At 41.9% G+C, this 43,208-nt stretch carries 42 protein-coding genes; 31 read left to right on the forward strand and 11 right to left on the reverse strand.

What is annotated here, in order from left to right; genetic code table 11:
- Positions 1-281 precede the first annotated feature (281 nt).
- The 7 genes from RL70_RS14050 to dnaA form a co-directional block, all read right to left on the reverse strand.
- Positions 282-1,394: an HD-GYP domain-containing protein gene (locus tag RL70_RS14050; protein WP_039044038.1), complete on the reverse strand. Its 1,113-nt coding sequence runs from the start codon at positions 1,392-1,394 to the stop codon at positions 282-284.
- 111 nt (positions 1,395-1,505) lie between these two features.
- Positions 1,506-4,067, reverse strand: a complete 2,562-nt coding sequence (gene gyrA, locus RL70_RS14055) for a DNA gyrase subunit A (protein ID WP_039044039.1) — start codon at positions 4,065-4,067, stop codon at positions 1,506-1,508.
- 80 nt (positions 4,068-4,147) lie between these two features.
- Positions 4,148-6,070 (reverse strand): DNA topoisomerase (ATP-hydrolyzing) subunit B, encoded by a 1,923-nt coding sequence (gene gyrB / locus RL70_RS14060; RefSeq protein ID WP_039044040.1) that lies wholly within the window; start codon positions 6,068-6,070, stop codon positions 4,148-4,150.
- A gap of 79 nt (positions 6,071-6,149) precedes the next feature.
- Entirely contained in the window at positions 6,150-7,274 is a 1,125-nt protein-coding gene (gene recF, locus RL70_RS14065) for a DNA replication/repair protein RecF (RefSeq protein WP_039044041.1), read from the reverse strand.
- Positions 7,264-7,503 (reverse strand): S4 domain-containing protein YaaA, encoded by a 240-nt coding sequence (gene yaaA / locus RL70_RS14070; RefSeq protein WP_039044072.1) that lies wholly within the window; start codon positions 7,501-7,503, stop codon positions 7,264-7,266. Before yaaA ends, recF begins: the two co-directional genes overlap by 11 nt.
- A gap of 98 nt (positions 7,504-7,601) precedes the next feature.
- Positions 7,602-8,738 (reverse strand): DNA polymerase III subunit beta, encoded by a 1,137-nt coding sequence (gene dnaN, locus RL70_RS14075; protein WP_039044042.1) that lies wholly within the window; start codon positions 8,736-8,738, stop codon positions 7,602-7,604.
- 173 nt (positions 8,739-8,911) lie between these two features.
- Positions 8,912-10,261 carry a chromosomal replication initiator protein DnaA gene (gene dnaA, locus RL70_RS14080; protein WP_039044043.1) on the reverse strand — a complete coding sequence of 450 codons (1,350 nt, stop codon included), beginning with the start codon at positions 10,259-10,261 and terminating at the stop codon, positions 8,912-8,914.
- Between the two features lie 520 nt (positions 10,262-10,781).
- Between dnaA and rpmH the strand changes: the two genes are divergently transcribed.
- The 11 genes from rpmH to RL70_RS14135 all read left to right on the forward strand — a co-directional run bounded on the left by rpmH (position 10,782) and on the right by RL70_RS14135 (position 21,094).
- A complete protein-coding gene (rpmH, locus tag RL70_RS14085) occupies positions 10,782-10,916 on the forward strand; it encodes a 50S ribosomal protein L34 (RefSeq protein ID WP_025784280.1) in 135 nt (44 codons plus the stop codon).
- Positions 10,917-10,993: 77 nt separating this feature from the next.
- Positions 10,994-11,338 (forward strand): ribonuclease P protein component, encoded by a 345-nt coding sequence (rnpA, locus tag RL70_RS14090; protein WP_039044044.1) that lies wholly within the window; start codon positions 10,994-10,996, stop codon positions 11,336-11,338.
- Between the two features lie 73 nt (positions 11,339-11,411).
- Complete coding sequence (gene yidC / locus RL70_RS14095) at positions 11,412-12,194, forward strand: membrane protein insertase YidC (protein WP_039044045.1); 783 nt, start codon at positions 11,412-11,414, stop codon at positions 12,192-12,194.
- Positions 12,191-13,000 (forward strand): RNA-binding cell elongation regulator Jag/EloR, encoded by an 810-nt coding sequence (gene jag, locus RL70_RS14100; RefSeq protein WP_039044046.1) that lies wholly within the window; start codon positions 12,191-12,193, stop codon positions 12,998-13,000. The genes yidC and jag overlap by 4 nt, the downstream gene beginning before the upstream one ends.
- Before the next feature lie 399 nt (positions 13,001-13,399).
- Positions 13,400-14,785 (forward strand): tRNA uridine-5-carboxymethylaminomethyl(34) synthesis GTPase MnmE, encoded by a 1,386-nt coding sequence (gene mnmE, locus RL70_RS14105; protein WP_039044047.1) that lies wholly within the window; start codon positions 13,400-13,402, stop codon positions 14,783-14,785.
- A gap of 56 nt (positions 14,786-14,841) precedes the next feature.
- Positions 14,842-16,731: a tRNA uridine-5-carboxymethylaminomethyl(34) synthesis enzyme MnmG gene (mnmG, locus tag RL70_RS14110; RefSeq protein WP_039044048.1), complete on the forward strand. Its 1,890-nt coding sequence runs from the start codon at positions 14,842-14,844 to the stop codon at positions 16,729-16,731.
- 55 nt (positions 16,732-16,786) lie between these two features.
- Positions 16,787-17,503, forward strand: coding sequence for a 16S rRNA (guanine(527)-N(7))-methyltransferase RsmG (gene rsmG / locus RL70_RS14115; protein ID WP_039044049.1), 717 nt, complete (start codon positions 16,787-16,789; stop codon positions 17,501-17,503).
- Positions 17,504-17,719: 216 nt separating this feature from the next.
- Positions 17,720-18,583, forward strand: a complete 864-nt coding sequence (noc, locus tag RL70_RS14120) for a nucleoid occlusion protein (RefSeq protein ID WP_039044050.1) — start codon at positions 17,720-17,722, stop codon at positions 18,581-18,583.
- A gap of 146 nt (positions 18,584-18,729) precedes the next feature.
- Complete coding sequence (locus tag RL70_RS14125; protein WP_039044051.1) at positions 18,730-19,491, forward strand: ParA family protein; 762 nt, start codon at positions 18,730-18,732, stop codon at positions 19,489-19,491.
- Positions 19,484-20,326: a ParB/RepB/Spo0J family partition protein gene (locus RL70_RS14130; protein WP_039044052.1), complete on the forward strand. Its 843-nt coding sequence runs from the start codon at positions 19,484-19,486 to the stop codon at positions 20,324-20,326. Before RL70_RS14125 ends, RL70_RS14130 begins: the two co-directional genes overlap by 8 nt.
- 63 nt (positions 20,327-20,389) lie before the next feature.
- Positions 20,390-21,094, forward strand: a complete 705-nt coding sequence (locus tag RL70_RS14135) for a DUF554 domain-containing protein (RefSeq protein ID WP_039044053.1) — start codon at positions 20,390-20,392, stop codon at positions 21,092-21,094.
- Here the strand turns inward: RL70_RS14135 and yyaC are convergent.
- Positions 21,005-21,646, reverse strand: a complete 642-nt coding sequence (gene yyaC, locus RL70_RS17615) for a spore protease YyaC (RefSeq protein WP_082003431.1) — start codon at positions 21,644-21,646, stop codon at positions 21,005-21,007. The two genes, RL70_RS14135 and yyaC, sit on opposite strands and share 90 nt — an antisense overlap.
- 131 nt (positions 21,647-21,777) lie before the next feature.
- On the opposite strand from yyaC, the gene RL70_RS14140 reads away from it, so the two are divergent.
- Together RL70_RS14140 and ychF are read left to right on the forward strand one after the other, a co-directional pair.
- Positions 21,778-21,981, forward strand: coding sequence for a DUF951 domain-containing protein (locus RL70_RS14140; RefSeq protein ID WP_025784268.1), 204 nt, complete (start codon positions 21,778-21,780; stop codon positions 21,979-21,981).
- A 92-nt stretch (positions 21,982-22,073) separates the two neighbouring features.
- On the forward strand, positions 22,074-23,174 hold the full coding sequence (ychF, locus tag RL70_RS14145; protein WP_039044054.1) for a redox-regulated ATPase YchF: 1,101 nt from the start codon (positions 22,074-22,076) through the stop codon (positions 23,172-23,174).
- A 112-nt stretch (positions 23,175-23,286) separates the two neighbouring features.
- On the opposite strand, the gene RL70_RS14150 is transcribed toward ychF, so the two are convergent.
- A complete protein-coding gene (locus RL70_RS14150) occupies positions 23,287-23,859 on the reverse strand; it encodes a DUF3267 domain-containing protein (RefSeq protein WP_039044055.1) in 573 nt (190 codons plus the stop codon).
- 180 nt (positions 23,860-24,039) lie between these two features.
- Here RL70_RS14150 and rpsF point away from each other — a divergent pair, with 180 nt between their 5' ends.
- From rpsF to rlmH, 17 genes are all read left to right on the forward strand, one after another.
- Positions 24,040-24,327: a 30S ribosomal protein S6 gene (gene rpsF / locus RL70_RS14155; RefSeq protein ID WP_025784265.1), complete on the forward strand. Its 288-nt coding sequence runs from the start codon at positions 24,040-24,042 to the stop codon at positions 24,325-24,327.
- A 45-nt stretch (positions 24,328-24,372) separates the two neighbouring features.
- Positions 24,373-24,894, forward strand: coding sequence for a single-stranded DNA-binding protein (gene ssb / locus RL70_RS14160; protein ID WP_039044056.1), 522 nt, complete (start codon positions 24,373-24,375; stop codon positions 24,892-24,894).
- Positions 24,895-24,936: 42 nt separating this feature from the next.
- On the forward strand, positions 24,937-25,173 hold the full coding sequence (rpsR, locus tag RL70_RS14165) for a 30S ribosomal protein S18 (RefSeq protein WP_025784263.1): 237 nt from the start codon (positions 24,937-24,939) through the stop codon (positions 25,171-25,173).
- Between the two features lie 161 nt (positions 25,174-25,334).
- The gene (locus RL70_RS14170) at positions 25,335-26,309 is read left to right on the forward strand and encodes a YybS family protein (RefSeq protein WP_039044057.1); all 975 of its coding nucleotides are present in this window, start codon (positions 25,335-25,337) and stop codon (positions 26,307-26,309) included.
- A 12-nt stretch (positions 26,310-26,321) separates the two neighbouring features.
- The gene (locus tag RL70_RS14175; protein WP_039044058.1) at positions 26,322-28,292 is read left to right on the forward strand and encodes a DHH family phosphoesterase; all 1,971 of its coding nucleotides are present in this window, start codon (positions 26,322-26,324) and stop codon (positions 28,290-28,292) included.
- 2 nt (positions 28,293-28,294) lie between these two features.
- On the forward strand, positions 28,295-28,741 hold the full coding sequence (gene rplI, locus RL70_RS14180; protein ID WP_039044059.1) for a 50S ribosomal protein L9: 447 nt from the start codon (positions 28,295-28,297) through the stop codon (positions 28,739-28,741).
- A 15-nt stretch (positions 28,742-28,756) separates the two neighbouring features.
- Positions 28,757-30,109, forward strand: coding sequence for a replicative DNA helicase (gene dnaB, locus RL70_RS14185; protein ID WP_037592940.1), 1,353 nt, complete (start codon positions 28,757-28,759; stop codon positions 30,107-30,109).
- A 124-nt stretch (positions 30,110-30,233) separates the two neighbouring features.
- Positions 30,234-31,523 carry an adenylosuccinate synthase gene (locus tag RL70_RS14190; RefSeq protein ID WP_039044060.1) on the forward strand — a complete coding sequence of 430 codons (1,290 nt, stop codon included), beginning with the start codon at positions 30,234-30,236 and terminating at the stop codon, positions 31,521-31,523.
- Positions 31,524-31,767: 244 nt separating this feature from the next.
- Positions 31,768-32,478, forward strand: coding sequence for a response regulator YycF (gene yycF / locus RL70_RS14195; RefSeq protein WP_039044061.1), 711 nt, complete (start codon positions 31,768-31,770; stop codon positions 32,476-32,478).
- 4 nt (positions 32,479-32,482) lie between these two features.
- The gene (gene walK / locus RL70_RS14200) at positions 32,483-34,312 is read left to right on the forward strand and encodes a cell wall metabolism sensor histidine kinase WalK (RefSeq protein ID WP_039044062.1); all 1,830 of its coding nucleotides are present in this window, start codon (positions 32,483-32,485) and stop codon (positions 34,310-34,312) included.
- Positions 34,309-35,643, forward strand: a complete 1,335-nt coding sequence (locus RL70_RS14205; RefSeq protein ID WP_039044063.1) for a YycH family regulatory protein — start codon at positions 34,309-34,311, stop codon at positions 35,641-35,643. The genes walK and RL70_RS14205 overlap by 4 nt, the downstream gene beginning before the upstream one ends.
- Positions 35,630-36,448: a two-component system regulatory protein YycI gene (locus tag RL70_RS14210; protein ID WP_039044064.1), complete on the forward strand. Its 819-nt coding sequence runs from the start codon at positions 35,630-35,632 to the stop codon at positions 36,446-36,448. Before RL70_RS14205 ends, RL70_RS14210 begins: the two co-directional genes overlap by 14 nt.
- Before the next feature lie 12 nt (positions 36,449-36,460).
- Positions 36,461-37,249: an MBL fold metallo-hydrolase gene (locus tag RL70_RS14215; RefSeq protein ID WP_039044065.1), complete on the forward strand. Its 789-nt coding sequence runs from the start codon at positions 36,461-36,463 to the stop codon at positions 37,247-37,249.
- A 39-nt stretch (positions 37,250-37,288) separates the two neighbouring features.
- On the forward strand, positions 37,289-37,600 hold the full coding sequence (locus tag RL70_RS17935; RefSeq protein ID WP_156137983.1) for a hypothetical protein: 312 nt from the start codon (positions 37,289-37,291) through the stop codon (positions 37,598-37,600).
- 124 nt (positions 37,601-37,724) lie between these two features.
- A complete protein-coding gene (locus RL70_RS14225) occupies positions 37,725-39,026 on the forward strand; it encodes a S1C family serine protease (protein WP_231567283.1) in 1,302 nt (433 codons plus the stop codon).
- A 165-nt stretch (positions 39,027-39,191) separates the two neighbouring features.
- Positions 39,192-39,356 (forward strand): CxxH/CxxC protein, encoded by a 165-nt coding sequence (locus RL70_RS17620; protein WP_039044067.1) that lies wholly within the window; start codon positions 39,192-39,194, stop codon positions 39,354-39,356.
- A gap of 79 nt (positions 39,357-39,435) precedes the next feature.
- A complete protein-coding gene (rlmH, locus tag RL70_RS14235; protein ID WP_039044068.1) occupies positions 39,436-39,915 on the forward strand; it encodes a 23S rRNA (pseudouridine(1915)-N(3))-methyltransferase RlmH in 480 nt (159 codons plus the stop codon).
- 337 nt (positions 39,916-40,252) lie between these two features.
- Here the strand turns inward: rlmH and RL70_RS14240 are convergent, their stop codons facing one another.
- Both RL70_RS14240 and RL70_RS14245 read right to left on the reverse strand, forming a co-directional pair.
- Entirely contained in the window at positions 40,253-40,675 is a 423-nt protein-coding gene (locus RL70_RS14240; RefSeq protein ID WP_369795240.1) for a cytidine deaminase, read from the reverse strand.
- A 237-nt stretch (positions 40,676-40,912) separates the two neighbouring features.
- A complete protein-coding gene (locus RL70_RS14245) occupies positions 40,913-42,103 on the reverse strand; it encodes a coenzyme F420-0:L-glutamate ligase (protein WP_039044070.1) in 1,191 nt (396 codons plus the stop codon).
- Between the two features lie 134 nt (positions 42,104-42,237).
- Here RL70_RS14245 and RL70_RS14250 point away from each other — a divergent pair, with 134 nt between their 5' ends.
- A complete protein-coding gene (locus tag RL70_RS14250) occupies positions 42,238-43,116 on the forward strand; it encodes a LysR family transcriptional regulator (protein WP_039044071.1) in 879 nt (292 codons plus the stop codon).
- Positions 43,117-43,208 lie beyond the last annotated feature (92 nt).

A 43,208-nucleotide genomic window follows, 5' to 3' on the forward strand; every position in this document is an offset into this window, starting at 1 on the left:
TCATAGTGTTTCTGTTTTGTTTTTAACAACTCTTACATCATAACATCTTGTAATCATCGTGTCAACAACTTTATTTAGCTTCTTTTTTTCATTGCTGCAACTCACTGAAATGCTTTCTGTAAGAGCAACGTGTTCTAATATACCATGCCTAGTTTAATAGTGCAACCCTTTTTATATATCCGTAGAGATATATCTCTAAAAAACAAATAAAAGCCCGCCATTTCAACGTTTGACGTGAAACGGCAAGCTTGGATAAAGATTCATCATCTTCTACTATTCATTTAGTTTATTACCTTTTCAATCGCAATCGAACGATTCATACTTAAATCTACCATCTCTGCTCTTCCCTGTAATTTCACGTTTGGACGCAAGGGACGATCATGATTTATTGAGAGTACTTCTCCCACATCACCATTTGTTAAAAGAACTTTATCGCCAATACTAGGCATACCTATAATTTCATACAATGCACCTAGTATAGTTGGATCGAACTTTCCGAAGTCCTCTTCTTTCATCATTTCTGCAACTCTATATGGAGATTCTTTTGCGCGATACACTCGTTCGCATGTCATTGCATGGAAAACGTCTGCAACGGCGAGTATTTGAGAAAGCTGTGAAATCTTTTCATCCTTATCTCCACGAGGGTATCCACTTCCATCCAATCTCTCATGATGTTGCAAAACAGCTAATTTCATTTCTTGGCGTAACAAAGGTGAATCCTGCATCATTTGATAACTAAACACAGGGTGTTTTTTTACTTCAGCAAATTCATCCTTTGTTAAGAATGCTGCTTTTTCTAGCAAAGCCGGATTGGTTTTTGCCATTCCGCAATCTGTAAGCGTTCCTGCTAGCCCTAATTGAAGTGTTGTTCCTTTCGGATAGTCAAGCTCACTAGCGAGTGCCGCAGTCAAGATACCTACTGAGACCGCATGGTGGTAGATATATTCTTTCCTATTCGAATACTCATTCAATAATACGAGCATCTTTTTATGTTCCATATACGAATCTAACAACGGCATAATGAGTAAACGTACTTTTGCAATGTCTAGCTTCACGCCAGATCTCCATGATGTAAATTCCCTTTTATAATCATTCACCGCTTTTTTATACATCGTATGCAAATCAGAAGTTCTACTGATTTTGTTTTCAAGCAACTGTTCAATATCACTTGAAATGACATCAGTCTTTCCTATTTCACGCTGATCAGTCTGAACACGATTAATGATACGTTCTTCTACTTTCACTCTTTTAATGGAAAATAAATCTAGCACTTCTAGATGCTCAATTTCAAGTGTTGTTCCTTTTCGAATGATGGGAAATGCTGTATTTGCGTAAATGTCTTCGGCAATAGTTGTTCCTGGGCGAAGGTCACTTAAGTTTTTGTAGTTTTCCATTTTTATTCACCGCATTCCTTTTCCAGATGATTGTTCTCTCCTCATCATACTCTATTCTAAACATCAAAAAAATACCGGTTTGGAATTTTCTCCAAACCGGTATTAAATGTATTACTCTTCTGTTTCAGTTTCTGATGAATTTTCTGGAAGGTTTTCAATCTCATCTGCATGAGGTTCAGTGTCAGATGTGCTAGATTGACCCTCTTCAATAGATTCGTCTTCAGTCTCATCTAGTTCTTCTAATGATTCTTTTTCGACCTTGGCAACTGTCGCGACGAATTCTTCATCTCCTAAGCGAATCAACCGAACACCTTGTGTGCTTCGACCAATTATAGAAATGTCGTGAATATCCATGCGTATCAAAATCCCATGGAGGGTGATCAGCATGAGGTCTTCAGTGCCATCTACAGATTTCATCGCAACCATCTTACCGTTACGTTCCGTAATATTTAGCGTCTTCAACCCGAATCCGCCACGAGACTGCAAGCGATACTCGGCGACAGGAGTCCGTTTACCGAATCCATTTTCCGTCACCACAAGAATTTCATCATCTTCTTTGACGATATCCATGCCGATGACATGATCGCCATCACGTAAACGAATGCCAATCACACCGCTTGCTGTACGACTCAATGGACGTATCGACTCTTCAGTGAACTGAATGAGCATGCCATCTTTTGTACCGATAGCAATCGTCTCGCTACCGTCTGTCAACTTCACGTTAATGAGTTCATCCTCTTCACGAAGACGTAGGGCAATTAATCCGTTAGAACGGATGTTAGCAAATGCCATGACAGACGTTCGTTTGACGAGGCCATCACGTGTTGTGAAGAATAAGTACTGGTCTTCTTCAAACTTTTCGATTGGAATCATCGTTGTTACTTTTTCATCTTTCTCTACATCTAACAAATTCACTAACGGTAATCCTTTAGCTGTTCTGCTAAACTCCGGAACTTCGTAACCTTTTTTCCGGAATACGCGACCTTTGCTCGTAAAGAACAAAATCGTGTCATGAGTAGATGTATTCAACAAGTGCTCCACGAAGTCATCATTGTTTGTACCCATTCCTTGAATTCCACGTCCACCGCGGCGCTGACTCCGGTATGTGTTTGCCGGCAGGCGTTTCACATATCCATGGTGTGTAAGCGTTAAGACAGAGTTCTCTTCAGGAATCAGGTCTTCATCTTCAAGCATATCCGTACCACCAAGCGTAATTTCTGTACGGCGTTTGTCTGCAAAGCGATGCTTGACTTCAAGAAGTTCTTCTTTAATAATCTCAATTACTTTAAGTTCATCTGCCAAAATGGCACGCAATTCATTGATTAGCAGTACCAATTGCTGATACTCTTCTTCAATTTTGTCGCGTTCCAATCCTGTTAAACGTTGCAAGCGCATATCCAAAATAGCTTGCGCTTGACGGTCTGATAGACTATAACGTTCTATTAGCCCACTTTTAGCTTCATCAGCGGTTTTAGAACCACGAATGAGTGCAATAATTTCGTCGATGTGATCGAGTGCAATTCGTAATCCTTCAAGGATGTGCGCGCGATCTTCTGCTTTTTTCAGTTCGTATTGTGTTCTGCGTCGAATCACAACTTTTTGGTGCTCCAAATAATGATACAAAATTTCTTTCAATGCGAGAACTTTAGGTTGCCCATCGACAAGTGCAAGCATGTTAATACCAAAACTGGATTGAAGCGCCGTTTGCTTGTATAAGTTATTCAACAACACGTGGGCATTCGCATCTCTACGAACTTCGATGACAATACGCATACCAGTGCGGTCAGATTCGTCCGCAAGGTGTGTGATTCCTTCAATTTTCTTTTCCCGTACGAGCTCAGCAATTTTTTCGATCAATCGAGCTTTGTTTACTTGATAAGGCAGCTCATAAACGATAATTGTTTCTTTACCGTTAGCCGCTTGCTCAATCTCAACTTTACCGCGTACTAACAAAGAGCCTCGACCCGTTTCATAAGCTCTACGGATCCCGCTACGACCTAAAATAATACCGCCCGTTGGGAAGTCCGGACCTGGAATGATTTCCATCAATTCCTCCGTCGTAACTGCTGGGTTTTCTGCAAGTGCAAGAACACCGTCAATCGTTTCACCTAAATGATGAGGAGGTATGTTCGTTGCCATTCCTACTGCGATTCCGGATGTACCGTTGACAAGAAGGTTCGGAAAACGGCTTGGTAATACAATCGGTTCTCTTTCTTGACCATCATAGTTATCTTTGTAGTCGATTGTATCTTTGTTAATATCACGTAATAGTTCCATAGCGATTCTGGACATACGAGACTCTGTATAACGCATTGCTGCTGCTGAGTCTCCATCTACAGAACCGAAGTTTCCATGACCATCAACAAGCATATAGCGATAGTTGAAATCTTGTGCCATTCGTACCATCGTATCGTAAACAGCAGTATCACCGTGCGGGTGGTACTTACCGATAACGTCTCCAACAATACGAGCAGACTTTTTATGAGCCTTGTCTGCTGTATTTCCGAGATCCTGCATTGCATACAAAATACGACGGTGAACTGGTTTCAGTCCATCGCGCACATCAGGAAGTGCCCGTGAGACGATAACACTCATTGCATAGTCAAGGAAAGACGTCTCCATCTCTTTGCTAATATTGATTTCCTGCACACCGCGTTTTGGCAGATCTGCCATGTTGTCATACTCCTTTCAGCCTGACCCTTATTTGTGAGTAAACAAGGGCGGCTCTCCATAACAGTCACACTGCTTGGCAATCAAGCATCTAGATTCTTCACGTAAATTGCATTATCTTCAATGAATTTTCGTCTTGGAGCTACTTCATCACCCATAAGTCGGTTGAAAATCGCATCTGCTTCGATTGCATTTTCAAGATGTACTTGGAGCAAAGTTCGCTGATCCGGATTCATCGTAGTTTCCCACAATTGTGTAGCATCCATCTCACCAAGACCTTTATATCGAGTAATGATTGGTTTAGGTGTTGATGATAAACGACCCAAAATTTCTTTTAGAGTTTCTTCGTCATAGCAATACTCTTCGTTCTTACCCTGTTTAACCCGGTAAAGAGGTGGCTGTGCAATATATACATACCCTGCCTCGATTAACGGACGCATGAAGCGGAAGAAGAATGTCAAAAGCAAAGTACGAATGTGTGCACCATCAACGTCGGCATCGGTCATGATCACAATTTTGTGGTACCGAGCCTTTTCTAAGTTGAACTCTTCTCCAATGCCAGTACCGAGTGCTGTAATCATCATGCGGATTTCTTCGTTACTTAAAATTCTATCTAAACGGGCTTTTTCAACGTTGAGGATTTTACCACGTAACGGTAAAATTGCTTGGAAGTGACGATCCCGTCCTCCTTTTGCAGATCCTCCCGCCGAGTCACCCTCTACGATGTACAATTCACTAATCGCTGGATCACGTGATGAGCAGTCTGAAAGTTTACCTGGCAAACTCGAAACTTCCAGTGCAGACTTCCTGCGAGTAAACTCACGAGCGTTTTTCGCAGCCAGACGCGCACGAGCCGCCATCAAGCTTTTGTCGATTACTTTACGAGCAACTTGTGGATTTTCGAGCATGAAGCGTTGGAATCCTTCTGAGAACAATGAGTTCACAATTGTGCTCACTTCAGAGTTTCCAAGTTTTGTCTTCGTCTGTCCTTCAAACTGTGGATCTGGGTGTTTAACGGAGACGATTGCTGTCAATCCTTCACGTACATCATCCCCTGTAAGGTTCTGATCGGCATCACGTAACAAACCATTTTTACGAGCATAGTCGTTAATCACACGAGTTAATGCTGTTTTATAACCGGACTCATGTGTCCCGCCTTCGTACGTATTAATATTATTTGCAAATGAGAGCAGGTTATCAGCATAACCGCTATTATGTTGCATCGCGATTTCCACTGAAATTCCGTCCTTTTCTCCTTCAATGAAAATTGGCTCAGGATAAATCGGCTCTTTGTTTTCGTTCAAGTGCTCGACATAGGACTTGATGCCGCCTTCATAATAATACGTATCTTTACGTGCTTCTTCCCCGCGTTCATCTGTTATCGTAATTCTGAGTCCGCGATTCAAGTAAGCAAGCTCTTGCAGACGATGTGCTAGAATACCGTATTCGTAAGTAGTTGTTTCTGTAAAGATTTCAGGGTCAGCTTTAAATCGGATTGTTGTACCTGTTTCATCAGAAACGCCAATTTCTTTCAATTCCTGAACCACTTTGCCTTTGCTAAACTTAATCGAGTACAGTTTGCTATTCAGTTTAACGAATGCTTCTGTCTCTATGGACAAGGCATTGACGACTGAAGCCCCTACACCGTGTAATCCACCTGAAACTTTATATCCGCCACCGCCGAATTTACCTCCGGCGTGCAGCACAGTCATAATGACTTCTACTGCAGGACGTCCAGTGGAAGCTTGTATACCTACAGGGATACCTCGACCATTGTCGTCGACACGAATCCAATCCCCTTTTTCAATCGTAACTTCAATGTGGTCACAATAACCCGCCAACGCTTCATCGATACTATTATCGACAATTTCCCAAACCAAGTGATGGAGACCTTTTCCGCTCGTTGTCCCGATATACATACCAGGTCGTTTACGAACCGCTTCCAACCCTTCCAGCACTTGGATCTGATTGGCATCGTATACGTTTTGTAACTCTTTTTCTTCCATGGCCAAACTGTTCACCTTTCCTTTCAGAACACGCCGGCATCCCGGTCTTATTTTTCCGGTATCTATCCATAAACAGGTCTTACACGTTGTCTCGTCTAGACACTGTTCCATCTTCAACTTCATAGATGGCAGCTTGACGAATGGTTTCGTGTTCGATTCCTGCAACGGTTGTTGTTGTAACGAAAGTTTGCACTTGCCCTTGAATCGTATTCAGTAAATGGGATTGACGGTAATCGTCCAATTCACTCAACACATCATCGAGTAGCAAAATAGGTGCTTCTCCTACTTCTTGACGTACTAACTCAATTTCAGCAAGCTTTAACGACAAGGCTGTCGTGCGCTGTTGTCCTTGAGATCCGTAGGTTTGTATATCATAACCATTCACCATAAACGTTAAATCGTCGCGATGTGGTCCAATGAGAGTGATACCCCGATCAAGTTCACGCGTTTTGACCTCCGCTAGCTTCTTCATCAAGATATCCTTCATCTCGTCATCGGATTGCGCAGGTGACAATTCTTTTAATGTGCTATAAGAGACTTCCAAGTTCTCTAGTCCACGAGAAATACCGTGGTGAATCGGTCCAGCCCACTTTTGCAACAACTCCAAAAAGTAGTACCTTTTTTTTATAATTTGCACCGCTTTATCGACAAACTGTTCGGTATAGACGTCAAACATGACCTCTTCGAATTGACGTTTTCCACGGTTATCTTTTAGAATCGCATTCCTCTGTTTCAAGAGTTTTTGGTAATGCAGTAAGTCATGCAGATAAACCGGCGAAATTTGTCCAATCTCCATATCAAGGAAGCGCCGTCTTACTTGAGGGCTACCTTTTACGAGATTGAGATCTTCAGGCGCAAACATGACAACGTTCACTTGCCCGATATACAAACTCAGCCGGTTTTGCTCAATATGATTCACACGAGCCTTTTTTCCCTTTTTGGAAATTACTAGCTCAATGGGAAGATGTCCATACTTGCGTTCTACATCACCTTCTATTTTACCATACTCCTGGCCCCAACGGATAAGTTCACGATCATTTGACGTTCGATGTGATTTTGCCATAGCTAACACATAAATTGCTTCCATGACATTGGTCTTCCCTTGTGCGTTTTCGCCAATGAATACGTTAATGTGCGGAGAAAATGATAAATCGAGGGAGGCGTAATTTCTGTAGTCAGTTAACGCGAGGCGATCAATGTACATCCCGAGTTCCATATGGATCAGCGATCAGCTTATACTTACCAGCACTTGGCACCATAACAAGATCTCCATCATATAGTTTTCGACCTCTTCGCTGTTCTTCCTCACCGTTCACGTAAATTACGTTCTCACTGAGATACCATTTTGCCATTCCTCCTGAGCTAATCACATTAGCCATTTTCAAGAGTTGTCCTAGCGTTACATATTCCGTATTGAAGTGTATTTCTTCCATTTGCATTCAATCCCTCACAAAGTTAGTTGTATTTCTATTTTACCGGACTTTTGACTATAAGTAAAAAGGATAGCCGCTTTACGGCCATCCTTTTTTGTTCAATATGTGCGAACTGGCAAAATGAGTTGGAGAATAGAATCATTGTCTGTTGCTTTTAGGATGAACGGACGCATCGTTCCAGTGAAATGGACTTCAATATTTTGTCCATCAATCGCTTTCAAAGCATCCATCATATATTTAGCACTAAACGAAATTTTCAACTCTTCGCCTGTCACTTCTTGTGCCTCAATCAATTCCTCAACCTTTCCGACTTCCGGTGAATTCGAAGAGACTTCGAGAGTATTGCCACCTTCAGCTGAAAAACGAACGATATTGTTACGGTCTTCACGAGCTAATAATGATGCACGGTCAATTGCTTGCAAAAGCTGTTTTCCGTTTACAGTTACAGATGTTTTGTATTCAGAAGGAATTAGACGTGATGTATCTGGATAATTACCCTCTAACAATCTTGAATAGAATAAAACATTACGTGTTTTAAACAATACTTGTTGATCGGCAAAAATGATTTCCACTGGCTCCTGTGTATCCGGAAGAATCTTGTTCAGCTCTTGTAAACTCTTTCCTGGAATTACAATGCTGAATGGTTGCTCTGGAACTTGTTCAGGTCTTGTCTTTCGACTAGCTAAACGATGACTATCTGTAGCGACGCAAACTAGCTCTCCATCTTTTAACTCCCAATGTACGCCTGTAAGTATAGGGCGCGTCTCATGTTGAGAGACTGCAAACACAGTCTCACGAATGACAGACTTGATGAGATCAGATGGCAAAGACATCCGGTGTTCATCAGAGACCTCAGGTAGTATCGGGTATTCGTACGGATCGGATCCAATGAGATGGAATTCCGATTTTCCAGAACGGATATGTGTGTGCATGCCTTCCGTTACTTCAATCACAACTTCATTAGTTGGAAGTTTACGTATGATTTCACTGAAGAACTTCGCCTGAAGAACAATCATGCCACTTTCCATGACTTGAATGATCTGTTCACCATCTTGTTCTACAGGAATGGATGTACAGATTGTAATATCCGAATCACTACCGGTCATCGTTAATCCTTTTTCAGTCACTTCGATTTTGATACCCGTAAGAATCGGGATCGTCACTTTTTGACTAATCGCTTTCATGACATCGCTCAAACCTTCGAGCAATTTATCTCTCATGATTTCAAATTTCATGTGAACCCCTCGCTTATATAATGAATTAAAGTACTTAAAAGAATAGTAGTAATAGTAGTAGGGGCTGTGGATATGTGGAAAAGCCCTTTGAACGAATAACAAGTAAGGTTTTCCACATGTGCATAACTTGTGTGTGAACGTGCACTAGTTATTCTAGGATATCCACAGTCTCGTTAACTTCTTCCTAGCGCTGCCCGAATATCTTGTATGTCTTGTTGGAGTGATTTATCCTCTTTGACCATTTTAGAAATCTTCTCATGCGCATGGATGACTGTTGAATGGTCACGCCCCCCAAACTCCGAACCAATCTTAGGTAGAGAAGCATCTGTCAGTTCACGAGAAAGGTACATGGCAACTTGACGCGGAAATGCAATTGCGCGAGTTCGCTTTTTAGCTGAGAAATCTTCCAAGCGCACGCTAAAGTGCTCCCCTACAGTCTTTTGAATATCAATAATAGTAACCATTCGTGGTCGTGCATTCGGAATAATATCCTTCAATGCTTCTGCAGCAAGATCCGGTGTGATATCCATATTGACGAGTGATGAATAGGCAACAACACGAATCAGTGCCCCCTCAAGCTCGCGGATATTCGTGTAAATTTGATTGGCAATGTATAGCATCACTTCATTTGGGATATCAATAAGACCGTCTGCTCTAGCCTTCTTACGTAAAATTGCGATCCGTGTCTCTAAGTCAGGCGGTGCAATATCGGTGATTAATCCCCATTCAAATCGAGATCTGAGTCGATCTTCCAATGTAGGGATCTCTTTCGGAGGTCGATCACTGGAGATGACAATTTGCTTGGATTCTTCATGCAACGTATTAAAAGTATGGAAGAATTCTTCTTGCGTTTGTTCTTTTCCAGCAAGAAATTGAATATCATCAATTAGCAGCACATCTACGCTTCGGTATTGGTCACGAAACTCCCCTGCTTTGTTATCACGAATCGAGTTGATGAACTCATTTGTAAACTTTTCACTCGATAAGTAGACCACTTTAAGGGCAGGATTTTGTTCCAATACATAATGTCCGATTGCATGCATAAGGTGAGTTTTTCCAAGTCCTACGCCACCATAGATGAACAACGGATTGTATGACTTGGCAGGCGCTTCTGCTACTGCTAGTGATGCCGCATGCGCAAAGCGATTTCCTGATCCGATGACAAACGTGTCAAACGTATACTTGGGATTCAGCATAGCAGCCGTCGTAGCAACAGCTGATTTCTCTACCTTTTTAACGACTGGTTTAGGCACAGCAAAGTCTTTCTCGGCCATGTCTTCAGGAACTACAAATTGAATTAACCGGTCTTCGCCAGTCAACTCAGAAAGAATTCCTGTTATTAAATGTACGTAATGGGTCTCCAACCACTCTTTTGAAAATGAATTTGGAACAGCAATTGTTACATTTTCAGATCCGTACGATAAAAGTTTTGTCGATTTCAGCCACGTTTCAAAACTGGGCCGGGAGATTTTTTCTTCTACTTTCGACAGAACTTCCTGCCAAAGGTTTTCTAAATGCTCCACACGTGAACCTCCTTTTCGCCGAACTAAACCCGGAAGTATGTATTATACACAGTTTCCACGCTTGTGGGTAACTATTATTCAAAGTTGTTGAAAAAATTATCCACAACTTATTAACAATTGTGGATAAGGGTAGATGTATGAAATTATATACACAACAAAATCTTTCTCATTGTATCAGCAATGATCTTACATCGCAAGGGATTGGATGAGTTATGCACATCGTGGGCAAATGTGGACAGAATTGTTATCCACAAGCAGGGATATGTGAAAAAGCTGTCGACAATTGTTGGTTTTTGAAAAAATCAAAAAGGCAATCATGCACAGAACAAAATTTCGTCTAGGGAAAAACTTGTGGATAACTATATGTGCTGAAATTTGGTGAAGATAAACCAGATCTCGAGAAAGAACTCAAGTGATACTGGAAAAACCGTTTGACAATGACTCTTCAGACAGCTATACTTGTCAAGACTGTTATATGTAACATGTAATTGAGTCAGTAAAGCAGGAGGTGTCTTCTAACATGAAACGTACATTCCAACCAAATACACGTAAACGCGCAAAAGTCCACGGCTTCCGTGCACGCATGAGCTCGAAAAACGGACGCAGAGTCCTTGCAGCCCGTCGCAGAAAAGGAAGAAAAGTTCTTTCAGCGTAAGCCACTGACACATTCAGTGGTTTTTTTTTATGCCAAAGTCACAAAACTACTACTACACGCGATGGAGCAGGTGCCTAATGAAAAAGAGTCAACGTATTAAAAAGAACGAAGAATTTCAACGAGTTTTTAAAACCGGCAAATCATTTGCAAACCGACAATTCGTTGTGTACGTATGTAAAGCAGAAAACCAGGATGAATTCCGAATTGGACTTTCTGTAGGCAAAAAGATTGGGAACGCCGTCATGCGTAATCGTATAAAACGATGCATTCGCCAATCCTTCTTAGAGATGAAGGAAGATCTTCGGCAAGATCAAGATTATGTCATTATCGCCAGACATCCGGCGGCCAAATTAGATTTTCATGAAACAAAAAAGAGTTTGCAGCATGTGTTACGAATCGCACGCGTACTAAAGAAGAAGTAGAACTGAAATCAGCGTTCGTGATACACTGACACTAAGACTGTCTAGAAAAAGAATGAGATTTGGGGGAACTATATTGAAGAAAAAAGCAGGGTTGCTGTTCATGCTAACAGCAATGTCCGTTTTTTTGGCGGGCTGTTCAGATTTCAATGAGCCTATATCGGCTTCCAGTGAAGGGTTTTGGAGTAAATATATTGTGTGGCCACTCGTTTCTTTAATCGAAACGTTTAAAGAGTTACTTGGCACATATGGGCTCGGAATTATCGCAGTAACGATTATTATACGTCTCATCTTACTGCCACTAACATTGAAGCAAACTCAAAGTTCAAAACAAATGCAAGCAATTCAACCGAAACTGAAGGCATTAAAAGAGAAGTACAAGTCAAAAGATGCAGTCACTCAACAGAAGTACCGTGAAGAAATGCAAGCTGTCATGTCGGAAAACAAAGTCAATCCAGTAGCAGGATGTCTCCCTGTACTTGTTCAAATGCCGATATTGATTGGTTTCTATCATGCAATTAGTCGTATGAATGCATCACCAGATATTCCACTAGGCAAATTCCTTGTGTTTGATCTAGCAGCACCAAGTATTGCGTTAGCTGTTTTTGCAGGAATTATGCAATTCTTAGTATTGCGCACGGGTCCAGCAATGGATAACCCTCAGATGAAGATCATGATGTACATCATGCCGTTTTTCATTATGATTTTCGGTTCGTTTTTACCAGCAGCCCTCGCGTTATATTGGGTTGTCGGAAATACATTTTCGATTGTTCAAAACTTCTTCATCTACAAACCATTTAAGAAAAAAGAAGTTGTGGTTGAGCAACCCAAGGGGAAAGGGGGAACTAAGCGGAAATGAGTGAGATCAGACAGACCGGCAAAACCGTTGAAGACGCAATCGCCTCTGCGTTAGAGAAATTGAATACTTTGCGGGACCAAGTCGATGTCCAAGTGATCACCAAAGGGAAGAAAGGTTTTCTCGGCTTTGGTGCAGTAGCTGCCGAAGTAGTAGTTAAACGTCTCCCTGAAGAACCGGTTCAAAATAATTCACCCATTTCAGATGTTAAGGAAGAAAAGGGTGTTGAAGAACTTGTACAAGAACCGCCTTCCGTTCAAGTTTCTACTATAGAAATAGCCGAAGAACGAACTGGAAAGTTAGATTCCGAAGCAGAAACTGTCTCAATAGCACTGTCGGAACCCACCTTGACGGACGATGAAATTATCGCAGAAACGAGTGCGTATCTCTCTCAGATTGCAAACGACATGGGTGTGGAAGATCTACAACTTACCCATAAAACAGATGGGAAAGTCATTTACTTTCAATTAGAAAGTGAAAAAGCAGCATTTTTAATAGGTAAAAGAGGAAGTACACTAAATGCGTTACAGCAATTAGCGCAACTAGTAGCGAACAAAGGAACCGGGACTTACAAAGTAGTTCGTGTTGATGTCGGAGATTATCGAGTTCGTCGTGAACAGGCACTTGTGCAACTTGCAGAACGAATGGCCGATAAAGCCATTCGGAGCGGGCGAAAGGTTCAGCTGGAACCGATGCCCTCGAACGAGCGAAAAGTCTTGCATCATGCATTAGCAGACCGACTTGACATTGAAACGTACTCTGAAGGCAAAGATCCACGTCGTTACTTAGTGATAGAACCGATTGTTTAAAAAGGGCTAAAAAAGCCCTTTTTTTTATGCCTTTTTTAGCTGGAGAAGTATAAAAAGACTGCAAAACCTCTAAATCCTTACATTCATTTCATTGAATCGTCCCCGTATCAAATCACCACAACTCGAATAAAAGTAACTTGATTTGACACGTGAAATTTCCAGTTTTCATGCACCATTTCATGTAGAGAAAACGACATTCTTATACAAATTCCATTTACTGAAAAGCTGTTGTATCGACATTAAAGAGGAAACAGCCACAAAATTTTCAAGTTATCCACATTTTTTCGTACCACATGCTAGGACAACAGACCGATTTATGATAAAATTTACTGTTAGATAGTTACGCCTGAAAAATGGTTGTACACATGTGGATAACGAGAAATAGGAAGGTGAGTCAGCGTGCAATTTGATACAATAGCGGCAATTTCGACGCCGATGGGAGAAGGAGCAATTGCGATAGTCCGAATCAGCGGAGATGAAGCTGTTGAAATTGCGGATAGATTGTTTCGTTCTCCGTCTGGGAAGCGTTTAGTAGATTCATCGTCCCACACGATTCATTATGGTCATTTGGTGGATCCCTCGACTGACGAAACCGTGGAAGAGATAATGGTCTCTCTCATGAAAGCGCCGAAAACGTTCACGCGTGAAGACGTAATCGAATTGAATTGTCACGGTGGATTGGTGTCCGTGAATCGAGTACTTCGACTGGTACTCCAATATGGTGCACGTTTAGCTGAACCAGGTGAGTTTACGAAGCGTGCCTTTTTAAATGGGCGGATTGACTTGTCTCAGTCAGAAGCTGTAATGGATTTAATACGAGCAAAAACTGATCGGGCTATGAATGTTGCGTTGAATCAGATGGACGGAAAATTATCTCGTCTGATTGGCGAGTTACGTCAGGCACTTCTTGAGACACTTGCACAAGTCGAAGTGAATATCGATTATCCAGAGTATGATGACGTAGAAGAAATGACGATTCCGCTCATGATTGAGAAAGGGGAGTGGGTGCGAAGTGAAATTATTAGGCTTCTCTCAACTTCTTCTCAAGGTAGAATTCTTCGCGAAGGGCTTTCGACAGTTATTATTGGACGTCCGAACGTAGGGAAATCTTCCTTACTTAACAGCCTTGTCCAGGAAAATAAAGCAATTGTAACTGACATAGCGGGGACAACTCGTGATATTATTGAAGAGTACGTGAACGTTAAAGGCGTACCATTAAAATTGGTCGATACAGCGGGTATTCGTGAAACGGAAGATTTAGTGGAACGGATTGGTGTAGAACGCTCTCGACAAGTACTAAAAGAAGCAGATCTCGTAATCTTGCTGTTGAATGGTTCTGAAGCATTGTCTCCTGAAGACGAACGGTTACTTGAAACGATTCGTCCTATGGATGCAATTATTGTTGTTAACAAGACGGACCTACCTCAGCAAATCGATATAGAGACCGTCAACCAATTGGCAGGTCAAAAGCACGTCATTACTACATCTATCCTTCAAGACGAAGGCGTAGATGAGCTGGAAGAAACGATTGCAGGTCTATTTTTTGGTGGTGGAATCGAAGCAGAGGATCCGACGTATGTTTCAAACGAGCGCCATATTGCATTGTTGCATCAAGCGAAAACGTCTATTGAAGACGCTATTCAAGCAGCAGAAGCGCGCGTTCCTATCGATATGATCCAAATTGATATTACACGGACGTGGGAACTGCTCGGTGAAATTGTTGGAGATACCGTTCAAGACAGCCTCATCAACCAGCTATTCTCTCAGTTTTGCCTCGGGAAATAAACAATTGAACGCGTGGCTACAGCCATGTGATTCATATACAGGAAGGATGAACGAGCATGCCACAATTTGAAGCAGGCACGTTCGATGTTATCGTAATCGGCGCCGGTCATGCAGGCGTAGAAGCAGCATATGCATCAGCAAAAATGGGAGCGAGCACACTCGTACTTACCATGAACCTGGATATGATTGCCTTCATGCCATGTAATCCATCACTTGGAGGTCCTGCAAAAGGGATTGTTGTCCGAGAGATCGATGCATTAGGCGGAGCGATGGGTAAAGTAATCGACAAAACACACATCCAAATGAGGATGTTGAATACAGGAAAAGGACCTGCAGTTCGTGCACTTCGAGCGCAAGCAGACAAAGTCCTTTATCAACAAGAAATGAAGCGCATGCTTGAAGACGAAGAACATTTATCTCTTCATCAAGGTGTCGTTGAAGAACTGATTGTGGAAGACGGTGAAGTAAAAGGTGTGCTCACGCAAATCGGAGCCATCTATCGAGCGAAAACAGTCATTATTACAACAGGGACGTTTTTACGCGGAGAAGTCATCATCGGGGACTTGAAATATTCAAGTGGTCCAAACAACCAGATGCCTTCTATCAAATTAGCAGATAGCCTCCGTGACCTAGGTTTCGATACAGTCAGATTTAAGACCGGAACACCTCCACGTGTGAATAGTAATACGGTCGATTATAGCAAAACTGAAATTCAACCGGGCGATGATACACCACGTGCATTCAGTTTCGAAACGACTGAATTCATAACAGATCAGCTGCCTTGCTGGTTAACATATACATCACCGTTAACGCATCAGCTTATTAACGATAATCTTCACTTATCACCAATGTATTCAGGTGTCATCAAAGGCAAAGGCCCAAGTTATTGTCCATCAATTGAGGACAAGATTGTTCGCTTTGCTGACAAATCAAGGCATCAAATTTTCCTTGAGCCTGAAGGCCGGAATACACGTGAAATGTACGTTCAAGGATTGTCTACAAGTTTACCTGAGCACGTACAACGTAAAATGATTGAAAGTGTCCCAGGGTTAGAGAAGGCTCAAATGCTACGTGCAGGCTATGCAATCGAATATGATGCTATCGTACCGACACAGCTATGGCCAACACTGGAGACGAAAAAAATCAAGAATTTGTATACTGCGGGCCAACTAAACGGAACATCCGGTTATGAAGAAGCCGCTGCACAGGGCATCATGGCAGGTATCAATGCTGCAAGTCGTGTTCTCGGAAAAGAAGAAGTGGTTCTTGGACGAGCTGATGCTTACATTGGAGTCCTAATCGATGACCTTGTAACAAAAGGAACGAGCGAGCCTTATCGTCTACTCACTTCCCGCGCAGAATACCGCCTATTGTTGCGTCATGACAATGCGGATTTACGTCTCACTGAAATTGGCCATACACTAGGTATGATTTCTGATGAGCGGTATGCGAAATTTGTAGTAAAAAAACAACAAATTGAAGAAGAAATTGAGCGGTTACGCAAAGTATCTGTGAAGCCTGAAGAAGCTGTTCAGGCAATCATTGAAGCGGCAGGTGGAACAGCACTTCGTGAGCCAATGAAAGCCGCAGATCTGTTGAAGCGTCCGGAGATGAAATACGATGAAATTAGTAAGGTTGTTCCCCCGGAAACGGCGTGTACACCAGACGTAGCGGAGCAAGTTGAGATTTCTATTAAGTACGAAGGATACATTGAAAAAGCGATGCAACAAGTAAATCGTATGAAGAAGATGGAGAACAAAAAGATTCCAGATGGCATTGATTATCATGCAATTTCAGGTCTTGCAAAAGAAGCAAGAGCGAATTTAAGTGATGTACGTCCGTTATCAATTGCACAAGCTTCCCGAACTTCAGGAGTGAATCCAGCAGACATTTCCATCCTTCTTGTCTACATTGAACAAGGTAAAATCGCTAAAATATCCGGCTAACCCCAGCTAATACGGATATGAAGTCCGTATTAGCTTTTTTGAAAGGTGGATTTCAGTGAACGAAGAACAATTTATTGAAGCGCTGCAGGAAAAGGGAATAACCCTTAATGATCAGCAAATCTCTCAGTTTAATCTGTATTTTAAACTGCTTGTAGAATGGAACGAAAAGATGAACTTGACGGCAATTACTGATGCGCCTTCCGTTTATCTTAAACATTTTTATGATTCAATTTCAGCAGCATTTTTCACGGATTTGACGCAAGAGCTTACACTTTGTGACGTAGGAGCAGGTGCAGGTTTTCCGAGTATTCCGTTAAAGATTTGCTTCCCGAATTTGCACGTAACAATCGTGGATTCATTAAATAAACGTATCAATTTCCTTAATGAACTTGCAGATAAGTTGGAATTGGAAAATGTTCGATTCGTCCATGCACGTGCTGAGGATTTCGGACAAAATCCAGTGTACCGAGAACAGTTTGACATCGTAACTGCACGAGCTGTTGCACGGCTAAGTGTCCTCGCTGAATTATGCGTGCCCGCACTTAAAGTTGATGGACGTTTCATTGCGATGAAAGGTGCTGCTGCAGCTGACGAAATGGTTGATGCAAAAAAAGCACTTGAAACTCTCGGCGTTGTGTTAGAAGATAAACATACATTCTCTCTTCCACTTGAAGAGAGTGAGCGGACTGTGTTTGTTTTCTCAAAAGTTAAAAAAACGCCTAAAAAGTATCCACGAAAACCGGGCATGCCAAATAAGACTCCAATCTGTTGAACTGTTTCACGTGGAACATTGTAGGCCATATAGAAGGAGAGTGATTGTATTGCTCTCTTTCTTACATAGGTTTTCAGTCCATCTCCAATGAAGTGGACTGCCGTCAAAACGTTTCAATAAGCATTACATTGAACGAATGATGGATGGAAATCATCCTCTCTGCAGCGACTGTTCGTGTTCACAACAGAGGATAGTCTTATAAAGGTGGTGTCTGGAATGAAAAATACGTTCTCACGTTTTTTTGGGAATGGAGAAAAAGAACTCCCCCCGCTAGAAGAGGCGGAACCTATGGTGAATGAATCCGTAGAACAAATTCAAATAGATCGTATTAAGCCAAATCGTTTTCAACCGCGCACCATCTTCTCTGAAGAGAAAATCGAGGAACTGGCTCGTACGATTCATACGCACGGGATCATCCAGCCAATCGTCATACGACAGACTGATGAAGACGCATATGAAATCATCGCAGGGGAGCGACGTTACCGGGCAATGAAAAAGCTCGGGTGGGAAGAAGTTCCTGCAATTGTTCGTAACTTGGACGATAAAGAAACAGCTTCTATTGCTTTAATTGAAAACTTACAACGTGAAGAACTTACAGCAATTGAAGAAGCATATGCTTATGAAAAGTTATTAGAGCTTCATGCTCTGACTCAAGAAGCTTTGGCACAACGTTTAGGTAAAGGTCAGTCAACTATTGCAAATAAAATGAGATTGCTAAAATTGCCAGAAGAAATTAAACAAGCAATTTTGACAAAAGAGTTATCAGAACGTCATGCTCGAGCACTCATTGCGTTGAAAGATCCTGAACTTCAGAAACAAGTGTTTCAGGAAGCAATAGAAAATGGTCTCAACGTAAAACAACTAGAAGCCAGAATCAAAGAAGTATTAACGCCTCCTGAGCCAAAAGAAAAAAAGAAAGCTCCACGGAGGAAGTCAGTGAGTAAAGACGTCCGCATTGCAGTCAATACGATTCGCCAGTCGCTAACGATGGTAACTAAGAGTGGAATTGACCTAACTACGGAAGAGGAAGACTCGGAGGACTATTACACATTTACGGTTAAAATCCCAAAATCAAAATGATAATAGTGTGAAATGACTCTTGCTTTCAGATGGCAAGAGTTTTTGCTCTGTTATTCATACCATTTACAACACTTTTTTGGTAAACTGATAGATAGAACAAATATGCAAGGATCGAACAGCATGTAAGGAAGAAAGCAGGTGCTCGTTTGGGAAGAATTATCGCAATAGCCAATCAAAAAGGCGGCGTTGGCAAGACAACTACCTCGGTAAACCTCAGCGCCTGTCTTGCACATATTGGAAAAAAAGTATTGTTAATTGATACAGATCCACAGGGGAATGCAACAAGTGGGGTAGGTATTAACAAAGGCGACGTCCAAAATTGTATTTATGACATCTTAATAGATGATGTTCCTATGAAAGACGTGATTTTGCCGACGAAAGTACCTCAATTGGATTGTATTCCCGCAACGATTTCTTTGGCAGGGGCCGAAATTGAATTAGTATCTACGATTTCAAGGGAAGTTCGCATGAAACATGCCATTCAAGAAATCAAAGCAGATTACGATTACATCATTATTGACTGTCCACCATCACTAGGGTTATTAACGATTAACGCTCTGACTGCATCAGATTCTATTATCATCCCAGTGCAATGTGAGTATTACGCACTGGAAGGATTAAGTCAGTTGCTCAGTACGATTCGTCTTGTACAAAAGCATTTGAACGAAAATCTTGTCATTGATGGTGTGTTACTCACGATGTTTGATGCGCGTACAAATTTAGGAATTCAAGTGATTGACGAAGTAAAGAAATACTTCCAAGACAAAGTATATAAAACAATTATTCCACGGAATGTAAGGTTGAGTGAGGCACCGAGTCATGGTGAACCGATCATTTTATATGATGCGCGGTCACGTGGAGCGGAAGTTTACTTAGAGCTGGCAAAGGAAGTGGTTCACAATGGCTAAAGGTCTTGGTAAGGGTATTAATGCATTGTTTCCAGGAGAGTCGCTTGTAAAAGCAGAATCAGTGGAGCAAATCAATCTTAAAAGTATTACTGTAAATCCGTATCAACCGAGAAAACGTTTTGATGAGGCTGCAATTCAAGAACTCAGTGCTTCCATTAAAGAACACGGTGTCTTGCAACCCATTATTTTACGTAAAGTCGGATCCGCACATGAAATCGTTGTAGGTGAGCGCCGGTTCCGTGCTGCGAAATTAGCGGGACTTAGAGAAATTCCAGCAGTCGTTCGTCAATTGACAGATGCAGAGTCAATGGAACTTGCGATTTTGGAAAATCTTCAACGTGAAGATTTGTCACCGATTGAAGAAGCTGAAGCGTACCAAAACTTAATGGATAGTTTAGGGCTTACCCAAGAACAACTTGCATTTCGTTTAGGAAAAAGCCGTCCGCATATCGCAAATCATATTCGATTACTCGCACTTCCTGAAAAAGTCCGTAAAGATATTACGGAAGGGAAGTTATCGATGGGACATGGTCGTACACTACTCGGTTTGCGTAAAAAAGAACAGATTAATATTATCGCTGAAAAGACGATGAAAGAGGGCTTAAATGTTCGTCAATTGGAAGCGTTAGTTCAAAAACTGAATGAACATGTTTCACGTGAAACAAATAAGAAGAAAGAAAAGAAAGATTTGTTTCTCGTTGAGCAGGAAACGACGTTACGTGAACACTTTGGAACAAACGTATCTATTAAGAAAACAAAAAATAAGGGCAAAATTGAAATTGAATTTTTCTCTGAAGAAGATTTTGAACGAATATTAGATTTGCTGAATGATTGAACGTGTACCTATTTCGCACTAGCGGAATAGGTACTATTTTTTAATGGTCGGGAAGTGGTTAACGTGGTGTTTTACGGTACGTTAGTGAACGTAGCACTAATTATCGCAGGTGCTTTGATCGGTAGGGTTTTTAAAAATATTCCTGATCGTATGAAACAAACGGTTATGTATGGAATTGCACTAGCAGTCATGGCAATAGGAATCCAAATGACATTCGAAAGTACACAATTGCTCATTGTAATTATTAGTATTGTGATTGGTTCTGTAATTGGGGAATGGATTAACGTTGATAAAATGATGGAACAGGTAGGAAAATGGCTGGAATCAAAAATGCCTGCCCAAAAAAGTGGACAAGGCATTTCCCAAGGGTTCATCACAGCGACAATGATTTTTGTTATCGGGTCTATGTCGATAATAGGAGCCATTGACAGCGGGTTACGAAACGATCACGATGTGTTGGTGATGAAAGGGATAATCGATGGGTTCACAGCGATCATTCTCAGTTCAACCCTCGGGATCGGAGTCGTTTTTTCAGCAGTACCCGTATTGCTTTATCAAGGACTCATCACATTATTTTCTACGCAAATCAGTCGTTTTGTTCCGGACGAACTTCTTGAGCTTTTCATATCTGAGATGACGGCAACAGGGGGTCTTATGATTTTGGCAATTGGACTTAACTTAATCGGCTTGACTAAGATCCGAGTAGCCAATTTCATTCCCGCTATTCCGGTAGTGGCTTTGATTGTAAGTATCATATACGCGTTTTGACTGTAGTCGACCATGAGCAAGTTGCAGTGCTCTTGAGATGGTTCGTCCCATTTCATAAGATAGATGAAGCCGTGTGCTTTGAAGAACGGAATGCTCCATAAAGCCACCTATATTGACGACCCCTTTTATAGCAATGTCACCAACGGAAGGGAGCTCTTTGCCAACAGCTTTTCCTGGCTGCAATGGACCATCTTGTATAAGGAGATGTCCCACAGAATCACTTTTACCCAGGCAAGCGTCAATGGCGACCAGGTATGCATCGGGATGAGTAAAAGCGAGCTCAGTTATTGTTTGTTCAATGTTAAGTGCATGAAGCGGTTCTTCTAGTGTACCGAGGACACGATAGGGAAAGGATCGAGTTTCTGTCAGTAGCGAGCCAATGAGCGGACCAAGTGCATCACCAGTTGAACGATCTGTTCCAATACATAGGAATAGGATTTCACGTGTTGTAAAAGGGATATTCTCTAGGAATAATGTGCTCAATTTCCAAACGGCTCCAGTTTCTTTGTAGTGAATACGTGAGTTCAATTCAGCTTGTTCAAGTTTTTGCATAATCAGGCTCCTGTCTAGGAATAGTAGTAGGAATGTGTGGTGTCCTGCAGTATACTCAAAACAAAGCTGGATTATACGTAAATAACTAATCTCAAGCGAAATTATAAGAATGAATGATCGGAGTGAATAGATTGGAAGCGAAGCAATTTGGTATCAATGATGTTGTGGAGATGAAAAAACAACATCCATGTGGAACAAATTCTTGGAAAGTCATTCGAATGGGCGCAGACATCCGCATTAAATGCTTAGGGTGTGGCCATAGTATTATGATTCCACGTAACGAATTCACTAAAAAAATGAAGCGTGTTATCCAGCAAGGACAAACTGAAAACTGAATGGACAGAAAGACGTTCTCTCCTTATAATGGAAGAGCTGCATTGAATAATCGAACATAATAAATTGGTATAGATGAAAGGTTGGGAAAGTTATGGCATTGACAGCCGGTATCGTCGGACTTCCGAACGTAGGAAAGTCCACGTTGTTCAACGCAATTACAAAAGCTGGTGCGGAGGCTGCAAACTATCCGTTCTGTACAATTGATCCAAACGTCGGCATCGTAGAAGTACCCGATGAGCGTCTTCAAAAGCTAACGGAACTTGTCACACCTAAAAAGACAGTACCTACTGCTTTTGAGTTTACAGATATTGCTGGGATTGTAGAAGGAGCGAGCAAAGGGGAAGGACTTGGAAACAAGTTTTTGTCTCACATCAGAGAAACGGATGCAATCTGTCAGGTTGTACGTTGTTTCGCAGATGACAATATTACACACGTAAGTGGTAAAGTGGATCCTTTGTCTGACATTGAAGTAATCAATCTAGAATTGGTTCTCGCAGATATGGAGAGCGTAGATAAGCGCCTTCAACGCGTTACAAAAATGGCAAAGCAGAAAGACAAAGAAGCAATGATCGAAGAACCGGTGTTGCTGAAATTGAGAGATGCGTTTGAAGCAGGGGAGTCTGCTCGTTCTGTAGAACTCACGCCAGAAGAAACAGCAGTTGTAAAAGGCATGCATTTGTTGACCATTAAACCGATGCTCTACGTAGCAAACGTTTCGGAAGATGAAATTGCAGATGCTGCAAACAACGAGTATGTACAAGCGGTTCGTGACTTCGCGGAAAAAGACAATGCAGAGGTCATTGTTGTTTGTGCGAAGATCGAAGAAGAGATGGCTGAGCTCGAAGATGACGAGAAGCAAATGTTCCTAGACGAGCTCGGCATCGAAGAATCTGGTCTTGATCAGCTGATTCGTGCTGCATATCAGTTGCTTGGATTGGCAACGTACTTTACGGCAGGCGTGCAGGAAGTTCGTGCATGGACATTCCGTAAAGGCATGAAGGCACCTCAGTGTGCTGGAGTCATCCATACGGACTTTGAGCGTGGGTTCATCCGTGCTGAAACGGTTGCATATGACGATCTTATGGCAGCAGGTTCAATGGCTGCTGCAAAAGAAGCTGGAAAAGTACGTCTTGAAGGAAAAGAATACATCGTTAAAGATGGCGATGTTATGCTATTCCGTTTTAATGTGTAAGTAGGATTGAAAAAAGCCAGGTATGTGAGGACGCGAAATCCTCCATGTCTGGCTTTTTTTATTAAAATGAATACTATCTTTATACTCTGTTTAAAAAGAAGGACTGAACGCTTTAATCTACAGACCGAACAGGTTCATGCAAATAGAGTCGTGGACGTTCCGGATCGTCTTTCACGAGCCATTCATCTGGAAATTGTTTAAGTTCTTTGTACATCGCAAAATCTCCGACTGCTCCCCCAATGAGTAGGCCGCCGAGCAAGAGCCACACACCATCAGAAAGGTACAAGCCGACAGCGGCTGGAATAACACCAGTTGTCCAGAAGGGTAGGAGCAAGGCCTTGCGAATGGCAGCGTTGGTCATCCATTCATCCGTCGTAGCGTAAGCGATGCCTAGCTTCAAATTCACTCCGACAATCATCTTCCTCCAGGGAGTGCCTGCAAAAATACGAAACCCTAGTAAATGAAACAACTCATGTACTACAATCAGCACGATATATCCGATGACTACAAAAAGGATTTTCCAAAAAGAGAAAGAAAACGCGAGCTCGGGTTGGATAATGAGTTGAATCAGGATATCGAGTGCAAATAATCCAACTGTTGTCCATAAGGTAACCCATAGTCCTGTTTTTGCAACTCTTTGTAGGTCCAAGTCAACAATGTGTGCAGGTTCACTAGACGCAAGCATTGAATCACCTCTCTCTTTAACTAATCACTAATACTGGCTAACTTTTTCTTTACTATACAGGAGAAACGCTTGAATTACGATGTAACCTATGATAGTATGTATTGATGTGAGTAAACAAATTTACTTACTCCTTGCCCGCTGCATGCAGCAGGGCCCAAGTCCATAAGGAGGTGACTACAGATGAGAAAGTATGAAATTATGTACATCATTCGCCCAAGTCTAGATGACGACGCGAAAAAAGCATTGATCGAACGTTTCGACGGAGTCTTGACTTCGAACGGTGCGGAGATCATCGAGTCGAAAGAGTGGGGCAAGCGCCGTCTTGCATACGAAATCGACGATTTGCGTGAAGGTTTCTACCAATTGGTAACTCTTAACGCAGGTACAGAAGCAATCAACGAATTTACACGTCTTGCGAACATCAACGAAGGAATCCTTCGTCATATGGCTGTTCGTCTTGACGCATAATCCATAAAAAACAACGTAAAAAACGATGAGGGAGGCTGAATTCTGATGATTAACCGTGTCGTATTGGTCGGCCGATTGACAAAAGATCCTGAACTCAAATATACACAAAGTGGAATCGCGGTCACTCGCTTTACACTGGCTGTGAACAGACCGTTCTCAAACCAGTCAGGCGATCGTGAAGCGGACTTCATTAACTGTGTAGCTTGGAGAAAACAGGCGGAAAATACTGCGAATTTCTTACGCAAAGGTAGTCTAGCTGGTGTAGACGGGCGTATTCAGACGAGTAATTTTGATGGACAAGATGGCAAGCGTGTCTTCATGACGGAAGTTGTGGCAGATAGCGTTCAATTCTTGGAACCACGTAATGCGAACTCTGACCGACCTAGCTCACAAGGTGGTGCACCTGCGTACGGAAACCAACAGTCTGACCGTCCGTATAATCAGAATCAGCAACAGAATCAGCCATCTTATCAGCCTAACCAGCAAAACTATACACGTACTGATGAGGATCCGTTCCAATCAGGTGGCGGTCCGATTGAAGTATCGGACGATGATTTGCCGTTCTGATCCGGATTTCACTTATACGGATAAAAAGGAGGAGAAACGATTATGGCACCACGTCGTGGAGGAAAAAGACGTCGTAAGGTATGTTATTTCACGTCTAACAACATTACACACATTGACTACAAAGATGCAGACTTGCTCAAGAAATTCATTTCTGAGCGTGGAAAAATCTTGCCACGTCGCGTTACAGGTACAAGCGCGAAGTATCAGCGTAAGCTGACTTCCGCTATCAAACGCGCACGTATTATGTCACTTCTACCATTCGTAGCAGAAGAAAGATAATTACACAAGCCACCTTGTCAGCCTGGGTTTTCCTGGGGTGAAGGGTGGTTTTTTTATTCCCAGTAAAACTCCAGGGAACAGCTGTGTGGTTTTGGTGTCTACACTCTAATCGTGATACAATTAGAGGAGGACATCTGTATGAATCTTATAGAGCTTTTCACATGGATGATGTACTACGAACCGGAGGAATCCAAATTATGCAAGACAATGCACGAAAACTGACATATGGAGCGATGATGATTGCACTGTTTGCAGTATTGTTTGCGGTCAGTCTTTATATACCACTAGTTGGCAGTGTATCGCTGTTTTTTATACCGCTCCCTATTTTGCTTTACCGACTTCGCTATGATCGAAGTGCAAGTGTACTCGTCGCTGTAGCGGCTATTATAGTTTCTTCATTATTAGGTGGGGTATTGTCCATTCCTGTAGCAATTACCCTCGTTCTAATTGGATTTGTTATGGGTGAGACCGTTCAGACTGGAAAATCCAAGTTTTATACGGTAATGGCCGTTAGCTTGACTGTCCTCATTTCGATGGTGGTTACTTATGTAGGCGGTGTATTGCTTTTCGAGTTCAATGCAATTGACGTCATGATGGACACGTTCCAAGATGCACAACAAAAGATGACAGAATACTTGTCAGACTTCGGGGCACTCCCACAGGATTATGAAAAAATAATTGCGGATACCTTTTCCTACTACGGATATACGATACCAGCTATGGTTATGTTAGGGTCACTGCTTACTGGATATTTATTTGTCGCTGCTAGTTTTTATACTGCAGGACGAGTAGGGGGGAAAGTTCAGAAGTTCCCACCGTTCAGAGAAATGAAATTACCATTTATGACAATCGTCATTTATGCGCTTGTTATCTTGTCATCGTTTCTAATTGGAAACGATACAACTTCTACAGGCTATCTGATTTACATTAACGCGATGGTTATTTTGAGATTTACATTTTTACTACAAGGGCTCTCCTTGATTTACTACTTTTTACATGAACGGAAGTCAACTGATTTCATCACCGTGCTTGCGACAGTGTTCGCGGTGATGCTGAATCCGATGACGATACTGCTTGGGACACTGGACACGGCCATTGACATTCGGGCTTGGATAGGAAAAGACAAGGTGAACTAGGAGGATGAGACAATGACATCTTTTTTTAGAAGGAGAGCGATTCGTTATCCACTTGCTGCCGTCTCACTCCTCGGCGTCCTAGCGGCAGTATTTTTGTTCATGTTTAACTTTTGGATTGGGCTGATCTATACAGTGATTTTCTTTGCACTGATTGGCTCATCATGGAAGATTGAAGAACAAACGTATATGGATACTGAAAAACATATTGAGACGATGTCGTATCGGATGAAAAAAGTAGGAGAAGAAGCGCTACTTGAACTACCAATAGGAATTATTCTACTCAATGATAAGCAAATCATTGAATGGGCCAATCCTTATGCTGCGCAAATCTTTGAAGAGGATTCCTTAATTGGTGAAGAGCTTTTTGAGCTAGCTGAACAATTTCGTTCTTTCTTAAAAGACGATGTACCTGATGATTTGACGTTGACGGTGGGAGAACGTTCCTTCAGACTCGCTTATAAGCCAGAGGATCGCCTGATTTACTTGTTTGATGTAACAAAAAGGCAGAAGATCGAATCCCTGTATTATGCAGATCGAACAGTTATCGGTATATTACTTGTCGACAACTATGACGAACTCGCACAGACGATGGATGACCAAACACGAAGTCAGCTGAACTCTCTTGTGACCTCGCTTATTAATAGCTGGGGTGCGGACAACGGAATCTTTGTGAAGCGTGTAGCTTCGGATCGCTTCCTCGCGGTGTTCAATGAATCGATGCTAAATGAATTAGAAAAGAGTAAGTTTGCGATTTTAGATGATGTTCGGGAAAAAACTGCGAAACAAAGTAATGGTCTTACATTAAGTATCGGGGTAGGCGCGGGCTCTCCGTCCTTGATTGAATTAGGTGAGCTGGCGCAATCCAGTTTGGACCTTGTGCTCGGACGCGGGGGCGATCAAGTTGCCATTAAACGTTCAGACGGAAAGTTGAAGTTCTTCGGTGGGAAAACGAATCCAGTTGAGAAGCGGACGAGAGTGCGAGCACGAGTCATCTCTCATGCGTTACGTGATTTAATCCAGGGTAGTGATCAGATCTTTGTGATGGGCCACAAGACGCCGGATATGGATGCGATTGGTGCAGCTATTGGTGTACGTAAGATGGCACGGATGAATAATGTTCCAGGATATGTCGTCGTGAATTTTGATGAATTGGATGCGAGTGTTAATCGACTAATTGACGAGATTGAACAAGACCCTGATTTGTATGATCATTTCATCCATCCAGATGAGGTTTTAGCTAAAATGACGGACAAATCACTTGTGGTCATAGTGGATACACATAAACCGAGCATGGTCATCGATGAACGTGTGATTGATAAGGCAGAAAAACTAGTTGTCATCGATCACCATCGTCGAGGGGAAGAGTTTGTACAAAATACAATGCTTGTTTACATGGAGCCATACGCATCATCGACAGCTGAACTGGTGACAGAGCTTATTGAGTATCAGCCGAAAAACGAGAAATTGACGATGCTTGAGTCGACGGCTATGCTCGCAGGTATCGTGGTCGATACGAAGAGCTTTACATTACGGACAGGTTCCCGTACGTTTGAAGCAGCCTCATACTTACGAACGAATGGCGCAGATACCGTTCTCGTACAACGCTTGTTGAAAGAGAATATTGAAACGTATGTAGAGCGTTCGAGGCTAATTGAAACGGTTGAAATCATGGATGGTGGTGTCGCCATTGCGAAAGGTGAAAATGGTGAGCCATACAATTCCGTACTGATTGCACAAACCGCCGACATCCTTCTAACGATGCAAGGAGTATCTGCATCATTTGTCATCGCACCGCGGTCAGATGGCAAAATCGGTATAAGCGCCCGTTCACTCGGTGAACTGAATGTCCAACGAGTGATGGAACAGCTTGGCGGCGGAGGGCATTTGACGAATGCCGCAACACAGCTTACTTTAGAGACAGTAGAAGAGGCTGAAAAGCAGTTGAAACAAGTAATTATGGATGATCAGGAAAGGGGAGAGTGAACATGAAAGTTATTTTTCTACAAGATGTAAAAGGTAAAGGTAAAAAAGGTGATGTAAAAGAGGTATCTGTAGGATATGCTCAAAACTTCTTACTCAAAAACAATGTGGCTGTCGAAGCAACACCAGCGGCCCTCAGCAAGTTGGAAGGGCAAAAGAATCGCCAGGCAAAAGATGCTGCAGAAGAGTTGGAAGATGCGAAGAAGCTAAAAGCTCATATCGAAGAGCTCGCAGTTGAGTTGACAGCAAAATCTGGAGAAGACGGTCGGTTATTTGGATCAGTTACTTCAAAACAAATTGCAGCAGCTCTAGAGAAACAACACGGTATTAAGCTTGATAAGCGTAAGATGGATCTTCCTGAAGCTATTCGTGCACTTGGATACACAAATGTACCTGTGAAATTGCATCACGATGTCAACGCGGTATTGAAAGTCCACGTAACTGAAGAATGATAAGGAGATAGTCTGATGGATCAAATGATAGATCGTATTCCCCCTCATAATAACGAAGCCGAGCAGTCCGTCATCGGTGCAATTTTCTTGGATCCTCAAGCACTTATTACAGCGGCTGAGATTTTGATGCCCGAGGATTTCTACCGTACTGCACATCATAAGATTTTTCTAACTATGATTGGCTTAAGTGATAAGGGGCAGGCGATCGATGTTGTCACTGTCACGGAAGAACTATCTGCAAAAAAGGAATTAGAAGATGTCGGAGGACTATCTTATTTAACAGAGGTCGCGAACTCCGTGCCAACTGCAGCGAACATTGAACATTATGCTCGCATCGTTGAGGAAAAATCTTTACTGAGACGTCTGATTTCAGTGGCCTCGACAATTATGGAAGATGGCTATACACGAGAAGACGAAGTGGAAGCACTTCTATCGGAAGCTGAAAAGAAGATGATGGAAGTTGCGAACCGCAAAAATGCCGGAGACTTCCGTCACATCAAGGACGTCCTTGTAGATACGTATGACAACATAGAAATTTTGCATACGCGCAGGGGAGACGTTACAGGTGTTCCAACGGGCTTCGCCGACCTTGATAAGATAACTGCTGGTTTCCAACCCAATGACTTGATCATTGTGGCGGCAAGACCTTCTGTAGGTAAGACAGCATTTGCCCTGAACGTCGCACAGAACGTTGCCACTAAGACAGATGAAAACGTCGCGATCTTTAGTCTCGAGATGGGTGCTGAACAGCTCGTCATGCGTATGCTATGTGCAGAAGGCAATATTGACGCGTCTGTGCTAAGGACAGGGAATCTCGAGGCGGAGGATTGGCGTAAGCTGACGATGGCGATGGGTAGCCTGTCCAACGCGGGAATCTTCATTGATGATTCTCCTGGTATACGCATTAACGAAATCCGGTCAAAATGTCGACGTCTGCAGCAAGAGCATGGACTTGGAATGATTATGATCGATTACTTGCAACTCATTATGGGTAGTGGCAGATCTGGTGAGAACCGACAGCAGGAAGTATCGGAAATCTCCCGTTCATTGAAAGCTCTTGCCCGTGAATTGAAAGTGCCAGTAATCGCCTTGTCACAGCTGTCCCGTGGTGTTGAGCAGCGTCAAGACAAACGGCCGATGATGTCTGACTTACGAGAGTCTGGAAGTATTGAGCAAGATGCGGATATCGTTTCGTTCTTGTATCGTGAAGACTATTACGACAAAGAGACTGAAAACCAGAATATGATAGAGATTATCATTGCAAAGCAACGTAACGGCCCAACAGGAACGGTGACGTTAGCATTTGCAAAGGAATACAACAAGTTCTTGAATATCGATTGGTCACAACATGAATCCTTTGGTGCTTAAACACGAATGTAGGAGAATAGTAGTTCTCTAATGTTCGTGTTTTTTCTTGACGTGGTTCACCATGGTTGGTACAATAATAGCTGTTTGAATGAGGATGCTTATGCATCCAGCGGAGGTGCTTATAATGCCATCAGTAGTAGTTGTTGGAACACAGTGGGGAGACGAAGGGAAAGGGAAGATTACAGATTTCCTTTCAGAAAATGCAGAAGTAATCGCGCGATACCAAGGCGGGAATAACGCGGGTCATACGATTATCTTCGGCGGGGAAACATACAAACTTCACCTCGTGCCATCCGGCATTTTTTATAAAGAGAAGACGTCTGTTATTGGGAACGGCATGGTTGTCGATCCAAAAGCACTCGTCGGCGAATTAAAAGGCCTTCAAGACCGAGGCGTCAACACAGACAACTTACGTATTTCTAATCGTGCGCATGTCATTTTACCTTACCACTTGAAGCAAGACCTTGTGGAAGAAGAGAGCCGCGGGGAAAACAAGATCGGGACAACGGGTAAAGGTATTGGTCCAGCTTACATGGACAAGGCTGCAAGAATCGGAATCCGTGTTGCAGACTTACTTGACCACGAAGTATTTGAGATGAAGCTTCGCATGAACTTGAAAGAAAAGAACCGTCTGTTTGAAAAGATGTACGATACAGAAGGATTCAACATTGAAGACATCTTAGAAGAGTACTACGGTTATGGTCAAGAACTTTCGAAGTATGTTACAGATACATCTAAAGTGTTAAATGATTCACTTGACCAAGCACGTCGTGTCCTATTTGAAGGTGCACAAGGTGTTATGCTCGATATCGACCAAGGAACGTATCCATTTGTCACTTCATCCAACCCAGTCGCGGGTGGCGTAACAATTGGTTCTGGTGTCGGCCCGACTAAGATTGATCACGTCGTAGGTGTATGTAAAGCCTATACGTCTCGTGTCGGTGACGGTCCTTTCCCAACTGAACTATTTGACGAAGTTGGCGATCAGATCCGTACAGTCGGTAAAGAATTTGGTACAACAACAGGACGTCCACGTCGAATCGGTTGGTTTGATAGTGTTGTCGTTCGTCACGCTCGTCGTGTTAGTGGATTGACAGATCTATCGGTAAACTCAATTGATGTATTGACAGGTTTGGATACAGTTAAAATCTGTACGGCTTATGAGTACAAAGGTGAAACAATTACAGAGTATCCTGCAAACTTGCGGATGCTAGCTGAATGTACACCGATCTATGAAGAATTACCAGGTTGGACTGAAGACATCACTAAGTGTAAAACACTTGATGAGCTACCAGATAACGCGCGTCATTATTTAGAGCGTATAGCGCAACTCACAGACGTAACGATTTCAATCTTCTCAGTAGGACCGGATCGTACACAGACAAACGTTATCAAAAGCGTTTGGCGTGCTTAACTTATACTTGTAAAACGCTTCCTCAGTTTCTGCCTATTTGGCGGAGTTGAGGGAGTGTTTTTTACTTATGAGGAATTTCGACAAAAACCGGGAAATATTCCCCGGGAAATAAATTGACAACGTGGAATAAAGGCTCTTTCTAAGCGGTTTGGGAAACGATTGGAACGTGCGAAAATGCATGAAGAATGGTAGAGTAAAAGGATACCAAGTAAATGTGCCGACTCGGCCGGAAAGGGTAGAACTCATGCAAAACAAAACAATACTCGTTGTAGATGACGAGAAACCCATTGCGGATATATTGGAGTTTAACTTAAAAAAAGAAGGTTTTAACGTCTATACAGCTTATGATGGAGATGAGGCATTGGCGAAAGTGGAAGAGGTTCAGCCAGATATCATGTTACTCGACATCATGTTGCCCAAGCAAGACGGGATGGAAGTGTGTCGTGAAGTTCGTAAAAAGTATGACTTTCCGATTATCATGCTGACAGCAAAAGACTCTGAAATCGATAAAGTTCTTGGATTGGAGCTCGGTGCAGATGATTATGTCACTAAACCATTTGGAACAAGAGAGCTGATTGCACGGGTCAAAGCGAACTTGCGGAGACATCAGAAAGCTACAGCTGAGGACGCAGAAGAAGCTACTAATGATATTGCAGTCGGCAGTCTTGTCATACAGCCGGATGCGTATCTTGCACAAAAGCGAGGGGAAACAATCGAACTTACTCATCGTGAGTTTGAACTGTTGCATTACTTATCCAATCATATTGGACAAGTGATGACACGTGAGCACTTGTTGCAAACGGTCTGGGGCTATGATTACTTCGGCGATGTTCGAACAGTGGACGTTACCATTCGAAGACTTCGAGAGAAGATCGAAGATACACCAAGCCATCCAACATGGATTGTGACACGTCGTGGCGTTGGCTACTACTTGCGAGATCCGGAACAGGAGTAACCGAATGAGAAAAGTGGGGATCTTCAATTCTATTCATGTTAAGTTTGTGCTGATTTACGTCATGCTCATTCTACTCGCCTTGCAGATTATCGGTCTATACTTTTCCAAAGAGTTAGAAGAAACGCTGAAATATAACTTCACCGCATCGGTTAAAGACCGTGTTAATCTCGTTGAATTTAGCGTACGTGAAGAAATGCTGAAAGAACCATCCTCGGACGATCCGTCACTCGAAACGAGTTTGCGGACCGTCCTTTCAGGTTTTAGTTCGGATGATATCATTGAAGTACGAGTAATCGATTCAAAATATCGTATTTTAGCGTCATCTATACAGGATCACCAGAAAACGATCGTTGGACAGAAATCTACTGACGATATCGTCAAAAGGGCAATAGTCTCTGAAAGTCCTCAAAGTGTCATTAACTACAATAAAAAAACAAATAAAAAAGTGCAAAAGCTTACACATCCGATTATGAACGGCAGTGAAGTCATCGGAGCACTCTACGTAGAGTCCAACATAGAGAAAGTCTTTAAGCAGATCGACGAAATCAATCGAATCCTTGCAGGAGCGGCTGCGGTCTCGCTTACGATTACCATCATCATCGGAATCTTCATTGCACAGACGTTTACTCGACCTATTTCCGATATGCGCAGACAAGCGCAAGCGATGGCGAAAGGCAATTATTCAAGAAAAGTCCGGGTCTACGGAAATGATGAAATGGGACAACTGGCGATTGCATTTAACCATTTAACCAATCAGCTGTTGGAGTCACAGTCCACGACTGAAGCGGAAAGGCGAAAGTTAGCATCAGTCCTTGAAAATATGACAGACGGAGTTATTTCAACAGATCGAAAAGGTCGTGTAAATCTCATAAATGACTCTGCACTTGGCATGCTTCGAATGACTAGTGACCTCGTGTTGAATCGACCGATTAATAACATTCTCGGGATTGAAAAAGAGTATTCTTTTGAAGATTTGGTAGAGATGCGTGAATCGATTCCGCTAGACTTTAGTACTGAAAATGAGCCATCTATTTTGCGCGCAACATTTTCTGTTACTCAGCGTGAGACTGGTTTTGTGAATGGACTCATAACTGTTCTACACGATAACACTGAGCAAGAAAAAATCGAAATGGAACGTCGTGAATTTGTTTCAAACGTTTCACACGAACTAAGAACTCCACTAACTACGATGCGTAGCTACTTAGAAGCTCTTGCTGAAGGGGCATGGAGGAATGAAGACATTGCACCTGCTTTCTTGAACGTGACACAGACGGAAACGGAACGAATGATTCGTTTAGTAAATGATTTGTTGAAACTTTCTAGAATGGACAGTAACGAATACGAGCTCAATACAGAGTGGGTAGATTTTAATACATTCTTCAACTCCATTATTGATCGATTCGAGTTTTCGAAATCACAGGAAGTGAGCTTCCGGAGAATCGTTCCACCAGTCGATCTGTTTGTAGAAATAGATACCGACAAATTAACGCAAGTAATTGATAACATCATTTCTAATGCACTGAAGTACTCGCCCGATGGAGGCATTGTCCGCTTCAATGTGGCGGTATTGGATGACTCAATCCGTGTAAGTATTTCAGACGAAGGCTTAGGGATACCTGCGGCTAACGTAAATCGGATATTTGATCGTTTCTTCCGTTCAGACAAAGCCCGTTCTCGTGCAATGGGTGGAACGGGACTAGGACTCGCGATTGCGAAAGAAATGATTGGTGCTCATGGCGGCAAGATTTGGGCCAATAGTGTAGAAGGAGAAGGGACAACGATCTTCTTCACATTACCTTATGAACAACACGATGATGGGGAGTGGGACGTGTGAGACATATCGAGACAATCAAATCAGTCGTCCTGCTACTACTTGTCATTCTCAGCATTACGTTTACATTTTCAATTTGGTCGTATGCACCGAAGTTCGATTCGATTGATCAAAATCAGTCAGTCGATGGATCTATTACAAGCATTCAAAATAAGAAACCGATATCCGATATTGTGCTTCCTTACAAATGGGTGTTCAAGTTTAATGATGAAGAATTATATGGAACGACAGATACTACAGTAATTAAACCTGTGCTTGAGGAAATGATGCGCTGGAAAGTTTTCGGACTCACTGCCGTAAATCTGGATCTGACTAAAGATGAGATGAATGACTTGCTCACAAAAGGAAATCAGTATGTCCTCTATTACCCAGGAGAGGTACCGGTTTCTGTCTATGAGGACGTGCTGGAAATTGAAGACAAAGCTGTTCCTGAAGTTTTGTTCAATAAACTTATTGTCAATTGGGATCCAGATGACAGTCTCCCTGAGGTTCACTTTGTCAGTACTGTCAGCATGACGCATTATAAAGCGAAAGTGAAAATGCAAGACACTCAGCGTTTCCAAAAGTCGATTATTGATAAAGGGAAAAAGTTGTCTCGATTTGAAGAAGTGCAGGTGAATGAAACCAAGACATTAGCAATTTCAAGTGAACCCCTCACAGCGATCCACTCGACGTACATCGAAGAGGAGATCAACCCATCCTTGTTTAAAGATGCGCTGTTTAATGATCCATATGCTGTCCGAAGAAATTTGGTCGATGCCCATAAAGAAGAGTATGGGGATGATCATGCGCTGATGAAGGTAAACACGAAATCGAAAGTTCTGAACTTCTATTATCCTCTTGAAAGTCAGGAATTAGCCATTCCGTCTGAACTGATGACAGCTACTATAGACTTTGTAAATGATCATAGCGGCTGGACGGATGATTACCGCTATTCTTACATGAACCCAGTTTCGCGTTACATTAAGTTTCAGCTTCATGACAATGGACTTCCAGTCTTTAGTGACGTCCCGGACGGTGCAGAGATAACGGAAATACTGGGAGACAACCGAGTATACCGTTATAGTCGACCTTATTTCACACTCAACTCGCCTATCAAAAGTTATGAAGTGACACTCCCGCCAGCAACGGAGGTAGCCCGTCACCTAGAAGCATCAGACAATCTCGATTTCTCAGCAATCGAAGAAATAAAGCCTGGCTATTCACTTATTCATGATACGGATGTTGGTGTCTTGAAATTCGAACCCCACTGGTTCTATTACATCAAAGGGAATTGGGAAGTGTATAAGGAAGAGCTAAATCGGAAGGGAGGCGGCCTTCTTGGATTGGAGTAAAACCAAAACAATTTTCATCATTGTGTTTTCGATACTGAATGTATTGCTGTGTTTCCTGTATTTGAACCGGAATGCTAATATTGAAAGCCTTGAAGTGGCGGGGAAAACTTCTATGGAAGATGTCTTAAAGCAAGAAAACATCACCTACAAGTTGCCTCCATTTGTAGACAAAGAAGCGTCATTTGTTTCTGCAGATGTCGTTGACTTTAACAAAGAATCACTAAAAGATTTAAAGGGTCAAAAAACTTCCATCATGAGTGATAACCTACTACGGTCAACACTTACCGATAAAATAACACTTGAAGAAGCGAAGAAAGATGATTTCAAATCATTCCTATCCCAATACGTATTGAACGGAACGGAATACGTACTATGGGAGGTGTCGGAAGAAAAAAAGAAAGCATTCTTTTTCCAACAATTCCAGGGACGTCCGATTTATTATAGTCCGAGTGCCATGCTCGAGGTCTCATGGGATGATGATGAAAAACTTCAATCTTATGAGCAGCGCATGTTGAAGAAATTTGCGAATTTCAATAAGAAAGACTTGCTGTCGCCACTAGAAATTATTGGATCTCTCGCTTCACGAGGATTGTTGAAACAGAACTCGGAAGTGACGAATGTCAAAATGGGCTATTCAACGCTTGTGCGCTTAACGGAAACTCAAGTGTTTGCCCCAACATGGGATGTTCAAGTAAAATTAGATAGTGGGGAAAAAGAGCATCACTTCCTCAGTGCTAATGAAGGGAAAGTAATTGAGTTCCAACTTGATAAGGATCCGGAAGAAGAGAATGAGCAATCCGAATAAGGAGTTTTTATGATGCGATTCAGCATACTTGCCAGTGGCAGCACTGGTAATTCAATTTATATAGAAAATGATTCTGGCGCCTATCTCGTGGACGCAGGCTTAACGGCAAAACGAATCGAAGCACAGCTTGCGAAAATTGGTCGATCCATGAAAAATGTTAACGCTATTTTCGTCACGCATGAGCATAGCGATCACATTAAAGGTGTCGGTGTTTTAGCGAGAAAGCATGGCGTTCCGATTTACGCGAACCAGAAGACATGGCAAGCAATGGATGGGTTAGTTGGTGACATCTCGCTTGAACAACGGTTTCAGTTCGATATGGAAACGGTTCATTCTTTCGGTTCGATCTCGATTGAATCGTTTGCAGTTTCCCATGACTCTGTGGATCCGATGTTCTACGTGTTTCATGAAGATGATCGTAAACTTGCGATCATTACAGACACAGGATACGTGAGTGATCGCATGAAAGGGATCATTAAGAGTGCGGATTCTTTCGTGTTTGAATCGAATCATGATATTGGTATGCTCCAAATGGGGCGTTACCCATGGAGTGTCAAGCGACGTATTTTGAGTGATGTCGGTCACGTATCGAACGAAGATGCAGCAATTGCGATGAATGATGTCATCGAGCAAAAAGAGACTCAGATTTATTTGTCTCACTTAAGCCGCGACAATAACATGAAAGACCTTGCCCGCATGAGCGTTGAACAGACGTTACAAACGTGCGGCATTATAGCAGGAGAGTTTGTGCATTTGCATGACACCGATGCAGAAGAGCCGACTGAATTAATCACTGTTTGAGGAGAAAACCGTATCGCTAAAGGCGATGCGGTTTTTTTGGTGGATGAAATTAATTGGGCTAGGAAACCCGCTCGTTCTCTCATTCCACCCGCCTGTTCCGTCGCTGAACCCGCTCGTTTTCTCATTCCACCCGCCCGTTCCGTCGCTGAACCCGCTCGTTCTCTCATTCCACCCGCCCGTTCCGTCGCTGAACCCGCTCGTTTTCTCATACCACCCGCCCGTTCCGAGGCTGAACCCGATCGTTCTCTCCTTCAACCCGCTCGTTCCGCGGCTGAACCTGATCACTCTCTCTTAGAATACACGTCACCACAAAATAAAAGACACAAAACACGAGTTGTACATTCTTTATAACTTCCTAAATGGGAACGATTTACTCCATTCCATCGTCTTTTTTATAGAAGTTCCCATATTTCTTTTAAAATTATCAGAATGGGGTAAAGTGTAAAGAGAGAATGGAATCGAAAGGACGAGAGCCATGGACGACTACAACAGGGATCGGGAAGAGGAACAACCGAGGTCATCTGACTCGCTGAACGAACCGCCACATGCGGGAAATTATGAAACACCACAGAGCGAGCCCATGTACAGAACACAAAATACTACACCACCGCCACCTCCAGACCCACCCAAACGACGAGGTGGATTTTTGCCTGCATTATTTGGAGCCATAATAGGCGGACTGCTCGTCTGGTTGCTCATGTTTACCATAGGTGGACCGGATGATAGTGAAAACAATGCTACGGGCACAGTAAAGGATTCGGGAAGCTCCAAGCAAGTGAGTGTTGACATCGATAGTGATTTAACAGGAGTCGTCGAAAAATCGACCGACGCGGTTGTTGGGATTACAAATTTACAACGCGGTCAAGATTTCTGGACTCAATCTGACACGCCACAAGCGATTGGAACAGGATCAGGTGTATTGTACAAGAAAGCAAATGGGAAAGCCTATATCGTTACCAATCATCATGTTGTCGAAGATGCAGAAGAATTAGAAGTGACACTTGATGATGGAACAAAGATGTCAGGTAAGTTAATTGGAAGTGACGTCTGGACAGATCTTGCTGTTGTTGAAATTGACGACAAAGATATAACGTCAACAATGGAATTCGGAGATTCTGATGCGTTAAAACGTGGAGAAACGGTTATTGCAATCGGAAACCCACTAGGTCTTGGCTTCTCTGGTTCGGTTACAGTGGGTGTCGTATCCGGTAAAGACCGTTCCATTCCAATCGACATTAACCAGGACGGTAGTGTGGACTGGCAAGCGGATGTCCTTCAAACCGACGCAGCCATCAACCCAGGAAACTCAGGGGGGGCTCTTATCAATATGGCGGGCCAGCTGATTGGCATCAATTCCATGAAAATTACAGAGGAGACGGTAGAAGGAATTGGTCTAGCGATCCCTATCAACTTAGCCTTACCAGTAATTGAACAACTTGAACAGACAGGTGAAGTGAATCGTCCAACAATGGGCGTATCACTACTCGACTTAAGAAATATCCCTGTTCAACAGCAGAGCGTGCTGAAGTTACCCGAAGACGTTAAAAATGGTGTTGTGGTTACAGAAGTCTTCCGAAATACACCAGCGCAAACTGCCGGAGTCCAAAAATATGATACAATTGTAGAAATGGACGGAGAGCCGATTGAAGACATGGTGACGTTGCGCAAGCACTTGTACAACGAAAAGAAAGTCGGCGATAGCATGACGATGAAAGTCTACCGTGAAGGGAAACCTGTCACAATTGACATGGTTCTGAAAGATGGCAACTCGTTCTAATGCACATGTGCATAAAATAACCATTTAGTTATCCACAGCAGACACGATAGCAGAAAAATAGCTATTGTGTCTGCTTTTTTTATCAACAATTCTATGTTTGTGGATAAAACTGAAAATTTGTGCATAACTCTGTGGAGATATAAAAGTGAAAAAGAGGTGAATAATATGAAAATTCATACCTGCGAAACCCATATAAACCGGGCACTTGACGAATTTGTTGCAAAAGAGGAGACATTTCCGAGCATGGAACCAATTACAGAGGGAGAGAAGTTATCCACAACATGTGATTACTGTGAAGCACTTCCTGTCTATCTTGTGACGAACACATAATCGGACACAACATCTAGAGATGGCTGTGGATATGTGTATAACTTCGGTGTATAACTTTTCAAAAAAGGTGGACAAGGCTGTGAATATTACAATTGTGACTGTGGGAAAACTGAAAGAGAAGTATTTGAAAATGGGCATCGAGGAGTATACAAAGCGACTCGGTGCGTATGCCAAAATCGATTTGATCGAAGTGGCGGATGAAAAAGCACCCGAGCAATTAAGCGAGGCTGATATGGAAATCGTCAAGAAAAAAGAAGCAGATCGCATTCTGGCAAAAGTTTCACCGGACGCCCATGTCATTGCACTTGCAATCGAAGGGAAACAGAAAACATCTGAACAGTTAGCAGAAAATCTGCAATCACTCATGACTTATGGTAAAAGCAAAATCACCTTTGTCATTGGCGGATCCCTAGGATTACATGCAGATGTCTATAAGCGAGCAGATGAGCTGCTTTCGTTTTCGAAGATGACGTTCCCGCATCAGTTAATGAAGCTGATTTTGTTGGAGCAGGTATATCGTGGGTTTAGAATTATGAGGAATGAACCATACCATAAGTAAAGGCGATTTTTTATGAGAAAAGATACCGCAACGCTCCATTTTTAGTATGGAAGGTGCTGTTTTAATTAGATGAAGATTGGATACATGAAGGCTATGATAAATCAAAGGGTTGATTTTTTCCCGTCTTTTTTACTAAAGCACTCGTTAGTTTAAGTGGATTTAATAACAAGATTAAAAGTTGAGTTCTTTTAAGGATAGATTAGGAACATGCAGATTTACAATGATAATGAGGCTTTAACCTACAAAAATAAGCCGATTCCCGATCTCTAGGGAATCGACTTTTTTAATTAAATTAGAATATACCACCAATGAATTAGTTCGATACGATTTTTAATTTTCACATTTCTAAATCTGTAAATGCGTAAGGTAGCAATTCCTTTAAGGTCAACTCTAATATATCTTTTTTCTCGTTAGTTAAATAAACTGGCATTTCAGGTGAACAAAATTCTGCTAAAACCTGTCTACAAATGCTGCAAGGGGGAAGAAAATCTACCGTATCACCTGCTACAGCTATAGCCTGAAACTCACCTTTTTTATAACCATTTGATATTGCGGTAAAAATAGCTGTTCTCTCAGCACAATTAGTTGCACCTAGTGAAACATTTTCTACGTTTACTCCATTAATAACAGTACCATCTTTTAGTAATAATGCTACTCCAACTGGGAATTTGGAATAAGGTACGTATGCTTTCGCTTTCATCGTACGTGCACTTTCCATTAATAGCTCTTTATTCATATTATCCACCCTTTTTCTAAGAATGAACTTTTCAAAGTTCCCTAAACGTCAACATCCTGTTGACAGGACTATTAATACTATATATGAATTAGATAATTGTCAATAAAAACTGACTTTTAAGGTGAACAAATTAAATATATGAACAGTCTAGATGAAAGAGATATCATTCTAGATTTAAACTAACATGAGATTGATAGTTGTTCCGTAACAAAAAAAGTGAAAAAGATGCCTCGACTAAAGAGGCATCCTTTTATGATGAGATTATTTTGTAAAGTTATCGAAGTAACCCTTAATATAGACAATTGGAGTTCCTTTATCTCCACTTCCTGAAGTTAAATCAGATAAAGATCCAATTAGGTCAGTTAGTTTACGAGGTGTAGTACCTTGTGCTTCCATTGAACCTACTAGGTCTTCTTTTTTATTCTGGATGAATTCAGTAATAGCTTGATTTAACTCTTCACCATGAAGATGAGAGAAGTTATTATCTGCCAAGTACTTTAGTTTCACTTCGTTTGGAGTACCGTCAAGTCCTTTTGTATAAGCAGGTGATACTACTGGATCCGCAAGCTCCCAAATCTTACCCACAGGATCTTTAAATGCTCCATCGCCATAAACCATTACTTCAATAGTTTTACCAGTTAATTCTTTAATTTTTGCTTGAATTCCATCAACGACTGGTTGGCAGTTGTTCGGAAATAGTTTTACACTGTCTTCTGTTGCTTTATTTGAACCAAGTAGGCCATATGCTTCATTAAAGCCGCTGCCGTTAATTGATTTTGAAAGAACATCATCTAGACCATATACTTTTTCAGCACCATTGTTTGTTAATATACGTTTTGTTCTTACGCGTGAGTGAATATCACATGTTAAAACATTCTTTGTATAGTCCAGAATTGTTTTTGGATTATTAGAGAAGATAACTTCACAAGTTGCACCTTCAGCTTCAATCAAGGATTTATAGTATTCGATGTAGTCAACGCCTGTGAAAGTATGTTTGGCATAACCGAAATGTTCACGGAACTGGGCTTCAGTTAATACATCCGTCCATGGATTGATGCCTTTCGCGTCTAGCTCATCGATGTCTACCAGGTGATTCCCCACTTCATCAGAAGGATAGCTTAGCATTAAGACTATTTTTTTTGCTCCTTTTGCAATCCCTCTCAAGCAGTTTGCAAATCGGTTACGACTAAGAATCGGGAAAATGACACCAATTGTATCATCGCCGAATTTAGTTTGTATATCTGTTGCTATATGATCAACTGTCGCATAGTTTCCCTGCGCCCGAGCGACAATGGATTCAGTAATTGTAACAATATCGCGATCCTCTATCGTAAAGCCTTCGAGATTTGCTGCATTTAATACTGTTTCAACAGTGATTTGTTCCATATTGTCACCTTGGTTGATGATGGGACTGCGAAGCCCACGAACTACTGTTCCAACGGCTCTTGTCAATTTAATCTCTCCTCTAATCGAGTATGTTTACTATAATTATGTCCATATATATAAACATTATATGTTTACTATACCCTTACAAAGTGATATAAGTAAAATTAATATTCATTATATCGGATATAAGGAGGGCTTATATGATAGGGAAGTTAGATTTATACCGTATATTTAACGTTGTTAGCGCTAATAAAAGTTTTTCAAAAGCAGCACAAGAACTTTACATGACACAACCAGCTGTTAGTCAAGCTATATCGAAATTAGAGAAAGAACTAGATATTCTGCTTTTCCATCGAACATCAAAAGGAGTGGTATTAACAAATGAAGGAGAACTGTTGAATGAGCATATAAAGTCAGCATTGGGAATCATAAACGCTGCAGAAGACAAACTTTTAGAATTTAAATCATTAAAGACTGGACAATTACGAATCGGAGTTGGAGACACCATCTCTCGCTATTTCTTATTACCTTATTTGGAAAAATTCCACAAGGGATATCCTGGGATCAAATTAAATATATTAAATGGAACTACAACAGAAATTTGTGACTTAATTAAATCAGGAAAGGTAGATATTGGTGTATGTAATTTACCAATCAATGAGGAAAATCTACAAGTCATTCCCTGTAAGGAAATCCAAGATATCTTTGTTTGCGGAGAAAAATATAAAACGCTTACTGAACAGCCGGTTAGTTTTGAGTATTTAATGAGAATGCCACTCATTTTTTTAGAAAAGAAATCGAATTCACGATTGTTTGTGGAGCATTTCTTTGAAAAGAAGGGTTTTCAATTTTCACCTGTATTTGAATTAGGATCTTTTGATTTGGTTTTAGAATTCGCAAAAATAAATTTAGGGATTTCGTGTGTAATCAAGGAGTTCTCAAAAAAATATTTAGAGAGTGGGGAATTATACGAGATACAGCTAGTAGAGGAAATTCCAAAGAGAATTATTGGCCTCTGCTATTTAGAGAATGTTCCACTAACACGTGCTGCAAAGAGATTTATAGAACTTATAAAATAATACCGAAGCTGAAAAAACTCATTAACATGTAGTATGGAGAACCAGACCATTAGTAAGTGCGGTTTTGAAGAGAATCACCTAGAGTGTTGATA

Source organism: Sporosarcina sp. ZBG7A (genome assembly GCF_000813425.1).
In the GTDB taxonomy this organism is placed as follows: domain Bacteria; phylum Bacillota; class Bacilli; order Bacillales_A; family Planococcaceae; genus Sporosarcina.

Excerpts from the sequence above, each read along its gene's own strand:
- ychF (WP_039044054.1), top strand. The coding sequence starts at position 22,074 with ATGGCATTGACAGCCGGTATCGTCGGACTTCCGAACGTAGGAAAGTCC.
- mnmG (WP_039044048.1), top strand. The coding sequence starts at position 14,842 with ATGCCACAATTTGAAGCAGGCACGTTCGATGTTATCGTAATCGGCGCC.
- RL70_RS14215 (WP_039044065.1), top strand. The coding sequence starts at position 36,461 with ATGCGATTCAGCATACTTGCCAGTGGCAGCACTGGTAATTCAATTTAT.
- RL70_RS14130 (WP_039044052.1), top strand. The coding sequence starts at position 19,484 with ATGGCTAAAGGTCTTGGTAAGGGTATTAATGCATTGTTTCCAGGAGAG.
- dnaB (WP_037592940.1), top strand. The coding sequence starts at position 28,757 with ATGGATCAAATGATAGATCGTATTCCCCCTCATAATAACGAAGCCGAG.
- ssb (WP_039044056.1), top strand. The coding sequence starts at position 24,373 with ATGATTAACCGTGTCGTATTGGTCGGCCGATTGACAAAAGATCCTGAA.
- RL70_RS17620 (WP_039044067.1), top strand. The coding sequence starts at position 39,192 with ATGAAAATTCATACCTGCGAAACCCATATAAACCGGGCACTTGACGAA.
- RL70_RS14225 (WP_231567283.1), top strand. The coding sequence starts at position 37,725 with ATGGACGACTACAACAGGGATCGGGAAGAGGAACAACCGAGGTCATCT.
- RL70_RS14150 (WP_039044055.1), bottom strand. The coding sequence starts at position 23,859 with ATGCTTGCGTCTAGTGAACCTGCACACATTGTTGACTTGGACCTACAA.
- yycF (WP_039044061.1), top strand. The coding sequence starts at position 31,768 with ATGCAAAACAAAACAATACTCGTTGTAGATGACGAGAAACCCATTGCG.
- gyrA (WP_039044039.1), bottom strand. The coding sequence starts at position 4,067 with ATGGCAGATCTGCCAAAACGCGGTGTGCAGGAAATCAATATTAGCAAA.
- RL70_RS14050 (WP_039044038.1), bottom strand. The coding sequence starts at position 1,394 with ATGGAAAACTACAAAAACTTAAGTGACCTTCGCCCAGGAACAACTATT.
- rpmH (WP_025784280.1), top strand. The coding sequence starts at position 10,782 with ATGAAACGTACATTCCAACCAAATACACGTAAACGCGCAAAAGTCCAC.
- jag (WP_039044046.1), top strand. The coding sequence starts at position 12,191 with ATGAGTGAGATCAGACAGACCGGCAAAACCGTTGAAGACGCAATCGCC.
- yaaA (WP_039044072.1), bottom strand. The coding sequence starts at position 7,503 with ATGGAAGAAATACACTTCAATACGGAATATGTAACGCTAGGACAACTC.
- noc (WP_039044050.1), top strand. The coding sequence starts at position 17,720 with ATGAAAAATACGTTCTCACGTTTTTTTGGGAATGGAGAAAAAGAACTC.
- rpsR (WP_025784263.1), top strand. The coding sequence starts at position 24,937 with ATGGCACCACGTCGTGGAGGAAAAAGACGTCGTAAGGTATGTTATTTC.
- recF (WP_039044041.1), bottom strand. The coding sequence starts at position 7,274 with ATGTACATTGATCGCCTCGCGTTAACTGACTACAGAAATTACGCCTCC.
- RL70_RS14175 (WP_039044058.1), top strand. The coding sequence starts at position 26,322 with ATGACATCTTTTTTTAGAAGGAGAGCGATTCGTTATCCACTTGCTGCC.
- walK (WP_039044062.1), top strand. The coding sequence starts at position 32,483 with ATGAGAAAAGTGGGGATCTTCAATTCTATTCATGTTAAGTTTGTGCTG.
- RL70_RS14250 (WP_039044071.1), top strand. The coding sequence starts at position 42,238 with ATGATAGGGAAGTTAGATTTATACCGTATATTTAACGTTGTTAGCGCT.
- RL70_RS14190 (WP_039044060.1), top strand. The coding sequence starts at position 30,234 with ATGCCATCAGTAGTAGTTGTTGGAACACAGTGGGGAGACGAAGGGAAA.
- RL70_RS14170 (WP_039044057.1), top strand. The coding sequence starts at position 25,335 with ATGGATGATGTACTACGAACCGGAGGAATCCAAATTATGCAAGACAAT.
- gyrB (WP_039044040.1), bottom strand. The coding sequence starts at position 6,070 with ATGGAAGAAAAAGAGTTACAAAACGTATACGATGCCAATCAGATCCAA.
- rnpA (WP_039044044.1), top strand. The coding sequence starts at position 10,994 with ATGAAAAAGAGTCAACGTATTAAAAAGAACGAAGAATTTCAACGAGTT.
- rpsF (WP_025784265.1), top strand. The coding sequence starts at position 24,040 with ATGAGAAAGTATGAAATTATGTACATCATTCGCCCAAGTCTAGATGAC.
- yyaC (WP_082003431.1), bottom strand. The coding sequence starts at position 21,646 with ATGCAAAAACTTGAACAAGCTGAATTGAACTCACGTATTCACTACAAA.
- dnaN (WP_039044042.1), bottom strand. The coding sequence starts at position 8,738 with ATGAAATTTGAAATCATGAGAGATAAATTGCTCGAAGGTTTGAGCGAT.
- rplI (WP_039044059.1), top strand. The coding sequence starts at position 28,295 with ATGAAAGTTATTTTTCTACAAGATGTAAAAGGTAAAGGTAAAAAAGGT.